Raw genomic sequence first — 57,671 nt, 5'->3', positions numbered from 1 at the left:
TTATCTTCGTAAAGAGCCGAAAGGTTAGTTAATAAACTTTTAATATCATTCTGTCCTCGTTGCAGTGCTTGGTAATAGAGAACTAAATCTCCCAAACGCAGCACACCGTTGATAGCTTGAAAGATGATGAAAGCATAAACAGCAAAGATTAAAACTCCAGCAATAGCTTCCGCCGCAAAGTTAGCCACAAAGCGTTGTGTCAAAATTTTTAGGCTTTCTTGATAAATTTTTCGGCGAATGCGGAGATACCAATTACTAAAGTAGTTTCCTAACTCAAATAAGCGAATTTCTTTAGCAAATTGGTCTGAAGTTAGCATCCAAGCTAAATAAAAACCTTGTCGTTGTAGCGGTGTCCATTTTCGCTGCCAATTATACATCACACGACTGTATTTAATTCGCACCAGCATTGCAGGCAGTGCGGCTACAAATAAAATCCCAATAATTCCCCAGTGCAGTGTTAGCAACAAACCAATCATTGCTACCAAGGAAATACTATTTTGACCAATTTGTGCTAAACGATTGAGAATTTGCGGCGGTCGGTAAGGTGCTTCTTGTTGGGCGCGTTGCAGAGTATCGTAGTATAAAGGGTTTTCGTAGTACTCTAAGTCAGCTTCAATAGATTTGGCGTTAATAATGCCTTGCATGTAGTCAGTTACCCGTTGAGAATGGGCAGTGGTGACTAGTTCTGTTAAGGAGTTGGCTAAAGTTGTTAATAAAGTAACTCCACCAGCTATGGCGATTAAAACAAGAACGTTGCGAAAAGCTACTGTTTTGTCTGCTATGCCCAGGTTGGCAGCTACTGCATCAATAATTAGTTTCGAGAGATAAATTGAAATTACTGGTAATATACCTTGAATGGTAAGTAAGACTATGCGAGCGATCGTCCAACCAGGGCTACTTTGCCATACTAGGCGCAATGCAGGTACAAGACGCAGTGTTTGGTTGATTTTTTGTTTGATAGTTTTGCCTGCTTGCATAAATCTCACTTTAGTATTGCAACAAGCCCAGGTAGAGTCCGCTGGTCAATTTCAATATTTTGACACAATTATCTCAGCAAACCTTGGCGATCTAACTGATTAATAAAAGTATGTACATCTGATCTGAGGTATTCTTCATCAACCTCATAGCTATTTAATAGTGCGGTAACTATCTGTTCGAGATTGCCATACTCCACCAATAATTTCCAAATATCGGCAGCCACACCATTTAAACTAAAGCTTGTTTGTGTTTTCAGATTACCAATTAAAATTTCTTCCTCATACTCACCATAAATCACGTGTAGTCCTGGTTTGATGTTGCCATTACCCTCATTTTGCATTTGGATAATGGGAGGGTGAACAGGAGATTTCAGGCGATTTTTCTGACATATTTCTGGGGGAAGAAATCGCCAACAACCTTGCATTTTTTGAGAAATTGGATTCCAGAAGAAACGGTCTGGTTCATTCCAACTAAAGCAGAGAGAATCTGTTTTTCCCACCCAATAACGTGAACCAGAAAGTTGGGAGAGAGATTGCTGTTTCCAAGTTTGATATTGTTCGCCTAAATCTTCTTCGCCGTAGTCTGGTAAATCTCTTGCACTCAGACAAGCCAGAACTTGAGGTTCTTTGGTGGCGATCGCTTGTCGCAGTTCTGGATGAGAATAAAGATGGGCAAAAATAATTTTTGAGTGGGTGTGGCTTTGTAAGAAATGTCCCAGTCTTGACCCTGTGAACACGCAATCATCCACTACTACCCAAGGAATATCACTCGACGTTGGCGGTTGCAATTGATGGGAACTCAAATTTAAAGCATAAGCCAGCATTCCTAAGATAATTAGCCCTCCGCGAGGAACAGCCGTAAAATGAAATTGCTGTAATTGTTCACGTCCAAAACGTTCTAGTAACTGTGTAGCTAATAGCTGACAATCTTCTTCAGCTTGTTTGTAACTCACATAGTGTAGACGCGATAAACTTTTGCTGAGAGTAGACAACAAATATTTTACCCAAAGTTCATCTGCTGCATCTAAGCAACCCATCACCGCAATTACAGGTTCAGGGCTAGGGCGAATAATCAACTTGACTTCTGGTACATTATCCCAAGCGGGACTATTGGCGATCGCACTTGCTAAAGTCAAAAGTGCCGTTTTTGGGTCAGCTATCCCAAGTTCCTGGCTATAATGAGCCAACGCTTCTGGGTCAATGGCAGTGCTATAAATTTTGGGTAAATTGGGATTTAGTAATACTTGACCTTCATTTTGAACTAAAGTTTGTTGTTCCATAATTACATTTAAAATGCCTGCTATCACCTTTGTTCAAACCGAGTATTACTAATTTCTGACTTCAGATTTATACTACTGCTAAGGAATAACTTCCATCTAATTTCTGATTGCTATTTTCAGCGATATCTGTTTCAACTAATTGCACAATTTCTGATAGTGCTGCCAAAGAACGCTTTCTTTGTAAACGGCGAATTGGTACAGATTTCATCAAACTTGTACACTGTTGAAAATGCGCCTTGACAAATTCCGGCGTTGTTAGCAAATTTGTAGCACGAGAATGGCGGAGTAATTCAACCATGATCTCTTGCACTGAAAGAATTTGAATTGCGTTTTCAGCAGCTGCAACATTTTCTAAAGCATATATCCGCTTGATTGGTAGAGGTAATTGGCTAAATCCTTCACTCAAAAGATTATTTCGTTTGGGACACGCACAATGAACTACAGATAAATTATCAAAGTCATATCCTAGAGATGATGCAGAATCAGACAACAGTCTGACATTGGGGTAAGAGGGAAAAGTGATGGGATAATCACCTTCCACTTGAATAGCCAGTACATCATCCGTTAGTAAACCGTAACCCTGTTGATAAAAAGCACTAGCCAAGGTTGATTTACCCCAGCCAGAATTGCCCAAAAAAGCTACAGCCTCACCGTTGATACTCACACAACTGGCGTGCAACACCAAAAGCCCTCGCTGTCTCAGTAATACTGGTATTGCAGATCCCAATATCATCGAACGAACTAAGCCTTCTTCGGCTTCTGGAACTGGTTCTATAATTATTTGGCTGCCATTTTGAACAAAGAATTTGCCTACATCTAAACCGTCAATAGAAGAACTTCCTAAAAAGTAATTTCCACCATCTACTAAATCGAAATCAGAGTCTGTTAATTTTCTAATATGAATAATAATATCTGGTATTTGTGTTTTATTATCTAGCTGGTCATTTGCAGCTATAAGTTCAGGTAAAGGCAATTGAGAGTGTATACAAAGATTGTAGGCGGAGTAAATAAACACCTTAATTATTCACCCTTAACTAAGTGAAAGATTTGATGAGAAAGTTTTTTGGTAAGTGAGATATGAAGAGAAAATGTAAATTTCAAATGTAACTGATAGTAAAAGTTGCTAATTACAAACAGACTTTTGTCCCTGGTTTAATTACACAAGCATTGTCAGCCGAACCAAGGCCACTAAGAATGGGTGTAGAACCATTAGGTGGGCCAAATAAAACATCTTGACGAGTACCACCCCCTGTGATGTTTGTAATTGCACTAATATCACCGTGGTTAGTAAGTTTTGGTGTAGAGTAAGCTTTTTTCATAATCTTGCTGTGATGCTTCTCGCCTTCTGGCAAAATTTGAGGTAGTAAAGATTGTTCAAAGGCAATTATCAAGGAAAAGGCTGCAAAAGCTGGTAATTTCCTCACCACTAATAAAGGTAATCAGCCGAAGCTACATTGAGAACACACTATAATGCTGCGTGCTGATTACTCAAATAAAAGTTAACTCAGCAAGCGCATCGCTGAAATTGTCAGAATGCTAACTATAGACAGGTGCTTGTTCCAGGACGGATAATGCAGGCATCTAGTGAGCCTTGGGCAGTAGTAGACGTACCATTAGGGCCAAACAGAGTATCTTTCCTACTAGTATCGTTACTTATTTGTGTAACTGTGTTGACGGAACCATGATTAATTAACTTTGGTGCTTGGTAAGCTCTTTTCATGTTAAGCCTCCTAAATGTTACTGTTGGGTTGAATACGGTACTTTCTGTCACCACACTAAGTGATTTCGAGGAAATAGCTACAGTTGATAACTTTTGTACATCAAGCTGTAGCTTATTCCCAAAAGCTATATCTTAGAGTTACATGGATGCTAAATGCTGGGTGCTTTGGAAATAGTTAACTCAGCGACAGCATCCTAATTAACTCTGGGATTACAGCTTAGAAACAATTGTTGGTATTAGGACGGATGATACAAGCATCTAATGAACCTTGATCAGAGCCGATGGGGGTAGTACCACCAGGAGGGCCAAACAATGTGTCTGTACGGGTATGATCTTGGGTTACAGCGGTCACTGTGTTGACGGAACCGTGGCTGGTTAGTTTTGGTGCAGAGTAGGTTTTCTTCATTGTGGTTTTCCTCAATGTTGTGTGTTGTGTTTTGTGAATCTGGGTAGTTGCACTGAAAACGTACTTATACCCATTTTTAATAAAAGTACATATAAAGATAATGAAGTTTAACGTTCTGGTTGAGCATGATTGAGCCATAAGGCTAACATGGCTGCTTTCCAGAGCAATAAGTCTATAGAGCTTTGCTGGTGATTAAATTTACTATTGGGCGAAGTTAGTTGTTCATAGATTTGATTTACTGTGTTGGTATTTGCATAGTCGTTAATATTACTGAGATGATTTTGGATAAATTCATCTAAAACTCCTCTGTTGTGGTTCAACAAGCCATAGACAAAACTAGGGGACATATCTGATTTATCGCGGCGTGATCGCACTTTCTCTGGTAAGATGCCACGCATAGCACGGCGCATCACCAAGCGAGACCATCCTTGATTCAGCTTCTGCTCTGGTGGTAAAGATAAGCAAAACTCGATTAACCGTTTATCCATATATGGATGACGGTAATCTAAACCAAAGGCAGCCCCATAATGGTCGATAATTTCTAGACCTTGAGTCAATATACCTGCGGTAATGTAACGGTGATGCAGTTCTCTTTCTGTAGGTGGGTGAATTTTGCTGGATTTTTTCAGGGTTTGAATGCGTTTTTTCAGTCCAATACGGTGGAAAAAGCGAGGATTAATCAAGGATTCATCTTCAGGTTCGCCTTTTGAGCGTAAGGAACTAATTGCTGAGGTGATAAATTCAGGCAATAAAGGTTTTAAACCTTGACGCAGAAATAGCGATCGCTTTGAAATTCTAAAATATTTTGTGAGACGATTCACCTCTTGTACAAACTTGAACAACTTCCCTTTACGCGCCAGTTCTGTCAAATAAGGTAAACCGTAGTTTTCTAAAGTTTGGCGTTGGGAACTACCTAACAAGTTATATAACTCTAGAGTTTCTCGCGCGAAAGTTGCCCAGTCGCCCTTTCTAGCTAATTCCACTAGATAGCCTTCGCCGTGAGATATGGTATTATCCCCGTCAAAACCATCTAAAACTACTCTAACTCCAGCATTTGCCGCTGCATCGTTTAGTCCCCAAATCAAAAAATGGGTAGGTGCAGGAACAACTTCATCTTGGTATTGAAAGATTTTATCCAAATCTGATAATGGGCCTTTTTGGTCAGCATGGACAAAGTGGGGAATCATCCCACCTTGCTCTGTGACAGACTCAATAAAAGGACGTTCGTCAGCTTCAGGATAGGCATCAAAAATATTTGAAAAGGTGTGCAATGGCCGATTATCGCCTGCTTGCGCCAACACATGTCTGGCCATAGAAGTGACAGCCGACGAATCTAAACCACCACTAAGATGAGAACCTATGGGAAAGGCACTCCGCAGCCGACACCGCACCGCTTCGGCAAAGATGTCTTGCAAAGCTGCTGCATACTCTTCATCAGAATTGAGCCGCAGTTCCCGATGGGGGTCAAGCGACCAATAGGAACTAATTTTGATGCCTTTGGGACTCACAGACATCCAGCAAGCCGGAGGCAAACGGAAGATGTCTTCATAGAAAGTAATTGACTGGTCTTGCAAAATTGATGCTAGAAAGTCACCTACTTTGACTTCATTCAGTTTGCGTGTGACTGCTTCTAGACTCAAAAGTGCTTTGATTTCTGAACCAAAGGTAAAAAGTTTTCCCGGTTTATGGTAGTAGTAAAAAGGCTTCACGCCCATGTGATCTCTGGCACAGAATAATATCTGCTTCTTACTATCCCAAATCGCAAAGGCAAAATCACCAAGCAGATGTTCGGGACATTGCTCACCCCATTTCTCGTAAGCAGCCAGTACTAAGTCTGTATCAGTGATTTTTTCTGGTGGTAAGTTGTCAAATTGCAACGCACAGATTAGTTCATCGCGGTTATCTATGCGTAAGTCGGCGGTGATGGCTATGTCTCCTGCTGCGTTGACTAAAGGCAATCTCTCTAGCAGTGATTCTGGCGTTGTCCATAACATCCGATGACCCAAGCCAATTGAGCCAGAACACCATATATCTGCGCCGTCTGGCCCCCGATGAGCGATCGCATCTACCATCAAAGCCAGTTTTTGCCGTTCAACTGGCTGACTATCTAGATTGTAAATGCCAACTATACCGCTCATGATTTATATCCCTGAAAAAGACGGCAATAAAGTAAAACGCGAAAGATCGGGAAGGTAGCCGATGACAACTTTTCCTTGAGTTTCTATCCAAGCATGAGCTTCTAAATTTCCTGCTTCACCTTTCACCACTCCGATACGTAATTCTGGTGAGTATCCATAACGAGTCATCAGCACTTGGCAAGTTAAGGCTCTAGCTAAACATTTAGCTCCACCAGGTGTATAGCGGGTGCTAACATTGATCGCCCAAACAATTTTGTTCAAAGAAATTGGCTTTAGTCTGGGGTTTGGCTGACTATTTTTATTTATAAGTTTTCTTAAAGTATTAAATGATAGTAACCGCATTCCTAGCCGAACTAATCCCAGCAAAACGAACGTATTCAACAAAAATTTGCGATCGCTGTTAGTGAGTTGCAGTAATTTAAGCAGACGCTTCATTCTTAATTTCTATCAATTCTTTAGCTGCTAAGTCTTCTAGTAAAGTTGAGATATCACGTTTACATACCTCTGCGTCTACTTCATATTCTGCGAGGATGTTGTCTTGAATTTCTTTGACAGTCTTTGGAGTTTGTATCAAATTCCATATGCTGGCTCCTACTTGATTCAGCCCATAGTAAGCACCAGATTTGATATCAAGTATGACCACCTCTCCTTGTAATTCCGAACAAATTTGTTCCTTTGAGGCTACTACACTAATGTTTTCCAATGAACTTAATTTTGGGGGCATTCTTCTAGTAGAATTACTGATTTTTTTCTTGGTTAAACTAATAATACTTTATATCACCATTGTGGAAATTACTATTGCGTATCAATGATATCTTCATCCATTATTTTAAATATGCCTAACTTTATAAAGTAATCATGAAGTAATATAAAGGAATAACACAGGACTAGTATCCTAATTTATCTCATAGTCTTGCAATACCTTAGTTTACAGCAATTCAGCCGCATATTTAAGTAATATATGCATCTATGATGAGTTAAGTATTACTCATGAATAACAAGTTTTACTCATCAATAAATTAATATTTTTGATGATGAAAAGACAAAATCAACTACAAGTATACATAGAGTAAAGAAGCGGGTATATTCTTAATTTTGTCTGTCAAATAGTAAAGTATTTCAAATTGAGTAGTCCCAAGTCAATATTTCTTTTGAAGGATATTTAAACTTGACTTGAGAAGTATTTACTCTTTAAACTTAATAGCTATAAAGCATAAAATGCATGATCGTAGACCTAGTAAATAACAAAAAAGTTCCCTGAAGTAGGAAGCAAATCCTTTAGTCTACGCCTAATTCTTATTAAAACTGTACAAAAGCTAAGTATCGGGATGACTGGATTCGAACCAGCGGCCCCTTCGTCCCGAACGAAGTGCGCTACCAAGCTGCGCTACATCCCGCTAAAAAACAGTATCGCCTTTTAAATATACCACAAATGTCTTGAAAAAGAAAGTAAAGATATGAGCGGCAGAAGGCAGTCCTGATAAAGCAAGTTTCACCAGCCTTGCATAAAAGACTAGTATTTTCCCGCCCTCGGATATTTAAAGTTAGGACAAATAACAAATGACCAATAACTATATATATGATGTCTTCACCAAGAGCTTTGCTTGCTAGGATTAGATTTGTATAACTTTCAGTGGTAAAAGCGGATTGTGACTGTAAAGCCAGACTGGTTGCGAGTTAAAGCGCCTCAATGGGAGCGCGTCGGTAACGTTAAAGAAATTTTGCGGGATTTAGCACTCAATACGGTTTGCGAGGAAGCGTCCTGTCCGAATATTGGTGAGTGCTTTAATGCCGGTACTGCCACGTTTTTGATTATGGGGCCAGCTTGTACCCGTGCTTGTCCTTACTGTGATATTGATTTTGAGAAAAAACCAAAACCTTTAGACCCTACAGAACCAGCAAGATTAGCAGAAGCAGTGCGCCGCATGAGACTTAATCATGTAGTCATTACTTCTGTAAACCGAGATGATTTACCCGATGGTGGTGCTTCTCAGTTTGTAGAGTGCATTACAGCGGTGCGTAGTGTCTCTCCTCATACCACAATTGAGGTATTAATTCCTGATTTGTGTGGTAATTGGGATGCTTTAGCAATAATTTTGCAAGCAAGTCCAGAGGTAGTTAACCATAATACAGAAACAGTTCCCCGCCTTTATCGTCGGGTGCGTCCCCAAGGAAAATATGATCGCACACTCGAATTATTGCAGCGATCGCGCCAAATTGCACCTTGGGTCTATACCAAATCGGGAATCATGGTCGGACTTGGCGAAACTGATAGCGAAATCCGCCAAGTTATGCAAGACTTACGCGCCGTCGATTGTGACATTTTAACAATTGGACAATATCTCCAACCCAGTCAAAAACATCTGCAAGTTGATAAATTTGTGACTCCAGAACAATTCGCTGCTTGGCAAGCTTTTGGTGAAGAACTAGGATTTTTACAAGTCGTTTCTTCTCCACTGACCAGAAGTTCATATCATGCAGAACAAGTCAGGGAGTTAATGGAACGCTATCCACGAAAAGTGCTGAGTGCTGATTAGTTTTGATTCGTTATTAAGTGGTATTGACAGCGGTGCAAGAAACTACCATTGCAATTTTGGGTGCAGGTGCTTGGGGTACAGCTTTAGCAAATCTAGCAGCGGCCAATGGTCACAGGGTACGACTATGGTCGCGTCATGGTGCAGAAACTCTAGAAGCTGTTCTCCAAGATGCTCAAATAGTGCTATCTGCTATTTCCATGAAAGGGGTAAGAGATGTTGCTTTGCAAGTACAATCTTGCCCTCTTTCCCCAGAAACAATTTTTGTCACCGCAACAAAAGGCTTAGATCCACAAACTACTGCTACGCCATCGCAAATTTGGCAAGCCGCATTTCCTGACCATGCAGTAGTTGTGTTGTCTGGACCGAATTTATCAGAAGAAATTCAACAATCATTACCAGCTGCAACTGTCGTAGCCAGCAACATCTCCACTGCGGCTGAAACAGTGCAGTTGGTATTTTCTTCACCGCGTTTCCGAGTTTATACAAATCCTGATCCTCTGGGTGTGGAATTAGGGGGAACACTCAAGAATGTGATGGCGATCGCAGCTGGTGTCTGTGATGGCTTACAATTGGGAACCAACGCCAAAGCTGCTTTAGTCACCCGTGGACTTACAGAAATGGTTCGCATCGGCAATTTTTTAGGTGCGAAAACGGAAACTTTTTATGGTTTGTCAGGTCTGGGAGATTTGTTAGCCACCTGCAATAGTCCTTTGAGTCGTAACTACCAAGTCGGCTATCAAATGGCTTGTGGTAAAACTCTGACAAATATTCTGGCTAATTTGCCAGGAACCGCTGAAGGAGTCAACACTTGCCAAGTTTTGATGCAATTAGCCAAGCAACAAAATATTTATATGCCAATTACTGAGCAAGTTTATCGCTTACTTCAAGGTGAAGTTACTCCTCAACAAGCACTGGATGAACTGATGTTGCGGAACATCAAGCCAGAGTACCACTGAGTAAGTCAAAAGTAAAAAGGCAGAAGGCAGGAGGCTGAAGAATGAAATTTCATACTTCATACTTCACTTGCTTTTCTTTTTACCTTCACAAATTCCCTAAAAATCCTTAGACAAAAAATACTAAATCGTCAGGAAATTACTTTCATAGCCATGTAGATATGACTAACCAGATGTTAAACATAACTTTACTGAAAGATGTTTAAAACAGTTAGAAAAGTAACATTTAATACTTATTAAGTTGAAATGCTGACTAGGTAGCTCAGAAATTAAAGCCTATCTGTAGATTTGAATAGCTATTGGTTCAATCAAAATGTTCAGCGGCCGAAGGATTTCGGCATTAATGTTGGAAACACTAGTGCGATTTTTGAAAAAAAATTGTATTGGAATCCTCTACCGTGTTATTTCATCTAGAATCACGGGAACAATAGCAACAGTTGATTTTGATTAGCTGACCTCAATCTATTGTTACCTGGAGCCATTGAGACTATGCCAGCAACATCTTTTTACCCGGATGCCGCCTACAATTCCCAAAAGTCCCGCCAGGTTTTAGACCCAGATCTCACGGTTGACGACGGTGATTTGTCAGTCGAGGATCTCCAAGATCTGGAGATAATTTCTGTTGACCCTGCTAGTTTTGGAGCCAATACTAACCGTCGTAGTACAGATTTAGTACGTCTATATCTTCAGGAAATTGGCCGAGTCCGGTTGTTGGGTCGTGATGAAGAAGTTTCAGAAGCTCAAAAAGTTCAGCGCTACTTACGGATGCGGACAGTACTTGCCAATGCTGCTAAGCAAGGAGATGCTGTAGTTGCGCCCTATCTACGATTAATAGAAGTTCAAGAACGTTTAGCATCTGAACTTGGCCATCGTCCCTCTTTGGAAAGATGGGCTTCTACTGCGGGTGTGCAGGTGTCGGATCTCAAGCCGATTTTGTCTGAAGGCAAACGCCGTTGGGCTGAAATTGCCAAGATTACAGTAGAAGAACTAGAGCAAATTCAGTCTCAAGGACTCCAATCCAAAGAACACATGATCAAGGCGAACCTACGTCTTGTGGTTTCTGTTGCTAAGAAATATCAAAATCGTGGTTTGGAATTATTGGATTTAGTCCAAGAAGGAACTCTTGGTTTAGAAAGAGCTGTAGAAAAGTTTGACCCGACTAAAGGTTATCGCTTTAGTACCTATGCTTACTGGTGGATTCGTCAAGGGATTACAAGAGCGATCGCTACTTCTAGTCGCACAATTCGCCTACCCGTCCATATTACAGAAAAATTAAACAAAATTAAAAAAGCGCAACGTAAAATTGCTCAAGAAAAAGGTCGGACTCCTACCTTAGAAGACTTGGCAATTGAATTAGAAATGACACCATCTCAAGTTAGAGAAGTGTTGTTGAGAGTTCCCCGTTCTGTTTCTTTAGAAACCAAAGTCGGTAAAGATAAAGATACAGAGTTAGGAGAATTGCTAGAAACCGATAGCGTTACTCCAGAAGAAATGTTAATGCGAGAATCTTTACAAAGAGACTTGCAAAATCTGTTAGCTGATTTAACTAGCCGCGAACGAGATGTAATTCTGATGCGGTTTGGTTTAGCTGATGGTCATCCTTACTCTTTAGCCGAAATCGGACGCGCTCTTGATTTATCACGGGAACGGGTACGCCAAATTGAATCTAAAGCTTTGCAAAAGCTGCGCCAACCCAAGCGCCGTAACCTCATCCGTGACTATTTAGAGTCTCTAAGTTAGTCAAGAGTCAATGGTCAAGAGTCAATGGTCAATAGCAAACAAACATCCAACTATGGATTGTTGACTTTAGACTTATTTATTTTGTAAAAAATTGTTTTGATCGCTTCGGCTAGAATCTTTTTCAAGCTTATAAGCAATCTTTTGCAGCTAGGAAAACTTAATCTTGGTTCCCTACTTATCAAGATAGCTTGAGGATGGCGATCGCTACTCTAGCATTGCCTTACGAGTTTCATTAACAAAGTTTGGGCATTTAACAAATATTGTCAATAAGCTACGATTGTTGCAAATTGCTCACAACATTTGTTATATTCTCAACTAATAGGCTTTGTTGAGAAAAATTAGTATGACAGTCTACACAACTACTTCACTCAAAGCAGAATTAAACGAAAGAGGTTGGCGTTTAACACCCCAGCGCGAAATAATTTTACACATTTTTCAAGAACTTCCGCAAGGTGAACACCTCAGTGCAGAGGATCTGTATCATCGATTAGAAACCGACGGTGAAGGCATCAGTCTCTCAACTATCTACCGGACATTGAAGCTGATGGCACGCATGGGAATTTTGCGGGAATTAGAATTGGGAGAGGGGCATAAACATTACGAACTCAACCAGCCCTACCCCCATCATCACCACCATTTGATCTGTGTTCGCTGCAACACAACTATTGAATTTAAAAACGATTCGATTTTAAAAATTGGTGCGAAAACTGCTCAAAAAGAAGGATTTCATTTGCTCGACTGTCAAATGACAATTCATGCAGTATGCCCCAAGTGCCAACGGGCATTAATGCCACTGTAGCATTGGGGCAGGGTAACTAAAGGAATGCACTCACATCAATTTTGGATTTTGGATGAACCAAAAAATCTAAAATTGGCAGAGTTATCGGAGGGAAGTAACCTATTGGGGATTCACATTGACGAACCTAAGCGGATGTTAAAAGCGTCCGCTTCTAATATCACTGAGACTGATACCGTAAAATTCTTGGGCTTGCTTAATAGCTTTTCTTGTATCATCTGCCAAGACACCGTTGAGCTTTCCTTTATAAAAGCCCTTGTCTCGCAACCGTCGTTGAATCTCTAACACACTAAAGTCACTCTTAGGTGCATTATTCACCTTGCTGTATAATTTAGCTCTAGTAGTAGGGCCAGCAATACCACTTACTGCTAAGTAGTTGTCCCCTTGGAAGCGACGTACAGCATCGGAAGTGTAAGAACCAAAGTAGCCATTTGGCTCTCCCTGTAAATATCCAGCTTTGATTAATTGTTCTTGCAGAACTCTAACTGCTTCACCGCGATCGCCCATGCGCAGATTGTCTCTATCAGCTGCTTTTTTTGGTGGAGTATCTTCGCCAAAACCTACTCCCCTGGCTGGCAGTTTGCTCAGAGTTGCTGGGCCAACAATTCCATCCACGTCTAGTTTATAAGCTTCTTGGAAACGCTTAACAGATTCTTCGGTAATGGGGCCAAAGATACCTGTGGAATTACCGTAGTAATAACCTGCTACCCGCAAGCGTTCTTGCAGAATTTTCACTTCTTCCCCTTCATCACCTTTCATCAGGTATTGGGAATTGCTGCGCTTGGCAGTTTGGGTAGTAGTTCTTGTGGTTGATGTACTAGCAGCTGCAACCCTAGATTTTTTGGCTGGTGTACTAGCAGGCGCAACCCTAGTTGTTTGAGATGTACGCACAACTGTTGGTTTTTTATCTGGGCTACTTGCAGATGATTTCCGCCAGTTATCTAATTTTTGCAGTGTAGTTGCCCCCACTACACCATCAATTGGTAAACCTGCTGCTTTTTGGAAGCGTCTGACAGCTTCTTCTGTGGGAAAATCATAAACTTGGGTGATGGGAGCTTGATAAAAACCTGCTTGTTGCAGTTTTTGTTGCAGATTTCTGACAGAAGGGCCTTGATCACCTCTTTCTAGAGCCAAGACACTATTGACACTACTGAGAATAGACAAGGTAAGCGCCAGAGGTAACATATACTTCCAAGCCTTACCAGAAAGCTTACTCCAGTCTGGTGCAGCTGCTTTGTCTAACAAAGCACTCAGCGATACCAAATCACTGGATTCACAATCTTCATAGGCGAAAGCTAGGTGCAAATATGCAAGGTTGTCCATAGTTGATTCCTACACCATTTTATTTGTCTGGAATATATTTTTCTTCGATGGCTGCTTCGGCTTGATGTACTAAATTTCTTAAATTATCTAGTGTCAGTGTATCCACATTTTCCCATAAACCACGCTGGTGTGCTTCAAGTAATCTTTCAGCAATATCACGCAACGCATGAGGATTATTGTACTGAATAAATCCTGAAACAGTTGTATCAAATAAATAAGAATCTGCTATCCCTTGATACATATGGTCTTCTACGCATTTGGTCGTGGCATCGTAGGCAAACAAAAAATCAACGGTTGCTGACATTTCAAATGCACCTTTATAACCGTGACGCATAACTCCAGCAATCCACTTAGGATTAATTACGCGCGAACGATATACTCGCGCAATTTCTTCTTTGAGTTTGCGAATCCGTGGATTAGCTGGAATAGAATTGTCACCAAAGTAAATTTGCGGATTTTTGCCTTGCAGAGAACGGGCGGCAACCGTTAAACCACCTTGAAATTGATAATAATCATCAGAATCAAGCAAGTCGTGTTCGCGGTTGTCTTGGTTGTGCAAAACAATTTGCATTTGTTGTAAACGCTGCTGAAATGCTTCTGGTGCAGCAATTCCTGTCAGTCCTTTTTGTTCTTGGGTAAAACTAGCACTAGTGTAGGCATAACAACTCCAGTTGATAAAAGCACGGGCTAAATCTTGCTCATCATTCCAGTTTTGCGATTCAATTAAACCTTGGAGTCCCGCACCGTAAGCACCTGGCTGTGAGCCAAAAATGCGATAATGCGATCGCGCTGTTGCCTCTTGTTGTGTTAAACCTTGTGCTATCCAATACTCTGTATCTTGCTGAACTTGCACTGCTAAGGGATTTTCGTCTGGAGGTTCATCCAAGGCCGCAACTGCTGTCACTGCTTGCTCGAATAAATCAATTAAGTTGGGGAAAGCATCTCGGAAAAATCCAGAAATTCTTAAGGTGACATCCACACGCGGACGACCCAAAATCGACAAGGGTAAAATTTCAAAATCTACAACTCGTCGCGCTGCACCATCCCACACAGGACGCACACCCAACAAAGCCAAGGCTTCAGCGATGTCATCACCACCAGTCCGCATAGTAGCCGTACCCCACAAAGACAAGCCCAGTGTTTTGGGATACTCACCATGCTCTTGTGTATAAGATTCAATTAAGTTCTCAGCAGCTTTTCTGCCAACATCCCAAGCTGTTTCGGTGGGTAAGGCTCGGATATCTACTGAGTAAAAGTTTTTGCCTGTGGGTAGGACTTCTGGTCTACCGCGTGTGGGTGCGCCGGAAGCACCACTGGGGACATATCCGCCATCAAGTCCGTGGAGTAAATTTGTAATTTCGGCGGGGGTTTGTTGGAGAGAGGGGAGGAGTTTGGTGTTTATCCAGTCTAGGGTAGTGCTGAGTGCTGAGGAGCCAGTCGCTTGGGCGGGTTTCCCACGCCACTTGCTACAACGGGGGGAACCCCCGCAACGCAGTGGCTCGACTTGAGCGAACTGGCGTTGCTGAGTGCTGAGGAGCCAGTCGCTTGGGCGGGTTTCCCGACTTGAGCGAACTGGCGTTGCTGAGTGCTGAGTTATTAGTTGTTCTACTAGTTCGGTGGCGTGTTGTTCTAAAAGTTCGACAACATCGCCGATGGTGCGGCAGGATTTTATTTTCACGCAGAGGCGCGGAGGCGCGGAGAGTGATTTGGAAGGATTGAAGAAGGAACTAAATTCATCTGTAAGTGGGTCTATGTCTATTCCCCAGGCTTGGGCTAGGGCGCGGGTAATACCGATGGAATGGCGGTTGGGGATGCGGGCGATCGCAACTACTAAGTCTCGCAGTTGTCTACCTTGGGGACATTGCCCAAAAATATGCAAGCCGTCGCGGATTTGAGCTTCTTTGAGTTCGCATAGATAGCCATCTAATGAGTTTAATATTGATAACTCGAAGTTGAAGATTGCTTCTTTGTTTTCTAGTCCTAAGTCTAAGTGGAGGTTTTCTTTGATGACTAGTTCACGGATGCGATCGCGAATGGCTGGTAATCTTGAAGGGTCTAAACTTTCGGCTTCGTAAAATTCATCAATTAAATTTTCTAACTGTTGCAATGCACCATACAATTCTGCACGGGTCATTGGTGGTGTCAGGTGGTCGATAATCACTGCTTGGGCGCGGCGTTTGGCTTGAGAACCTTCCCCAGGATCGTTGACAATAAACGGGTACAGATGGGGCATTGCACCGAAAGCAACTTCGGGATAACAATTACTCGATAAAGCCAAACTTTTCCCAGGTAGCCATTCCAGGTTGCCATGTTTGCCGACGTGTACCACAGCATCAGCACCAAAGCATTCTCTTACCCAGTAATAAAAAGCTAAATAAGCATGGGTTGGTTCTAAATCCGGGGCGTGATAATTCAAACTAGGGTCAATATCATAACCCCGAGCTGGTTGAATGCCTATGAAAATGTTTCCTAATTGAATTCCGGGAATTGGATACTCTTGTTCATGCCCTAATTGCCAACGTTCATTAATACCTTGTTTTACTGATTCCGGTAATGAAAGAAAATATTCTCGATACTCTTCACCAGTTACACTTTGATTTACTGGACGCAACTCTCTAGCTTCTGGGTCATTGGTTACGCCATCTGTCAGGCGTTGAATTAACTCGTTGCCATCAGCAAGTAAATTATCTATTTGATAGCCAGCAAGTTGCATAGCTTTAAGAATTTCTATACAACTAGCTGGTGTATCTAAACCTACTCCGTTGGCAAGGCGACCGTCGCGGTTAGGATAGTTAGCCAAAATCAGAGCGATGCGCCGTTCTTGGGGTGGCTTAGAACGTAGGCGTACCCAATTAGCAGCCAGTTGCGCGACAAATTCAATGCGATCGCTCACTGGTTTATAAACGACGACATCTGTTTCTATGTCTGGATTGCGTGTTTGCAAAGCTTTAAAAGATACAGCACGGCTAATAATTCTTCCGTCTACCTCTGGTAACGCCACATTCATAGCGATATCACGGGGCGATAACCCTTGGGGCTGCAACTCCCACTGCTCAACTGCACCGCCACTCAGGATTACTTGTAACACTGGCACATCTAATTTTTGCCACAGGTCGGTTTGGGGTGTTTCCGTATCTAAACGCGCTAGGGAAAAACTAGTGGTATTCAAAAGTATGGCGATTTGTTCTGCATCTTTGGGTTGAAAAAATTTGTTTAATTCATCTTGAACGCTGGGGTCACGTAGCGAAGAAACAAAAACTGGAATTGGTTGCAAGTTTCTCTGTACTAAGGCTGTACATAAAGCATCAATCACCTTAGTATTTCCCGATAGATAATGAGCGCGGTAGAAGAGAATGCCGACTTTGGGGAGTTGGGAATTGGATGGAGGGCAGGGAGCAGGGGGCAGATGAGAAGAACTTATAGTAAAATTTTCCCCTTGCTCCCCTGCCTCTTCTCTCCATTCATACAAACCCACACGGGGAACAATTTGCGGAGGTAGGGGATTAAAGGATGTGTTTGAGCAAGTATCAGCAATAAATTTCAAAGCATTAACGAAATTGTTAACACCACCTTCGTTGAAATATTGCCATACTTGGTTAACAATCTCTACAGAGACGGTAGATTGAGAAACTAATTCCGGGTCAAGCGCATCATCTCCTGGCATTACAATTAAGGTTGTACCCTTACGTTGTACAATTTCCTGCACCACTTCTAAACCGTAAGCCCAGTATGCACGTCCGCCTAAAAGACGTAAAATAATTACCTCGGCAAGTTCCAAAACTTGTTCGCTATATGTATCAATACTGATTTGTTGTTGTAACTGCAATAAGTTAGCGACTCTTAATGCAGGGAAATTTGTCGGTAATTTGGTAACTGCTGCTGCCAAAGTTTGAATGTCAGTATCGGCAGCCGTAATAAACACATACGGCGCTGGAGTTTGTTCTACAAAAATTAAACCTTCTGACTGATTCCATCCGACTGATTTAGCATTTATCCGATGCATTATCCCGCCTTACCGTCTTAAACTGTTGGTTAGAACACGATTAAAAACATTTCAGCCTAGCACAGCCAGTTACTAAAAGGGAGGTAATCTCTCCAAGACGCTGGCTCTTCACCCTCTCTCACCCGACCATTGAAAATGCTTAGTTCATCTGATTTGAGCTTTTCTCAAAATTTGCCTTTAGTTGTATTTAATCAGCTTGGGGAATTGTTACAGCAAATGGCTCAATCTGTGGAAAGTTCTGCGCTAGTGCTAACAGAAGCCGTGCTGGCGAGAATTCTTATACCTGAAGAATTGCAAGGTCAAAGATTCACATTGCTGGTTTCTGAGGATTTTAGTGCGCTTTTGCTAGGCACTTTGGCGCAGGGGAGTACAGGAGCCAAAGGAGACAAGGGAGCTTCAGAAGCAGGGGTAGAATATCTTACTCAGCACTCAGCATTCAGCACTCAGCACTCAGCACTCAGCACTCAACACTCAGCACTCAGCACTCAGCACTCAGCACTTCTCACTAGCTTGACATTTAATTCAGAAGCGATCGCCTCCTTTGTTGGCAAATTAAAAGATTTGTTTGCTAGTGGTTCTGATACTCATCAAAATTTGGAATATTACAGTCAAATTCTGCGTCCTAATGATGCTACGCTTCAAAGTCAATTCACGCTGTTGTTATTAGAATATCTCCTGCCACAAAAGAATGAGGAAGTGAGAGAAAACCTGAGCGCAAACCAAGCTGAAAATGTCTGTAAAGCAATCGAAAATGCTTTGCAAAAACAAATATCTCAAGAAAGATTGTTAAATCAAGTTACAACTCAGATCCGCAAAAGTTTAGATTTGCCAGTAATTATGGCAACAGCGATCGCTCAAGTGCGTGATTTTTTGAAATTAGATAGGCTAGTAATATATAAATTTGAGGGATCAAGGGTAAATACCCAAAACTCTCAAGTTAATCAGCAAAATAATTCTCAACCCCCAATACAAGATAGGCAAAAGTATGGGGGTTGTATCGTTTATGAAGCTAAGGCTACGGATGCGATTCCTTCGGTGTTACATTACCAAGAGACAAATTGCTTTACACGCCATTCTGCTTGTTGGGATAAGTATCGTCAAGGTTTTACTTTAGTTGTCGAGGATGTCGAAAAAACTTATGCCTTAGAAGAGTGTTTGTTAAATTTTCTCCGCACTAATCATGTCAGGGCAAAGTTAGCAGCACCGATTATTTTTGAAGAAAAAATCTGGGGTTTATTAATTGCTCATCAGTGTGATACACCCCGCCAGTGGAATGACAATGAGAAAAATTTACTGACTTCCATTGCTGAACAATTAGCGATCGCCATTCATCAATCTGAGTTAATGCGATCGCTAACTCAAGAAAAACAAACTCTCGAACAACGGGTACTTGAACGGACAATGGCTTTGCGTGATGCTTTATTAGCAGCTGAAGCCGCCAGTCGGTTACGCAATGAATTTCTCGCTACAATTAGTCATGAATTACTCACGCCGTTAACTTATGTTATCGGGATGTCTTCTACATTGTTGCGCTGGCCAATAGGTGAGTTGAGCCAAAGACAGCGAGATTATCTGCAAACAATCCACGACAGTGGAGAACATTTATTAGAAATGATCAATGACATCCTGGATTTATCACAAATCGAGGCTGGTAAAACAGTTTTAAATATTAATGAATTTTCTTTAGCAAAGATGGCAGAAAATGCTATTGATGCATTAATAGATAAAGCAACTAACCAACAAGTTCATCTTAAACTTGATTTACAAATTGATCCACGACGCGATCGCTTTAGTGCAGATGCTGAACGCATAGAACAGATACTCTGGAATTTATTAACCAATGCCATTAAATTTACACCAGAAGGTGGCAGTGTAACTTTGCGAATTTGGGTAGAAGATAATACTGCTATTTTTCAAGTTGAAGATACCGGAATTGGCATTTCTGAAGAGCAATTACCATTAATGTTCGAGAAATTTCAGCAGCTTGATACACCCTATCGTCGTCGTTATGAAGGTACAGGACTTGGTTTGGCTTTAACTAAACAACTTGTAGAACTGCATCGTGGTCGAATTGAAGTAGAATCCACAGTAGGTATCGGCTCTATTTTTACTGTCTGGATACCTGCTCAGTCAGTGAAAATGCTGAGTCCTGAATCATGAAAAGCAGGAGTTCAGGGATAATTACATTTGACTATGGACTATTGACCAATGACAAATGACCAATGACAAATGACCACTTAATTAAAACCCTAAAAAATGGACTGATTGTATCTTGTCAAGCCCCTGTTGATTCACCTTTGCATGAACCAACAATAATTGCGGCAATGACACAGGCTGCTGTTAATAATGGTGCTGTTGGCGTAAGGATAGATACACCAGTTCATATCAGTGCAGTCAGGGAGCGAGTGAAAGTTCCAATTATTGGGTTATGGAAGCAAGTAATTCCTAAATACGATGTATACATTACACCTCAGTTTCACCATGCTGCTGCTGTTGCTGTTGCTGGAGCCGATATAATTGCGATCGATGCAACAACAAGGCATCGTCCAGCTGGTGAGACAGTAGTAGATATAATTACTCGCATTCATCAGGAATTAGGCAAACCAGTCATTGCTGATGTGGATACAATCGAGGCAGCAAAAACCGCCGCCGCCGCAGGTGCAGATATTGTGGCGACAACCCTTTATGGCTATACTGCCAAAACTAATAATGATTCTCCACCTGGTTGGGAACTGCTAACGCAAATGGTAGAAGAGTTAAAAATTCCGGTGATTTGTGAAGGAGGTATTTCTTCACCGCAAATGGCGCGTCACGCTTTAGATTTAGGTGCTTATGCCGTGGTAGTCGGAACTGCCATCACAGGGATTGATTTGCAAGTGAAGAATTATCAACGAGCCATGCAAAACCGATGATAATGTTTAATACTATTTCACGGAATTCCTGATACAAATTCCTTTGCCTGCTCTTGCTACTCTAGGGCAGGCTTATTTACAAAAATTTGGTTTGTTGGATTTGTGCAATTGTCTGCTTAATACTAGTTTAAGCATAAATTTGTTGAAGTTACAAACAAATCTACTCTCTACTTCCTACTCCTCCAATTTAATACCCTGCTTGCTTGTCTACCACATTGCGTAAAGGCTGACCAGTTTGGTAGCGATTGAAGTTATCGAGAAATAATTGTATTGAACGCTGTTTGACTTTTGGGGAATGACCAGAACAGTGAGGAGTAATCAAGAGATTGGGAACCGACCACAAAGGACTGTCTGATGGTAATGGTTCTGTAACTACTGTATCTAAAGCAGCCCCAGCAATCCAACCTTCTGTGAGTGCTTTGATTAATGCTGGTTCATCAACTACAGCACCACGGGCAATATTAATTAAATAAGCATGAGCAGGGAGCGATCGCAATACAGTCTCATCAATCAAACCTTGAGTTTCTGAGGTGAGTGGTGTAGCAACTACTACATAGTCTGCTTCTGGCAGGAGCGATCGCCATTCATCTACACCGACAACTAAGTCAAAATTTGGTAGTCGTTGTGGGTGACGGCGAGTGCCAATAATTTTCATCCCAAAAGCTTGAGCGCGGGAAGCGATCGCTTGACCAATACCACCAGCGCCAATAATTAACAAAGTCGCATCCGTCAATTCTTGGATAGGAAAACCTCTTTTCCACTGACGTTCAGCTTGTAAAGCTTGTAAATCAGGTAGATGTTTGGCGTGGGAGAGTATATAAGTCAGCACAAATTCGGCAATCGGAATAGCATGAACTCCTGCACCATTGGTGAGGATGAGGTCACGTTCCAAATAAGTCGGAGTCAAAATATGATTTACCCCTGCATTCGGCGCATGATGCCAACGTAAAGTCGGCGCTGCTGCTAATACTCGATGTAAAATATGGCTTTTGAGAAAAAACCAACTTAAATAAACCTCTGCATCAGTGGCATCATAATCAAGATTGCCCTCACTATCAACTAGTACAACCTTGGTATCTGATGGTAGATGTGGCTCAATTTCGGCAGCGATTTCGATAGGTAAAATGACTTTCATACTTAAGTTACCTTGATATGGGTGTAAGGGTTTTGCTCAACTACACCCACACACCCCTACACCCCTTTTCCCCACCCCTGACTTAATAACTACCCAACTGCAATAACTGCTTATGTGCATAACTACCTTCCCGATTCATCACCTGGTCGAGAATCGTTTCTCTAATGCTTACAAATGCTTCATTACCCCTATCTCTAGGACGCGAAAGATTCACAGGCAAATCTAGAGCTATTCTGCCATCTTCAATCAAAATTACGCGGTCTGCCAATGCTACAGCTTCTTCCACATCATGAGTTACTAAAAATGCTGTAAATTGCTGTTCCTGCCACAATTTTTCAATCAATCGTTGCATATCAATCCGAGTCAGAGCATCTAAGGCTCCTAAAGGCTCGTCTAATAACAATAACTGTGGTTGACTGACTAATGCTCTGGCTAACGACACTCTTTGTCTTTGTCCACCAGAGAGTACAGATGGCCATTCTTCAGATCTATCTTGTAATCCAACTTGTTCTAGCGCCCACTGCGCCCTTTCACGCCAATTATCTTGCAAACCCAGCCCTACATTTTGGATGACGCGCTTCCATGCCAGCAATCGTGGGTCTTGGAACATGACCCTGACGGAACTACTCAACTTACGCAATGGTTCACCATCTAAAAGAATGCCGCCTGCACTTGGTTTCTCCAAGCCTGACACAAGGCGTAATAAAGTACTCTTACCACAACCACTACGCCCGACAATGGCAACAAATTCGCCTGGTGATACTTCTAAATTGACTGAATTTAAAACAGTTTTTCTGCCAAAAGCTTTCGTTAAATCCAAAATATTTAGTTGTGTTCCTTTTGGTTGAAAACTCATAAAGCCTCCTTAGTAGATTGTCATTTTTCGTTAGATTTATCTGGCAAATCAAGCATTTTGATAATTAGGATGCCAAGCCAACCATTTTCTTTCTAAAAATCTGGCAGTAGCATCTGCTAATTTACCCAGTAAGGCATAAATAAAAATGCTCAAAACTACAACATCAGTTTGCATAAATTCACGGGCATTCATAGCCATATATCCCAACCCGGAATCAGCGGCAATTGTTTCTGCGACAATTAGTGTCAACCACATGATTCCTAAAGAAAAGCGAACACCTACAAGAATTGAAGATAATGCCCCTGGTAAAATGATTTGCCACAAAAGTTGTGCAGGTTTTAATCCATAAACTCTGCCCATCTCAATCAAGCCTGGATCAACGCTACGAATGCCATGAAATGTATTGAGATAAAGAGGGAAAAATACACCCATAGATACAAGAAATAATCTGGCTTGGTCACCAATACCAAACCATAAAATTACTAGGGGAATTAATGCCAAATTAGGAATTGTTCGCAGCATTTGCAGTGAACTATCTAAGAGTTTTTCTGCAAGTGGAAAAATACCATTAAGTAATCCTAAACTAAACCCAATACTGCCACCTACTAAAAAACCAGAGATTGCACGTCCAGCACTGATGCCTATATGTTGAAATAATTCTCCGGTTGACGCTAATTTAAATGCTGTAATTACTACACCACTGGGTGCAGGTAAAATTCGGTTGGAGAGTAGACCAGTTCTGGATGATAGCTCCCAAAGTACTACTACAAAAATCGGTACAATCCAAGGTACTATTTTTTGAATTTGCTGATGTTGTAGTATTTCTTTCGGCGAGACGCTGTGATTTTTGGTGTTTTTTAAGGTAATAGTCATGAGGCACTTGTTAGTTGTTTAGTAAATTTTTCACTGGCGATAGAAGTCAAGATTGGTTGTGTAGGCGGTGTCGATTCACTTTGCAAAGGTAGGTGAGGGAATAATAATTCTGCGGTACGATAAGCTTCTTCTAGATGGGGATATCCAGAAAAAATGAAGGTTTCTATACCTAGTTGTTGATACTCCAACATCCTGGCGGCTACAGTATCGGGATCGCCAACTAAAGCAGTACCAGCACCACCACGCACTAAACCAATTCCTGCCCAGAGGTTGGGGCTAATTTCTAGGGTTTCTCGACTGCCGTTGTGTAGCCCAGTCATACGTCGCTGCCCTTCAGAATCGGAACTGGCAAAGGCTTTTTGGGCTTGGGCGATCGCATCCTCATCGATATATTTAATTAACTCGTTGGCTGCTTCCCAAGCCGCAGACTCTGTTTCACGCACAATCACATGCAGGCGAATGCCAAAACGTACTGTTCTACCTTGTTCGGCTGCTAGTTGTCTAACTTCGGCAATTTTTTGGGCTACTTGTTCAGGAGGTTCACCCCAAGTTAAATAAGCATCAATATGTTTGGCTGCAACTCGCTTCGCCGCAGCTGATGAACCGCCAAACCACAGTGGCGGATAGGGTTTTTGGATGGGTGGGAATAACAGTTTACCGCCTTGAATGTCTAGATATTTGCCTTTGAAATCAACTGTCTCCCCACTCATAATTCCCCGCCAAACTGTGAGGAATTCGTCAGTTAAGTCATAGCGATCGTCGTGACTTAGATGCAAACCATCTCCTGCTAATTGCTTTGGTTCTCCACCTGTGACGACATTAATTAGCAATCGCCCGTTTGACATCCGATCAAATGTTGCTGCCATGCGTGCGGCAACGCTAGGCGAACTAATTCCTGGACGAATTGCTACTAAGAATTTCATCCGCTTGGTGACAGGTATGAGAGAGGCAGCTGTTATCCATGCATCTTCACAAAAAGGCCCTGTGGGTAACAAAGCACCTGTATAGCCCAAGTTATCTACAGCTTGGGCAATTTGCTGTAAATACTCTGGAGTCGCATCCCGTCCTCCAAGTTGTGTTCCTAAATAGTGTCCGTCACGAGCTGTGGGAATAAACCAAAGAATTTGCATTATTGTTAAGCTGGCTTAATAAACTACGGTTATTCGGTAGAGTTACCGTATTTAATAGTCAAAATTGTACAGGAAATTATGGAAAAAGCAAGTCCCTTTTCCATATATTTGATGCAAAACAGAAAAGTGATTTGGATGATGAGTGTGAGAAGATGGGCAGTTTTGGGATTAATAGAACAGTCAACGTTTTTTGAGAGAACAGGCTTCAAAAGGATAAAACCATGCACCAGCAACTTTGCCGTCAAGTGGTGAAAAGTCTTTCTGGTCGAAAAGTTACTTTTTGTATCTGTGTATTAGCGATCGCTATTAGCGCCTGTACTCCCACTCGTGAAATTTCCTCTACTCTGCCAGGAAATATTACTCAATTGCCTGCGAGTAAAAATACTCAAAAAGGAGACGAATTAGCGACTGTCACAATGGCAATCATTCCGTGGCAGGTTTCAGCAGAACAAGAAAAGAAACTTCAACCTTTGGCTGATTATCTAACAAAGGCGCTAAAACGACCCTTTAAATTTCAAATTACTAAGGACTATACAACAGCCGTTGATGCTTTAGTTAAAGGAAAAGTAGATTTGGCATATCTTGGGCCTAGTAGCTACATTGAAGCGCGTCTTCAAGACCCCAAGATTGAGCCACTTGTTTCACCAATTAATCAAGAAACCAAACGACCTTGGTACACATCGGTAATCATTGCCAGTAAGGCTAGTGGTATTAAAACTCTGCAAGATTTAAAGGGTAAGCGATTTGCCTTTGTTACCAAGTTATCTACTTCTGGATATGTTGTACCAATGGCTCATTTTATGGAAATTGGCATCAATCCTGAAAAAGACTTTAGCTCAATAATTTTTGCTGATAGTCATGATAAATCTAAGCAAGCTTTAATCAAAGGCGAAGTAGATGCGATCGCTGATGATAAGCGTTCATATACTCAACAAATCAAAGACAAAAAAATTGATCCAAATAAATACATAATTATTTGGGAATCTGTACCACTACCGAGCGTCCCAATCACTGCTTCTAGTAAAGTCTCTACCGAATTAAAAGATGCTTTGAAAAAAGCACTGATTGATGCACCTCCAGGGCTGGTTGAACCTTCTGGTGCTGTTGGTGCTGGATACACTTTGGTACAAGACGGCGACTACGAGATCATTAGAAAATTTCAAACACGCGTTTCCCAAAAATAAGGCAACTTAAATATGCGGATTACGACCAAGTGCATTGGGTCATCTGCGATCGTTGTGGGATTAGTTGGTTCCATTTTAATTGGTGGCGACTTATTTATCAGACGAGCAGAAGAATCAGCACAAGCAACCCAGTCCAAAAATGCTAAAGCACTAACAACTATTCTGCAAATAAATGTAGCTGTGAACAACCAAGTAGCAGCGCTTAAAGATATGATTTTGCTCAAGCGCGATGCTTCTAATCAGGTGAAATATCAAGATGCTTTATCTCAATTCTACATAGATTTAGACCAGTTAGAAAATTTAAAGCCAGAGATAGCAGCAGAATTAGTGAAAATTCGCGATCGCCATAGCCTGCTGGCTGATCTAGTCGATGAACTTACAAGTCAATCTCATACAGAAAAACCCTTAGAGTTAGCAGGATCGCAGCAAGATTTTCGCGTCATCAACGCCTTTTCTAGAGATATTGAATTGTACTTGAAGTTATTAACCGAAAAACTGCAAAAACAAGATGTATTAGCCAAGCAGGAATTTGACAACTTCAAACAAACCACTCAACTTATCAGACAAATTCTCATTCTATCCATTCTTTTGGTATTTGTTGGTCAATTATTACTGATTCTCCTGCCAGTAATTCGCTCTATTCAAAAACTACAAGTAGGAGCAACTAAAATCGGCAATGGTGATTTAGAATATCGCCTAAATATCCAAACCAAAGATGAAATTGAACAACTAGCTAATGCTTTCAACCAAATGGCTGCAACCTTGGCTGAATCATATCGTTCTCTGGAGTTAAAAAAAGAAATCGCTGATGCAGCCAATCGTGCCAAAAGTGAATTCTTAGCAAACATGAGTCATGAATTGCGAACCCCACTAAACGGCATTCTCGGTTATGCACAAATTCTGCAATCTGATAAAAATGCTACTGCTAAACAACAAGATGGCTTAAGAATTATTTATCAGTGTGGCTCACATTTACTAACATTAATTAACGACATTCTCGATTTATCCAAAATTGAAGCTCAGAAAATGGAACTTTATAATAATGACTTCCATTTTTTGGCTTTTCTACAAAGTGTAGTAGAAATTTGTCGAATTCGTGCCGAGCAAAAAGGGATCTCATTCATTTATCAACCTGATACGGAATTACCTGTAGGCATTTGGGCAGATGAAAAACGATTACGTCAAGTGCTACTTAACCTATTAGGTAATGCGATTAAGTTCACCGAAAGAGGCGGTGTTAAATTTACTGTCTGCCTCTTGGAAAAACCAATTTTATCTGCAAGTCATAAATCAGCAATTCATCGAATTCGATTCCAAATTGCTGACACTGGAGTTGGTATGAGTCCAGAACAGTTAGCAAAAATATTCTTACCCTTTGAGCAAGTTGGAGATACTAAAAAGCAAGCAGAAGGTACTGGATTAGGTTTAGCAATTAGCCAAAATATTGTGCAATTGATGGATAGTAGTATCCAAGTTAAAAGTGAGTTAGGTCAAGGTAGTACATTTTGGATTGACTTAAACTTGCAAGATTCAGTGGATTGGATGCAATCTGCTAGAGTTGTCGCAGAAGGGAAAATTATTGGTATTACAGGTAATACTAAGCGAACAATTCTGATTGTAGATGATAGATGGGAAAACCGTTCAGTTGTTATTAATCTGCTAGAAGAAATCGGATTTGAAATAGCAGAAGCCTCTGATGGTCAAGAAGGTTTAGAAAAAGCTTGTCAACTTTTACCAGATTTAATTATCACAGATTTGACAATGCCTGTATTAGATGGCTTTGAGCTAACACGCCGTCTCCGTAAACTACCAGAGTTTCAGAATCTCAAAATTATTGTTTCATCTGCTAGTGTATTTGAATCTGATCAGCATAAAAGTATCGGAGTCGGTGCTGATGATTTTTTACCAAAACCTGTGCAAGCAGATGAGTTATTAGGAAAGTTACAAAAGCACTTGCAGTTAGAGTGGATTTACGATTCTCCTGATGAAAAACAGGAAAAACCTTATGAACTTCAAAAATCAGATGTGACTACTGTTAATTCTTCAGAATTAATTACACTTCCAACTGAAGAAATTGAGCAACTTTTTGAGTTGGCAATGAGAGGTAATATCAGAGGTATTCGAGAGCAAGCACAAAAGTTGAAATTTTTAGATGAAAAATTTACCCCATTTGCTGAAGAGTTACAGCAACTTGCTAAAAGCTTTCAAATCGAAAAAATTCGGGAGTTAATTAACTTACATCGAGGAGAGCAAAAATGAGTTTACCTGTTACAGAGATAGGGGTAATTTTGATTGTAGATGATAACCCCAATAATTTAGAAGTGCTATCAGAAGCATTGATGGATACTGGTTGGGAGATATTGATTGCTGTCGATGGAGAAAGCGCGATCGCTCAAGCTGAATATACCAAACCTGATCTCATTCTCTTGGATGTGATGATGCCAGGAATTGATGGATTTACTACTTGCGATCGCTTAAAGTTAAATCCTACGACCTGCGATATCCCCATAATTTTTATGACAGCCCTCTCAGATACTGTTGATAAAGTTAAAGGATTAAAATTGGGCGCAGTAGATTACATTACTAAACCTTTTGAGCAAGAAGAAGTATTAGCGCGGGTTAAAACTCATCTCAAAATTCGTCACCTCACAAAGCAATTGCAAACGCAAAATGAGCAACTCAAACAAGAAATAGCTGAACGTCTAGCAGTCGAAACTCAATTTCACAAGTTAAATCAAGAATTAGAACAAAGAGTAGAAGAACGTACTGTTCAACTTTCTCAAGCATTACATAATTTACATCAAGCTCAAGTTAGCTTAGTTCAACGAGAAAAAATGTCTGCCCTCGGTGAATTAATTGCTGGTATCGCTCATGAAATTAACAATCCAGTCAACTGCATTTTAGGAAACCTTGGTCATGCTTCTGAATATACCGAAAATTTTATTGAATTGTTACGTCTTTATCAGCAACATTATCCCGAGCCTGTGCCAGAAATTGCCGAAAAAATAGATGAAGTTGATATAGATTACTTAGTTGGTGACTTTCCTAAAATCATCTCATCAATGCATAAAGCTACAAAGCATATGGCACAGATGATTCATTCACTTAGGCACTTTTCTCGACGAGATGATTCTGTTGCTCAACCGATAGATATTCATGAGAGCATCAACAGCACCTTAATGATTTTGCAATATCGCCTGAAAGCCAGCCCAGAACGGACTGAAATTCAGGTCGTCAAAAAGTATGAGAATTTGCCCTTAGTAGAATGTTTTCCTGGGCCATTAAATCAAGTTTTTATGAATCTCTTAGCCAATGCAATTGATGCTATAGAGGAGTCATTTGTTACTGGTCATTTATCTTTAATAGAAGACAAAGGACAAATCAAAATCTGCACAAGTTTAGAAGCACAAAGTTCATCGGTGAAAATTCAAATTACTGATAACGGCATTGGTATGAATCCAGAAGTTCAACAGCGTTTATCGGAACCGATGTTTACTACCAAACCTGTAGGTAAAGGAACAGGATTAGGATTATCTATTAGTCGGCAAATTGTTGAGGAAAAGCACAGAGGAAAGCTTGGGTTTCAGTCTGAGGCGGGTAAAGGTACAGAATTTTGGTTGGAAATTCCTCTCATCTCAAATCTGACTAATTAGTTACTACACCCACAACAAATTTTGCTTGCTTATTTGGCTGATTCCTACTTTTTTCGCCTAGAAACTAAATGTAGTTCGTAGCGCACCTACCCAAATAGCATCGTTAGCATCATTATGTTCTGGATTTGTAATCACATAAAAAGTTGGTGTCACTCTAATATTGTCATTGACTCGGAATGTATAGAAAGCTTCTAAATGTAAAGCAGTATCAGGATCTTCTCGACGTGGTGCGCCTGGTCTAGGTCTGTAATCGTTACTAGTAACTTTCGGCGGTACACCCACAATCAATCCACCTACATTACCTTCTTTAAATAAGTCTAAAAAAGCCAAGGTGAGTGCGCCGTTAACTATTGTTGCATCATTATTAGGGCCACTTTCTTGATGAGCTAGTGTATAACTAAACCAACCACCTAAAACAAAGCGACGACTGGCTCTCCAGTTAAATTGCAGCCCAAAATTATCGGTGGAAGTAGAGTTTTGCTCAAAAGGATTTCTTGCGAACGCACTACCTGTACCGCCAGTCAAGTTAAAACCAGTTCTAGTCCCAAAATATTTATGGACGTAAGCAAGACCAATATCTAACTGACGGGTGGGCGATAAAGTTAGCTGACTAAAGATTATGTTATTAGCGTCAGCAAATCCATTACCTTCACCAACTACTCTACTAGCCTGAGTGTTATCGGCTGTATAAGCTAAGCTCAATTGCACTTGATTACTAAACTTGTATCCTAAAGCTGCACCTGCTCCGTCAAAACCAGGCCTGTAAACAGTCGGGTTGAATGTAGCAAATCGAGAAACAGCACCACTTAACCCACCAATAGACGAGTTTAAAGTAGGAGCATAAATAGCTGGTTGTAATGCTCTAGGCCCTACCCAAACAGTGGCATTTTTACCCAGGGGAAAACGGTATACTAACTGACTAAGATATGTTCCATCCTCACCACTACTATCAAATGTAAACCTGGTCATTGCTGTACCAGTACTGTTGGTCAAGTTAGGAATATTGTTGTTGGATAAAATGGTTGATAGTTGGTCTCTGCCGGTGAAGCTTGTTTGTAGGATCAATCGAGAGCGATAACCAAAAAAAGCTTGAGTATCATCTTTTGTATCATTAGCTAATCGATTATTGGCGCGATCGCCAAAGGTGTCAGCCACGACAAATACTGCATCGCCTAGTAGTTTGGTGGTGGTAGAAAATTGATTGGCTTCTACCTCAGCAGTCCGTGCTTCTAAACTATCTAGTCTTCCACGTAATTCTTGCAGTTCTGGGGCAAATTCTGCTTGTAGCTTTTGCAGAGTCGCTAAATCTTCTTTTTTGACTAAATCAGCAGTATTAGAAGCAATTAACTCGCTCAGACGGTCAAGTGCTGCATTTAAGCCTGCCGCAAATTCATAGCGAGTTAAAGCGCGATTCCCTTTGAATGTACCATCTGGATATCCGGCGATCGCTCCATACCGTTCAACTAGAGATTGCAAAGCCTGAAATGCCCAATCTGTAGGTCTAACATCAGATAGTTGCGATACTGATGTTACTTGTCCTGTGATTTCGGTTGACGAATTGGCGGTTTCTTGAGCTTGATTTATCTCTACGCTTTGCGAAATCATTGTCTTTGCTACAGTTTCCTGTTTTGCTTCTGTTGGTTTTGGGACAACATCTGCATTCGCTACTGAAGATACAAATAAAAATCCATAAAAAACGGTAGGGATAACTAGCAAATAGTTCCACAAAAATTTAGACATGGGTTGTTTCTCGCACAATCTGGATTTATGTTCTGGCAAAAGGTAAAAGAACCTTATGGAAGACCAAACATTGGAATATACCATTCCTGGAATTTATCTTTTCCAGGTTGTTTAGTTGAAATATTTACTTGTTGATCAGTTTCTACTTTGTCTTAAATTGACAACAGATTCTTGATATAGGACTCATATTTGATTTCTGCGAAGCTAGGTACACTTTTATTCCTTCTTACCTGTTCCCCGTTCCCTTCCTACGCAAATGTTTTCAGGAATCAAATCAGATTCCTATAGCTAAAATCTCTTCGTAGCAAGAGCCATACTTTAGCGATTCACTGTCTAACTTCGTTCATTTAATACAAATATTTGGGTTTTGTGAAAATTGTGACCATGATTTTCTCTTAATTCAATTTCAATGATTGAATTAAAACAATACTGTTGATGCTAATTTTTTAGATTTTATAGTGTATTTGTCAAGCCAAATATTGAAAAATTTATTCAGATTTTGTGACAAATAAACGATAGATTGAGATACTCACATAGTTTTTTAGTGAAAATTTTTAACTAGAATAATCAAGCTTGTAAATCTGGTGATATCATCTCAAAATATTCAGTTACTGTTGGTTTTCACTAACTTAGCTATTCGATGAGTAAGGTTAGCCCTGATGTAGAAATAGCTAAAATTGCGGTCTATGATGAATAGTAGGTTAAAAACAACGGTAAATCTATCGACTTTATGTTATTTAGAATTACTTTTGTGATATTTGCATAAACCAATATAAAAATCAAGCCCTTTTCCTAGGCATTAAACTTGCTTCATATAACGTTACTTTTAAATTGATTACGAGTCTTGCTTTTTTTAGGGAACCATGAGAGACTTCGTTATAGTTAAAATACGGTAAATCGGTAGAGTTACCGTATTAAAATAGCAAGCGAATTTGCTGGTAATCAGCCAAATTATCAGTTGAGGCTGTTAGTAAGCAGTTAGCAAAGAAGGGAAAAATTTTCTCCGGTGTGCAGCTATCAATGGGGAGAGAAAGTTAATGTTAAAGACGTTAGCAAATAATTTTGCACTCAACTTAGAAGCAGATGTACTTGTAATTGGAGGTGGCCCAGCAGGTACTTGGGCTGCGTGGAGTGCTGCATCTGGTGGTGCGAGGGTGGTGCTTGTAGATAAAGGCTACTGTGGCACATCTGGATGTGCTGCGGCATCTGGGAATGGAGTGTGGTATGTACCACCCGAACCAAAAGCGCGAGAAACTGCGATGGCGAGTCGAGAATCATTAGGGGGATTCTTAGCAAACCGCCGTTGGATGGCTCGTGTTTTGGATCAGACTTTTGCGAACGTCAATCTATTAGCTGAGTGGGGTTATCCCTTTCCTGTTGATGATCAAGGTAAACCCTATCGGCGATCGCTTCAAGGCCCAGAATATATGCGGCTAATGCGGCGGCAAATTAAACGCGCTGGAGTGCAAATACTAGATCATAGCCCCGCCTTAGAACTACTAGTAGACAAAGAAGGCAAAGTTGCAGGTGCAACCGGCATCAACCGTCAGACGAGTGAAAAGTGGAGAGTGCTATCAGGAGCTACCATCATTGCCACCGGTGGTTGTGCATTCTTGAGCAAAGCGTTAGGGTGCAACATCCTAACTGGGGATGGTTACTTGATGGCGGCAGAAGCAGGTGCCGAAATGTCGGGTATGGAGTTTTCCAATGCTTACGGCATCTCTCCTGCCTTTTCCTCAGTTACCAAAACCCTCTTTTACAACTGGGCAACCTTTACCTACGAAGATGGCACACCAATTCCCGGTGCAGGTTCTCAACGAGGACGCTCTGTAATTGCTGAAACCTTACTGCAACAGCCAGTTTACGCCATTCTAGATAAAGCTTCCGAAGAAATGCAGGCATCGATGCGTTTAGCACAGCCCAACTTCTTCTTACCCTTTGACCGTGCGCGTATTGACCCATTTACCCAACGTTTCCGCATAACCCTACGCCTAGAAGGTACAGTACGCGGTACAGGTGGAATTCGGATTATTGATGACACCTGTGCTGCTTCTGTGCCAGGACTTTATGCAGCTGGCGATGCTGCTACCCGCGAACTAATTTGCGGTGGTTTCACAGGTGGCGGTAGCCATAATGCCGCTTGGGCGATTTCCTCCGGTTATTGGGCAGGAAATTCTGCTGCCAAGTATGCCTTAAATCTAGGACAGCAAGTACATCAACGCCAAGTTCGAGGCGTGGGTGAAGCAGTGTTGCAGCCAAAAACTGAAAACTCTTCTAGCCTAAACATCAACGAATTCATCCAGGCAGTACAAACCGAAGTCTTCCCCTACAATCGCAATTATTTCCGCACAGAAAAAGGCTTATCTGAATCTCTCTCCCGCCTCAATAGCCTGTGGCAAATAATCCGCGATACCCATATAGAAGACAACCAACTCATCCGAGCGCGAGAAGCCGCCGCAATGGTAGCCACAGCGCGATGGATGTACAGCAGTGCCTTGGAACGCAAAGAAACGCGCGGAATGCACAAACACCAAGACTATCCCCAACAGGATGCTAATCAACAACATTACTTAATTAGTGGTGGTTTAGATCAAGTTTGGGTAAAAACAGAACCACTCAACAGCGCTGATAAATCTTTATCAAAAACAGGAGTAGCAGCGTGATTGAGTTAGTCAGCCAGTCACGATGCATTGGGTGTAATCTCTGCGTTAACGTTTGCCCTACTAACGTATTTGATCCTGTACCTGATGCACCGCCAACAATTGCACGTCAGAGTGATTGCCAAACCTGTTTTATGTGCGAATTGTATTGTCCTGTTGACGCTCTTTATGTAGCACCAGAAACTGAGCTACAAACCTCAGTCAACGAGGCAGAATTGGCGGCATCTGGATTACTTGGTAGCTACCGCAAAAATATCGGATGGGGAAAACAACAAACTTCTACCGCCAAAACGGATCAAACATTTCAAGTTTTAAAACAGATGAAATGAGGAGAATAAGCTTCGTGCATCTGCGTTGAATGTTGACGGTTAACCATCAGCAGCCAATAAACCTCAGTTCTGACTCCTGAATTTGATTTCACAACGGAGAAAACAAATATGCTGTCGTTTGCAGTAGGGACTGGTTTTGTCAGTCAAAATAAATTGACTTCAAGATTATCAACTTTAGTTGTGTGCTTCCTGCTACTAACAACAGCATGTAGTCAAGATGGCAGCAATTCTAGAGTCCAAGCGGAAAATGTTAGCACTACAACTACCTTACGCATAGGCTATGTAGGTAGTGCAGAACCAACAGGGCCACTGGGTTGGGCAAAGAAAAAAGGAATCTTAGAAAATGAACTACAAAAATCTGGATTTCAGAACATTACCTTTGCCAGATTTGGTAATGGGCCAGATTTAAATGAGTCTCTTGTCGCAGGACAGATAGATGTCGGTTTTTTAGGCGATACACCAGCTATAGTTCTGAGAGCCAGAGGTATTAATACTAAGTTGTTGCGGATTACTCAGTTTAATAATACCGCCTGGCTAGTAGCGAAAAAAAATGGCCCGCGTTCTTTAACTGAACTGAAAGGTGAGAAAGTCGCTACTCAAAAAGGTTCATATATGCATCGTTACCTATTGGGTCTATTAGATCAGACTAAACTTGCTAAAGATGTCAAAGTTGTTCATTTAATGAGTACTGAGGCAAAGTCTGCTTTAGAACGTGGAGACATTGCTGCTTATGCAACTTCCAGCGATATGGGGCCTTTTCTCAAATCTCAAGGATTTCCGGTGATTGATTCATCAGCAGATCACAATAATTTGTCAGGAACATCATTAGTTGTCGCAACCGAAAAGTTCCTGTCTCAACAGCCTGATTTCCCACGGAAACTGAATACACTCCTCACAGTAGCTGTCAAAGATTTAAAAGCTAACTCCGAAGAATATTACAAGTATCACGCCCAAACTAGTAAATACCCAATCGAGATTATCAAAACATCTTACCCATTAAATCAAGTTCCCGAAGAACCATTTCCATCTGACGGAGTGAAACTCTTAGAAAGTACGAAAAAGTTTCTTGTTTCACAAAAGTTAGCCCAATCTGACTTTTCATTAACAGATTGGATGGTTAAAGAACCACAGTAACAAAAGCTCTGAGTTGCAAAAACTTTCCCTAACTTAATTAGAAACTAAAAAGACTGAAGAATAAAATTTCGCACTTCACACTTCAGACTTCAATAAAGCTGTCTACTCGTTAACTCATAGGGTGGACATGATTAAATGTCCACCTTACTTTCCTAAATTAAAAGGAAACTGAATAATGGTACAGGCATTAAAAACCCTTCCTAACTATGACCCAACATTATTTGAAGGCGCTGCGGAAGACTACGCTCAGTACAGAACTAAATATCCACCTGCTCTCTTTGAGAAACTAACAGAAATATTTAATCTTAACGGACAAGGAAGGCTTCTAGACTTAGGTTGCGGCCCAGGATTAATTGCTATTCCTTTGCGAAATCAATTTGAGGAAGTAGTGGCTGTAGATCCCTCCTCAGAAATGTTGCAAGAAGCGCAACACCAAGCAGCCGCAGTAGGAGCAAATAACATCACTTGGCTAGAACAAGGTGCAGAACTCATCGACTCTAGTTTAGGGATATTCAAATTAGTTACCATCGGTAGAGCTTTCCACTGGATGGAGCGAGAGCTTGTACTAGAACGTATTTATGAGCTACTTTCTGAGGATGGTGGTTTAGCGCTGATTAATACCAATGAGAATCCTTGGTTAAGTTCTTTACCTTGGAAACAAGCTGCCATTGGAGTTGTGAAAAAATGGTTAGGAGAAGAACGACGGACTGGACAACGAGGACAAGGTATCCGTAAACCCGTAGATCCTCCTCATGAAGTGGTAATTGCCAATTCCGCTTTTGCTCGTCAAGAAGTATTTGAAGTACCTTTTCAAAAAACTTGGACAGTCTCTAGCTATCTTGGCTATTTATACACGACAGCTTTTGCATTGAAGATTTTCTTTGGTGATAATGCCGAAGCGTTTGAAGCAGATTTGCAAGCAGCATTACTAGAAGTTGAGCCTTCTGGAGAGTTCACCGAGGAAATCAAAGCTAATATTCATGTGGCTTGGAAGCATTAGCAAGAAAGGCAAAAATAAAAAGTTAAAATTTAAGCAAAAGAATGTTTATGCACTAGATTTTTACTAATTTTAGGTTGTATTTTTGTCTTTCTTGCCAAAGATTTATATCTCACTAGCACGACATTGGGGTGGGTTAATAGCACTCTCTTACCTCAAGTTTTCTCAGGGTTGCCTCCTAACAGTTGATTGAGTTTTCAGCCCCTCATCGAGTCAATATAGGGTGGGTAATACCCACTCTTTTTCCTAAATAAAATCTTCAACACTAAAATAAATAACAGAATACAAAATTTTTCATTTATGCTTTTTAATTACAATAGCTATGTCAAGTTTACTAGAAAAATTAATTTCCTGAAACGGCTAAAAGTAGTACGTCGCTCTCTAATATTTGTAGTTGGCTACTGTTTGGTAATATCAACTACTCTGTTAAGTTGTAACGCGCCATCTAACAATACTCAACAGCAAGCAAATGCACCAACTCATGCCGAAAAGCAAGTAGTACGAATTGTGCGTTCAAAGCAACTTTCCCCATTAGCTGTTTTAGAAAAGCAGGGTTCTTTAGAGAAAAGATTGGAACCCCTGGGTTTTAAAGTAGAATGGCCGGAGTTTGCTGCTGGGCCACAACAATTAGAAGCCTTAAATGCAGGCGGACTGGACATAGCATCTACAGCAGAATCACCTCCAATATTTTCGCAAGCCGCAGGAACGCCTCTTGTCTACCTAGCTACTACATTTTCTAGTGGTAAATCTATCTCGCTGTTAGTTCCGACAAACTCACCTGTGAAATCTATTGCTGACTTAAAAGGTAAAAAAGTTGCTTTTCAAAAAGCATCAATTGGTCACTATCTTTTAGTGAAAGCATTAGAATCAGTGGGGCTAAAATTAAGTGATGTACAGTCTGTATTTTTGCCACCACCAGATGCTAATGTAGCTTTTAGCCAAGGCAAAGTGGATGCTTGGTTTATCTGGGAGCCGTTTGTTACTAGAGCCGAACAAAATAAAGTTGGTCGGGTGTTGGTAGATGGTGGTAATTTGCGTGATACAGGTAATTTTTACTCAACCACAAGGCAGTTTTACGAAGCACATCCTGATGTGATCAAAGCATTTTTAGAGGAGCTAGAAAAATCGGATCTTTGGATTAAAGAGTATCGTGCAGAAGCTGCAAAATTATTAGCTCCAGTTACTCAGCTTGATGTACCTACCCTAGAGATTATGCATGGTAAATATGAATATGGTTTAAAACCAATCACTGAACAGGTGATTGTTAAACAACAAGAAGTTGCAGACAAATGGTACAGCTTAGGTCAAATACCTAAAAAAGTGAATGTCAGAGAAGGATTTTTGACTCCTGAAGAATATGCCAAAATTACTCCTTCGGATGTGTTAGCGAAACAATAGGGAGTAGGAAAGTAGTATTTTTACTCTCTATTTTGATTGAGAGTTTTGCAGATTTTTCTAATTACAAGTGTGGAGATATTATGCCAACATTAACTTTAACAGAAGTAAAAATTACACCTATTGATGCGCCTTTGGGAGCAGTGGTGACTGGTTTAGATGCGAGTCAACCTGTTGCACCGGAAGTTATTTTACAACTGAAACAAACTTTGCGCGATCGCCACATTTTAATCTTCAAAAATCAAAAGCTGACTGATGAGCAATTTTTGAATTTTGCATACTACTTTGGCGACCTATATGTACCACCAGATGATATTCCTGTATTGGCTTCTCAACCAGGTGTAACGCCAGTAGTGATTAACATTTCTAATGTCGATGGTGGCTATACAGGTACAGGAGAATTAGCCTTCCATTCTGACCACCATTGGACTCCTCGTCCGTCTGCTGGTTCGTTGCTTTATGCGTTGGAAGTACCTTCTCAAGGTGGTGATACTTATTGGTTGAACCTCAACTTGGCTTATGAAACTTTGGATGAAGCAACTAAACGCCGGATTGCAGATTTACAGTTGATTACTTACAATCCATTTTTACGCGATCGCTCTGCTCCTAAAACTACATACCGTTTAGATCGCAATATTCCGCTGATTAGCCCTGTATTTCCCCATCCTCTAGTGCGGACACATCCTGAAAGTGGCAAAAAAATCCTTTATTTAGACTACGCCACAGAAGTTGAAGTCGTCGGTTTAGAACCAGAAGCAGGTGCAGAACTCATTGAACAGTTAAGAGAGCATCTAAATCAGCCGCAGTTTTACTACAAACATCAATGGTCTGTAGGCGATATCGTCTACTGGGACAATCAAGCTACTTTACACTACCGTCAAGCTTTTGATCCGAATGAGCGCCGAGTTATGAAGCGCGTTAGCCTCGCAGGTAGCCGTCCCTTCTAGACTTTAATTTCCCAGGTACCGCGTGATTTTCTTTGGAGTAGGTTGTCTTACTCCAATTTTTTATTTTCTAAGTTATGGCAGTAGCCAAAATAGTGAGGACATCAGGAAATAAGAAAACTTAGACAGCAAAAGACTTTTAACTCTGTTACCTGTCACCTATTACCTGTCCCCCACTATAAGTGAGAGTTTTTCTCAAAAGCTTTATAGCTTAATTGATATTTATTTTTTAAAAGTTTATTGTTTTTAACAAAAGCAATGTCTTGCAAAAGCAGATCATTTACCAAAAGAACTATTTTTTCTAAACTATGAACTGTGTTGTAGCCGCAGCAGTGCTACAAAGTCCTAATTTTTGGCTTGATATTTGTCAAGGAGCATTATAAAATGACAGAGTTTAGTGATAATAGGTGGCAATAACTATGAGCTTTTCCAGCATTGCTGTTGAGCAACGTTCTAAAGAAGCTCAGGCTCTAAGGTTATTTCTGGGTTACAGTTTGGTGGGTTCTCTGGCACTGCATATTGTCGTACTGGCTTCTGGTATAGGCAACTTTTTGGCGAGAGTACCTACTGAAGAAAATGAACCAATAGAAATAGCGATCGCTGATGTTCCGGAACCAAAAATAGAAAAAGCTCCTATAGAAGAAAAAAAGGAGCAACCTGATCCAGTAGTGTCTCAACCGCGAACTCAGATTCCTGAACAGTCACCTGTTATTGCTCAAAAACAGCCAATAGCGATCGCTCCAGTTCAAAAATTTGTTGAAAAGCCTCAAATTCAGCCTATTAAACAGCAACCAAAACAGACTATCCAACCCGATAAACCTTCAACCTCTGTCAAAAACCCTGTTGTGTCTAATGCAGTGACTACTAGTCCCAAGACTACGCAGACATCTACAGCCACTAGTAGTAGTTCAGCTTCTAGCGTTAGACCCGAATTAACTAGTATTAGTAACAGTGGTGGTTCAGGTTCTAGTGGTGGCACAGGAATTTTAACTAGTACTGGTAGTGGTACTGGTGTAGGTATTGGTAGTGGTACTGGTAGCGGTACTGGTGTAGGTAGCGGTAATGGTACAGGCACTGGCACTGGTAGCGGTACTGGTATAGGTAGCGGTAATGGTACAGGCACTGGTACTGGTAACCGTAGCGGTAATGATAATCTAGTAGCAGTAGCACCGAAACCGCCCAAAATTGAAGCACCATCTAATCGTCGGAGTGGCAATGGCCGTGCAGCCTGCCGTCAGTGTGACAGTAAGTATCCAGAACAAGCAAGACGGCGAGGTATTGAAGGCAAAGTTGGTGTTGCTGTTGATACCGATGCTAACGGAAATGTTACTAACGTCAGATTGACTCGTTCTAGTGGAAATCGAGAGCTAGACGAGGCACACCTCAGACAAGCTCGTGAATGGAAACTGAAGCCGAATGATGGTGGTAGACAAGGAGTAACAATTGAGACTGAGTACGCTATCCGTGGCTCACGCCGATATCGGGAAGCTCAAGAACGCAAGCGGCAAAGACAAGCCAGAGAAGCCGAACAAAGAAATCAACCAACAGCAGATGCTAATCAAAGCGCAAGTAGTGAAACTCCTAGACGCAGGCGGCGTTTAACTTCAGGAACTATTGTTGATGTTCCGCCAGAAACAAGGCAGAGACGAGAGCCAGCATCAGCATCAGAAAGCACTCCGCTTCGTGGTCGCTTGCGTCAGCGTACTAACAACAACACGCCACAGCCACGTCCGAGCCAAGCAGCTACGTCAAGTGGTGAAAATAACTCACAAAGAGTGCTACGCCGTCGCCGTCGTCCAGATTCAGCTGCAACCTCCGATAGTAGCACTAAGCTGCGGAATGCTCTGCGTCGTTCTCGAAAACAATCAGAGTCTGCGCCTGCTGCTCCTGCCTCAGTCCCATCGAATAATGAGTAATATCTCACTGCCAGTTGCGTAAGTTCTGTACATATTTAATGGAATTGTTGACTGTTAAAGGTTGACAGTCAACAACTTCATGAAGTGATTATGCAACAAATAGATGTTTTAGCTTAACGTTGTGGGCAAGTAGTCAAAGAGCTTTGAAAAACCCTAGCTGTAGCCTTGGGTAGATGAGAAACCAGTGTGACTTTTCCTTTATTGTCTAACACCCAACCTGTAGCATGTGATATAGGCACAACCTCAACATTTGGAATAAAATTTTTTATTTCTGACAATTTTCTTGGGGTTTCAGTCTTTCTGGGAAATGCAGTTAGACGAGTATCAGACCACACCACATCATTAGTAAGAGTTTCATTCGGAGCAGGTGGCAAGCCGCCACGCCCAAGGATACTAAAGGTGCTATCCGAACTTTTTTGACAGGCATCTTGGGCAATGAGTTCGCTGGAATCAACTAAATTTTCTGGCAATTTCGTTAAGCTACTGTTAGGTTCATTGACACTGTTAATTTGCACTTCACCTTGAGCGCCAAACTCTGAACTAACAGTAAAATCGTTAACGGCAGTTTGCTGTGGCTGAAATCGAATACCAAATATGGCTTGAGCATTAACGTCAATCCTACCACCGTTGCCAAATTCTGCATTCGCAATAATATCACTACCTTTTAAACCCGTTGGCGGTAAAACAATTAAGAATTTGGTATTGATATCAATGTTGCCACCATTAGCTCTACTGTTAGCAGTGGCAGAAATGAGACTTTCGTTTCTTAGCAATAAGGTATTAAGTCTGTCTAGCCGAATATTGGCTCCGCCTTGCTCTCCAGAGCCAGTTTCTGCGGTAATGCTTCCTCGATTGAGAAATAAAGAATTAGCTGCTATTTCTAAGTTGCCTGCTTGTCCTTGAGGACTGCTAACACTAACTCGTGAATTATCAGAGATATTCAACTGATTTGTATTGACTGTTAATTTACCAGCAGTAGCACCTGCGGTAGCTTCTACTGATAAATTACTGTTACCACTTACTAATACTGACTCTGAGGTGTAACAGTTGAATTATGAGGTAGAGTCTGATCTGGAGTAGGTTGCGCTTGGACTGTATTGTCTCTGCCAATTAGTACACCCATGATTAAGGCAGATGATATAGCTGCTTTTGTCCAACGGGTAGACCAATCTCGTTGTCTTGACAAACTGTGAATAAACACTGAGTTAACCCCACCAGCGTAGTTGTTAGCTAGTTAAAATCAGTGTATATAATAGCTGATAACTTGACGCACATAATTTATTCGGGGCAGGATATTTACATTTTGGAAAATTTCAGATTGTTAAGAATGACGCAAAGACTGATGTAAAGGCGCAAGAATTTACGCCTTCATACCATTTCACGAAAATCCTGATAAAAATTCATTGGTTGTTTACTCTTTCCCCCTACCCCTTGCGGTCTATTTTTTTACCGAGGATGGCGCAGACAAGGAGACTTGTTATCTGTGGTAGCTTCATCACCATAAATCGCTAAAGTGTGATAGCCAGGGTCAGAGTCTGTATAAAGGACTTGAAAAGTATACAGCTTACTTTTGCCTTGCCCTTCAGTAATCACTGTTAAAAGTGTTTTATCTGTGTTTGGTAGTCCAGGAATTTTGAGTTTAGGAATGCGCCTGAGTTGAATGACGTTTGCAGCTGAGTTTTTACAATCTCCAGAATTGAAATTTTGATTTTGTCCGAACTGCATACATACTGGCCCATCAAAATCTATAGTTACTTGTGATGGGTCATTTAACCAGACTTTTTTAATTGTTTCGCCAGCTGGCAAAAAGCTTAAATTTGTCCCTTGCACATAAGAAACTGTAATAGTTGGCACTACACCACTTAAGCCTTGTGCTTGACAAGAAAGCATAGAACGCAGAACTGCATTTTGCGCTACGGCTCGACCAGCCAGCAAGAGAATTCCGGCGGAAACCATCAAGGAGGCCAGAGAGAAGAAAGGAGAAGAATTGACATGTTTCATAACTGCGATCGCTAAACTACATCAGTAGTAAAAATTAAAACTGTAACGGTTGATTAACGTATACTTCCACTTCTTTGCCAGCAGCTATAAACCAGACGTTAGTTTGTTGGGTTAATTGCGCAATTGCTTGTTGATTGCGTTGGGAAATTTGGGGAACTACAGAGTTAAAACCACCTTCCAAAACACCAGCTAAAATGTTGCGTCTGGGATTAGTATTACTAACAATCGTACCTGTCGCAGTTGTAGTCACAACTTGAGCCTCTGTACGGTTAAATAACTCTGCGGCTTTACCAATACCACCCAATACAAATAAACCTAAATCCATACCAGCAATAGCGCCACCTGAATTCGGGAATTTATTGGCTAATAAAGGTCTACCTTTGACACCACGAATAATAATGGCATTTTTCGGCAAGGTAGTTTCTGAAATGACACCATCTTTTTGGGAAACAATTTTGGTAACATTTAACTGCAACAGACCTTGCTCGGAAATAGATTTAATGTCAGCTAATAACTCCGTTTTTGCCGGAATGGCAACTTGACCATCGGTAGACTTTAAAGGTTGTTTTAATTGAATGACAAATACGTTTTTATCTTCGTCGTCGTCTTTGTTGTTATTTCTTGATCTGGTGGTTTCTCCAAAAATTGCTGTAGCTACCACAGCTTTAGTACTTGTGCCAACAGCTACAGTCTTCGGCCCTTGATTTTGGGCTACACTAAGTCCAGTATTTGGCTGAGGTTGTGGTTGTGGTTGATTCTGGGGTTGTGTTAGCTCTGGTGAGGTAACAGTATTGTTGTTGCTGGCTGGGGGAACTTGACTGATATTAACCGCAGATGTCCCAGTTGTAGAAACTTGACCGTAGCTACCCAATTTAGCTAACTTTGCCCATTCCTGAAGCGGATCTGGTGGAGCAGGTGGAGTTGTCACTACTGGTTGTGGTGGTGGTGAAAATTCTGGGACTGGCCGACTTTCGGGGATAGAGGTAACAGCAGCAGATCTGACTGGAGCCGGATTAGCCTGACGAGGAACATAGACTATTTGAGGTGGTGCTTGTACTGCTGGCCTGACATTTCTTGTAGCTTCGCGGTTAGGTCTGGTATTTACCTGCGAAACTACTCTGGCTGGATTTCTGAGATCTTGTTGAGATGCTGAGACTGCTTCTGCTTGTTCAGCCAAGGCTAATTTTGTTTTCAGATCTTCGACTTCTTGTTGTAAATCTTGCTGGCGAGGAGCAGTGGTTGTTGATGGAGTCGGAACGGTAACAACATTATTTGCCGACTTTTTACCGCTACCACTCATTAATTGTGATAAAAAACCACCAGCTAACAAAACTACCACTAAGGTGGCAGAACCAACTAAAGTTAATTTAGCAAAAGGATTTGCCGACAGAGGTTGAGTAGTTTTAACTTCTTGTGGTTCAGAAGTCAAAGCCTCTGGAATGTCTGGCTCTTCAGTAGCTTCGACATTCACAGTTTTTGATTCGTCTTCAAAACCTACTAATCTTGCGATTTTTGATTCCCAGTCTGAAGATTCTGTTTGTTTTTGTGAATCAGGATTAGGGCGATTCACAAGACTTTGAGAAGGAAGTTCTGAAGAAATGGAATAAGAAGTCATGGTATATAGCTTGGTGATAATGTTAAGAACAATTTTTGTCTTTTATGTCACATATATTGTAAATTTCTAATCTCGCTTCGCCAAGACGGTGGGCAGCTAAATGCCAGAGCGAAGGTTTTGCAGGTAATGAGGTTACTGCTTCATCGACGGCTCGGACTAAAATTTGTTTATTAAAAGGACTTGATACTCCTAATTTGTCATAATTACTAAAACTTAATTGATGAGCATACATTTCTAATTTCCAGGCTCCCTCTGTAATTTTTGTAGGCTGAGAAATGCTATCAATAATTAATACATATTCGCTGCCTTTATTAATAGTTTGAAATTGCGAGCCTGCTTTTAAATTTGTCAATTCTAAAAGTAATTTTTGTTTAATGTTATTAGATAACATCTGAGAACTAATATCCCAGGCTGTTTGGGGCGGTTGTTGATCTGACCAAGTTAGCATAAGGCTCATGGTTTCACCGACAAAGCGACGAATTGTTTCGGGATATCTTTCAAAGCTTGGTTTGGGATCTACTGTTATGGCTTGACCGTCTACAAGTTGTACTAAACTTTGCGGTGTTAATTGTTGTTTAAGAGCCTGTAACATCGATCCATGAAACATTAATAGTAGTAAGGCAAAGACGTTTAAGCCGAAAGTGGCGACGGCAAATAAAGGTAAAATATTACTTTTTTTGTTTTCTGTTTTAAGGATTTGCATGAATACTATTTATAGGGAATGAGGAATAAATTTTGATTATTTGTTATCAGTTGTTCTTTATCAGATAGTTATTGAAGAAAAGTATTATTTATTCTCTGATTGAGACATTGATTTGTTTTATCTTCTGGATTATTATATTCATCTATTAAACACAAATTCCGAATTTCATAAATTTCTAGTTTGTCTGTGCGAGTGTTATAAATTGCTTTTTGTAGATCTGTGCTATTTTCGCTGAGAGGATAAGGAAAATAATCAACTGCACGGACTAATAAATCTTTATTAAATGCTGTGACTCTGCGGCGATTTTCAGAACGTTTTATTTGAACTAAGTCAGCTACCATCCCAACACGCCATTTACCAGGGGCGATTTTTTGAGGAGGATATAGGCGCTTAATAACTAATTGTGCTGTGATGCTTTGGCTAGGGTTGCTAGTAAAAACTTCTGGTGGTGTTAGTTCTGCGATCGCACTTAATAAACCTTTACGAAAGTCTTCGGAAATTGCAAAACTAGCTATCCAAGTACTAGTAGTAACGTTTCTATTACCACCTTTTAAAGTGCGTACTTGTATTCCTGGATCTGGTTTAGGTTTAGCGACTTCTTCGACAGTTTGTGGTGGTAAGTTTCCCGACCAGTTGAACATAGAAATCATCGTTTTACTGACGAATTGACTAATTGTTTCAGAGTCTCTTTCTAATTCATCAGTTGCGGTGGGTGACTTACCATCAATCATCTGCACAAAGTTAGGTGGTTTTCGCAGACTCAGTTGACGAATATTTAAGCCTTGAATAATAAATAAAATTAACACTAAGATTTGCAAACTAAAAGTGGCGATCGCAAAAGTCGTCAACACACTTCCTGTTTGTTTAGGTTGTCTTTTTTTAAGTAAATTGACCATACGATCACCTTTTAAGACATATAGGGAGTAGGGGAAGAAAGTCTGTCTTTAAATTGCTGAAAGCCTTACTTACTATAAGAGTTTCTTCATTTCAGACTTCAGACTTCAGACTTTTTTTGCTATATCCGATTTTTCACCAAAGTTTCAGTATTACTAATAGCGCCAAAAACTGCAAACCCGCCAGCCGCTGCTAATAACAACGACAACAAAGGCGCTAAAATTCCTAAAAAGATGATAAACCACATTAAATCAGGGCTGGCGTTAATATCTTCTCCTGGGCCATTAACAATGACTGCGGCTGTCAATGCTGCAATAATATTAAAAGAAATCTTGGCAATTCCCGCTGCTAAAAACCCTGTAAGCCAAGCAAAAATTGGCTTACCAGCAACAGGTAATAATGAAGCACCTACAGCTATAGGGCCTAAAGCTGCTATCAGCAACATCGTAGCTTCTAGCAAGTTTTGAAAAGCATATTGTAACGAAATTAAAAAGTTTTTAATACTTGTCTGTCCTGTATTGCCTAACAGTGCATTAAATGCAGTATCAGTGACAATTCCGTTAGCAATTCCTGTACCAAACTTAATTTGATTAACTTGATTTTCTAACCTATCTATCCAAGTTTTATTTCCGTATCGATTTCTATATTCTTGCCAAAGGTCATCAATTTGGTCACTGGCTTTGTTCAAACATTGAGTTTGTTGTTCTCCTGTGAGTGCTTGGCAAGGACGCAGTAAAGAACCTGCCACTTCTTCCGCTACACTCATATTTATTGCTTGCTGATATGTTTGTTCTGCATCAGCTGTAGCTACTACTTGTTGATTCACAACATTGATAAAATTCCTGACACCTAAAGTGAGGTTTGAAAGCACACTACCATCACCAGGATTACTTAATAAAACTACGACCACAAAAGGCCAAATCAAACCAGTTATAGGACGAGAATATTCACTGTAAATAACATCTTTTAGCCACTGCACCATAAAAAATAAGAGCGTGCCAACAGCAAAAAATATTCCTAAATTTGTTAGCGCTCCATATAAATTATTACTTGTATTATTTTGTAATAACTCTAGCCATTGTTTGTCCCAACTTTCAGCAATACTTCTAGCTGTTGTTGAGCCATTTTCAAGAGTATCAGTAATGCCTGGAAAAGCTTGTAAAAGATAAAGCTGCATTTTAATTCACAGTTTTTATATATTAATTTCCATTTTCTCTACCAAATAAATCTATTTGAGAAGCAGTTCGTAAAAGTCTTGCTGCTTCTGTTGCAGAATCAACTCGACGAGCGCGGTTTGCTTCTTCAACTTGTTGAGAAATATTAGCTAAATTTAAATTAGTGTATTGAACTGTTTGATTGGTTTGAATTGTTTGAGCCAGATTTTCTGCATTAATTTTTGCTTGTTCTTGGAGGATTTTAACAGTTGCTTCTTGTTGGATAGTCGATTGACATAAAGTTTGATTAGCAACCATATTATTTGCTATTTTACATACCTGATCTTTAAGATTACCTAAAAAATCATCAGCATCTTCAATAGACTGGGCAATGGTTTCTATACTTCTTTCTGTATCTTCTAATTTAGTTTTTAGGCGTACTTGTCCTTCTCTACCCAAAACACCTGATACAGCACCACGAGTTACTATGCGATTTAATTCATTACTTACCCCTGCGCCATTAACTGCGGAATTATTTTCATATCTACCTGATATAGAGTTAATCACAATTTCGTCGCGTACTTGTTTACCAGCCGCCACTGGATCTGGTATATTCAATTCTCCACTGGAATTACTGAGCGCACCTTGAGTTCTAATATCTAGTGGTCTGAAAGTTCCATTTACATTACTTCTGAGATAGTTTTGTAAATCTACAGAGTAATACTGAAAATCAGTCCAAACTTTTCCTAGTTGTGCCATTGCTGGGAGAATTAATAAGCTAGAAAAAGCTAATGTTAATAAAGTTGTTTTCCGCATAAGTTTGACCTGAAATTGTGTGAGGAAATGAATTTATCCACCGCGCAGAGAAGCTAATAACTGACGAGCAAATATAGAAATCGCTTCGTATTTATCACTATGTTGTTGCATTGCTTTTCTCCGGGCAGTTTGCTCGTGGGGGTTATTAGCAACTACTGCTAATTGTTCGTAACCTGGATAGTAGCGGCAAAATGTATAAATGCCGTTATCATCTAATAACCATTGGCTATAAACGCCTTCTTTGCGGGGAAAAAAGCTTTCGGAGGCATTACGTGCAATAATATCGCGGGGATATTTCAAAATATTGACAAAGCTATCAACTGCAACTGGTTGGATACGACCGATTAATCTGGTTGACAAGTTTTGCAGAATTTTGGATGAGGCTTTGGATTTTGCAATGGTATCAGGGTCTTGGGCTGATAAGATAACGCGGATACCTGCTTTTGCACCGTTAGCGCAAATCCTGCCTACTAAGTCGGAAATTTGGTCAAATTCAAACAGAATTGGGGCTTCATCAATAAAGAAGATTGAAGCTGGACTGCTTAAGGCGCGGCGCAAGGCGGCAGAATATGCACTTAAGGAGAGGACGGCTGCATCTTCGTTATCGGCTAGGTTGCGGAGGGCGAAAACCAAAAGTTGCGCATCGGTGGGAAAGCTGGATGGTGAAGAAATTGCTTGTCCTACACGACTAGATAGCCAAAACCGCAAGCGAAGTTGAATTTGACTGAGTGCATCTTCGACTCTACCACTGACAGAATCAAGGCGCAGATGTTCTGGTGAACAGAAGTAAAGAAAGTCTTTTAAAGTTGGGGTTTTTTCCCACTCTGGGCTACCAAATCCGCCATTCAGCGCAAGACGATATCTTTCTTGGATACCTTCGTCGGCGAAGAAGGCTCCCAAGGCGAGGTTGAGGAGGGAACGCACAGTTTGAGCCAGCAGCTGATTTTCGCTAGATGAGCCTAAGACCATTGTCATTAAGGCTGATTCGAGAAAGGCGACATAATCAAGGAGGCGATCGCGTTGTTCTTCAGCCGAGAGCGATCGCAAATCTGGTTGTTCAAATAAGTTATTCGATTGTTTGGAAATATCAAAGTATGCCCCATTTCCTTCCATAAACTCGGTATAGTCGGTGAAGGTAGATGAACCATCTGGTTTAGGAAAATCTAAGGCAACAACCGGAATATTATGAGCTAAAGCTTGGGTTAAAATTCCCGATACCAACACTGATTTACCCGCACGGGTAGTGGCAAACAGTGCCAAGTTTTTGTGTTGGTTAAACATATCTAAATGTATTGGTGTGCCACCTTCTTCTGCTACTAACTCAAAGCCATATTTATCCCCGGCTTTGGTCATCACTAAAGGCATTAATCCCGGCACTTCACTAGTTAAATATAACTGTCTGCGGTTAAAGGGTTTGACTAACAAACCTTCCCAAACTATTGGTAGAGATTGCAGCCAAACCTTCCACGCATATTCTGTTTCTCGAATTACCTGTGCTGGACGTTGAAAACAGTTTTCAATATATCTGATAGCTTCATCTAATTTTGCTTGGCTGGGACGATGCACAAAAATTGCAATTCCCGCATGAATCGGTACGGCTCCTTCATACAATTGTTCTTGGGCTGCAACCGATTTTTTTAATTTTAATTGGGCGTTGACATCAATTGTTTTACTTTTTTCTTGCGCTAAAAGTGCTGAGACATTTGATTGTTTTAATACCCGTTGTAAAGTTGTTTTAACTATGGCAGGGTTTGCTGCTGTTAACTGACAAAAAATCTCTGTATCGACTACTGTTTCTCTGGCTAAAAGTTCCCATAAGTACCGCAGTTGCGAAAATTTATTCGGCCAACCACCTGGTTTTTCCAGAAATGACATTGCGCCGATGTAGTGATTGTTGATATTCACCCAGCGGCGATCGGCACAAGGTACACTAGATTCCATCAGCAAAGTTGTACTGTGGATATTTTCAACCAGCAATTTGCTACTAGCTAACTCAGAATTAACTTGTTCGTGTAATCCAGTTTCATCTAATGTCAGTAATTGCGGAATTTCTATGGGTGGTGTGTCGTTAAATCTTAACCAGATTTCTTCCCAAAGTTCCTCAGCATTTAAGGGTTTAATATCTAACCCCATTTTGTTAGATAATAGTTGTTCCCAACGACAAAAACCTTGTTTATAAGCTTCGGTAATAACAGTTTCAATACGTTGATTTTCTATTTCTTCGAGTTCGCCTTTAAATTTTAGCCACCAAGATTCTGCTCTAGCCAAGAGTTTTTCAATCCAATCATCGGCATTAGTAGAATTTGGTTCGACAGTATAAGTTACATAAATCCGCAAAAATTTTGGCTTGCGAATTCCAGCAGCAGTCAATTCTCTGATTCTGGCGCGTTCTGCCATGACTAAGTATTTAATATCTCTAGAAGGCGAACGTTTCATTAAGTCTGCTAGTTCTTGCTGTCGCTGTTTATCTGAACTAAAAGACCCCATGTGTAATGTCATTCTTTCGCCTTCGGGGATATCTTTTAAACCAGATTCAATATTATTAAATATAGTATTGATTTGTTCAGTTCTTAAAGTGGTATGGATGCCTTTACATTCAAAGCCAAAGACAAAGCAAAATTTATCTCTTTGAATTCCTTTGGCCAAAATGTACGCGCCAAGATCACGTCCATCCACGGCAATGCGTAGCATTGTCGCTAAGTGTAAAGCATCTTCAAATGGCGTTAATCTAGTTTCGTTTCCTGGGGTACCGATGCTTTTTTTTCCGATTTTTTGCTTCATGATTAATTTCCAGCAAGCTTTGATAACGAGCAAAGCCTCTAGTCCAAGTGGGAACTCCGATAAATTTACTTAAAAAACGCCAACTCCTACCACCAGATAATATCCACCAAGTTGCTATTCCCCAACCAGCAATTAAAAATGTCCACAACCATTTTTGAAACTCATCGGCGAATAAGCCACCAAAAACGCCATTGACAATAAAGTATGAAGTTAGGGCAATTACTAACCAAGGAAAGATTTGATCGGCAGGAATTGGCCCTAATGACGGTTGTGTGCCTAAAATTTGATTGACTGGACGAAAATCTTGCTCCCGTTCTTCAGACATACAATCGTTGAATCATCTACTACAGATTAATTACTAGAATTATTATTACCAATCACAAAGCCTGTCATAACATCAGCAATTGTGACAGCCAGGACAACTAATAAGGGTGTTCTGGCGATACTTTGCCAGTCTTCGTCTTTACGCACTGCATTAATTACCCCAATCAAGGAAACGGCAATATAAAGCAAGTAAATACCTCGCAAGACGTTAAATATTAAACTAACTGCTGTTTGTGTACCGCTAGTATTAGTATTTGAACCTTGTGTTAGATTATTTTTGAAAAAGTTTTCAGCTTTTCCAAAAAATTGGGCTTGGGCAGGGGCTGCAAGGTAATCTAACCAAAATAAACTCAAAATGACGACCGGTGCCAATATTTGTAATGCTATGCGCCAGCGTTTTGGTAAGTTGACTTGTTGCCCAATTTGTTGTATTGATATAACGATTAAACTGCCGACTAATAAACAAAAAAGCAGGATCGGACTTTTTAAACTGATAACGCTCAAAAATACGGTGCAAGCCAGTAAAAATGGTATTGATTCCATGAAACTAGTGCGCCAAAATTCCAAGGTAGCCTTAATTTTAGGCAATTTTTTCACAGTGCTATTGTTTTCAACTTTGCGAATGTTGCTTGCACGATTACCCTGTCTAGACATTGGTGAATTTCCTTAGTTATTTATTAAAAAATTTAGTTGCTACCCGCTGAAAGCCATGTTTATTTAACACAAATGATGTTTCATATAATAAAAATTATGTACTAGAAGCATAATATATATCCACACTCTTATTAATTATTAAGGATAAGTTAATCAATTCTTAACATTGAGTAAAATCGAGAATATTTTATATTTTTTCAATAATTTGTATTTCACTACATCTATGGCACAATTAATCGCCTCATTCACAACTTTTATCCCCCAAAACAATTACTAATTATAAAATTAGTAGCATTAAATGTAGTATTTTTGCCTGGATAAATGCTAGACAGTTAGAAAGTTGGTAATTGAGACTCTATTCGCTGCACTTATGTAACTCCAGACCTGTACTGAAATAGAAAGCTAGTGTAATTGTGCAACAGTTGTCAATGAGGATTTTGGATACTATTTGCTGCAAAAAAAGCTAATTTTTACACACGGATCGCCTCAGCTTGTATTCTGGACGAAAGATAACCAATATAGAGCTAATCGGTGATTCTGCTTACGTCTGCGAATCAACTTTAGAACTTTTTCATCAACGAGCGATCGCCTTTGATACTGGTTTGAATTATCAGTAAATAAGCTTTGCCCTACGTAATTACCCGCAATTTTATTGAGGTTGATGTGGAGCATTGGCACGTTTTTGTTAAAGAACTGCAATTAGTCAGTAATTTTGTCAAGTTTAGCACAATTAGGACTGTATATTTTACACAAAAAGAATAAACAATTTACCTTTTATTGAACTAACCAGCCAATTAGCCAAATTCGGCAACTCAAGCCTACACTGATGTCTAGCACAGTTGTAATCGGGGAATTTACGGTGAATATGGAACATAGGATTTTAATTTCACCCAGTAAACTACTGAATTAATTGCAACGTTTCCGCAAATAATACTAAGTTCAGTTCGTTAATTATTAAAATTATCAAAAAATCTAGACAAGAGTTTTCTTTGTACATCCATTTTTTCAGTTGTGTCAGAGATAACTCATAATGTCTTCACATTTTAGCGGATGAGTTTAAGAATGAATACTAATACTCGTTTACAGGTAATTTTAACTGATACACCTATTGGTACTGTATTACCTGCGATCGCCCAAATCAACTTACCCAACTGGTGGTTAGCTGGGGGTGCAGTCCGCAACAGCATTTGGCGGGCAATATTCGGTGAAAACTGCGCTTTAGTCATCAATGACTTTGATATTGCCTTTTTTAATGAAGCCGGAGACCGTTCTCAGGAATTAGCTGCAAAAACCAGTCTCACAGAAAAATTCCCTAACTATAAGTTTGATGTCAAAAATCAAGCGAGTTTTGCGCGGTGGCGACCAGGCCGTCGTCCTTACACTAGTACAGAAGACGGTATACAAGATTGGTTACACACAGCGACTGCTGTTGGTGTCAGGTTAAATATCCAAGGACAATGGGAATTTTTTACGCCTTACGGATTAGATGACCTGTTTGCTGGCATTATTCGACCAACACCAGCCCACATTCATAACCCAGATGCACACAACAAAGCATCAACATTTCTCTCCAAGTGTCCCCATTTGAAATTGGCATAATCATGGTTTATCAAGAGCAAATTACGATTCCGACAAAAGGTCATGGTGAAATGCACGACTTGACCGATAAAGTCAATCAAATTGTTAAAAAGTCTGGCATTCGTGACGGCATGGTGAATGTGTTTAACATCGGCAGTACCGCTGCTATTGGCGCAATAGAATTTGAACCAGGGCTACAACAAGATTTACCAGCCATCCTCAACCAACTCATTCCCCCCAGCCGTGATTATGGACATGAAAAAACCTGGCACGATGGCAATGGACATTCACACTTACAAGCTACTTGGCTAGGCCCTTCTTTCACAGTTCCCGTACAAAATGGCAGGTTAGTTTTGGGTACTTGGCAGCAAATTTTTCATTTGGAATGTGATATCAAACCCCGCCAACGTCAAATTATGGTGACAGTCTACGGCGAGTAATTTTCTACAGTTTTTTAAGCAAATTTAGCAGGAATCGCCTGGATAAATGCGTTCTGTTCGTCTTTCAATGAGGGCGATCGCTTCCGCAATTTTTGTGAAAGTATCTAAATCAGGGAATTTAGTTACTGCTGGGTCAGATAACACTCTCAAGACAGCAAAAGCATCCTCAGCAGTTTCTTGGCAAAGAAATAGAAGTGATGTTTCTAAGTTGGGAAATGAGCTAAATAAGCAATTCATTTTTATTAATTGTTACCTATGTATTTTTTTTGAAACATTTGTTAATTAAATCTATTAATAATACTTTGCTAGAAAATTGTGCGCATAATAGCTATTGCTTTGTTATCAGTATTAACTCTCAGGAGAAGTTGCTTAATAGTTTTGATAAAGAATTGTATTGTTGCTCCAACAGATACTGATTTGTGTTCCTATACTGGATCTTAATTTCCACAGTGTGCAATTTGCACTAGGAGGTTCCAATGGTTCATACTTTTGAGGTGTTGGTTGATATTAAGGAATATGCCGATCAAACCAACAATACCTATCAATGCGGAACATCAAGATACGAGATTAACGCTGAGTCAAGAGAAAAAGCCGATGGTATGGCACGTATTCAGGCCAGAAGTGAACATCCAAAAGGCACTGAATATGATGTGAGAGTAACTAGACTCCTCAGATAAATTACATCCTGAAATCAACAATAAATTTTGTTTTCATTATTAATTTTTCACTGTTTACTGGTGTTAGTAAATAACACTTTGTGCAGTTCTCAATTATTCGTAAACACCCAGAACCCCGACTTATTAAAGAAGTCGGGGTTATAACGTTTTTGAGTTTCACATAAACAGATGATAAAACGATATTTCATAATTTTTTATAACCCTGTAGAGACGCGAAATTTCGCGTCTCTACTCTGTCCCCTGTCTCCTGTCACCTACTATTCCTTTGCAACAAGTAATTAACTAACTGTTCGCCTGCGGTATCGATGTGGCGTTTTAGTAGGCGCACAGCAGTTTTTGTATCTCGCTTTTTGCAAGCATCTAAAAGTTGGTAGTGTTCTTTTTGAGAACGTTCTTGATAATCCATTTGTGCCATTTGCACACGCACATAGCGATCGCAATTTATATGTAAGTTTTTCACCATTGCCAATAATCGCGGACGTTCCGCACTGGCGTAAAGTGTGGCGTGAAATTCCCAGTTAAGTTGCGCCAACAAACCTGCATCGGTGGTTTGATCAGTTGTTTCCAAAATTACTGCTGCTTTTTCTAAATCTGCTGCACTTAATTTCGGAATTGCCAATTGCATTGCTTTCACTTCCAAAGCACTGCGAATCTCACAAATTTCTTGTGCTTCTGCGGCTGTGAGTACCGATACCATCGCACCACGATTGAGATGCAACGTCACCAAGCCTTCTGCTTCTAATTGACGCAAAGCTTCCCGCACAGGAATGCGACTCACGCCAAATTGTGTGGCGATTTCATCTTGTCTAAGAGATTGTCCTTCTTGAAAAATACCGCGCAAAATCGCTTCCCGCAAGGCATCGGCAATTAAATCGGGGGTGCTGCGTTGTTGTTGCAGCACATTGGCAGCTAAATCATTTAAGTTCATATTTTATATTGTATACAATTTTAAAAAGATTGTATACAATATCCAAAGTTACACATAATTCCCTTCACCAAACGGGAGACAGTTATGAGCATTGCATCTCAAGCAACAGACCGAGTTATCATCTTCGACACCACCTTGCGGGATGGCGAACAATCTCCAGGTGCAACCCTAAACGTAGAAGAGAAACTAGCGATCGCTCATCAACTGGCACTCCTTGGTGTGGATGTCATAGAAGCGGGTTTTGCCGTCGCTAGTCCCGGAGATTTTCAAGCCGTCCAAACCATAGCTGAACAAGTGGGAACACCAGACGACGGGCCAATCATTTGCAGTTTGGCTAGAGCCACCCGTAAAGATATTCAAGCTGCTGCTGAAGCTTTAAAACCTGCTGCACATCCGCGCATTCACACAATGATTTCGACTTCTGATATTCACCTGCAATATCAATTGAAAAAATCACGCAGTGAAGTATTAGCGATCGCGCAAGAAATGGTCGCCTATACGAAATCCTTTGTCGATGATGTAGAATTCTCACCGATGGATGCTAGTCGGACAGAACCAGAGTTTTTGTATCAGGTGTTGGAAACTGCGATCGCCGCAGGTGCAACTACAATCAATATTCCTGATACCGTCGGTTACTGCACACCCAAAGAAATGGGAATTCTTATTCAAGGAATTCGGGAAAATGTGCCAAGTATCGGCAAAGCAATACTTTCCATCCACACCCAAAATGATTTGGGTTTGGCAACAGCCAATGCTTTAGCTGCCATAGAAAATGGTGTACGTCAGGTAGAATGCACAATTAACGGCATTGGCGAACGTGCGGGGAATGCCGCATTAGAAGAAATTGTCATGGCCTTGCAAGTACGGAAACATTACTTCAATCCCTACTTTGGCCGTCCTGTAGATTCTGATGCACCACTCACAAACATCAAAACCCAAGAGATTTACAAAACTTCTTCCTTGGTTTCCCAATTAACAGGAATGCTAATTCAACCGAATAAAGCAATCGTGGGGGCAAATGCTTTCGCCCATGAATCTGGCATTCATCAAGATGGCATCATCAAGCATCGCCAAACCTACGAAATTATGGAAGCTGCATCCATTGGCTTGCCAGAAAATCGCATAGTTTTAGGCAAGCACTCTGGACGAAATGCTTTCCGTACAAGGTTGAAAGAATTGGGATTTGAACTGAATGAAGCAGACTTGAACAAAGCCTTCAATCGGTTTAAAGAAGTTGCTGACAAGAAAAAAGAAATATCTGATTGGGATTTAGAAGCAATTATCCGTGATGAAACCCAAAATCAAGCAGAAAGCGGTTTTCAACTTGAACATGTCCAAGTAATTTGCGGTGACTGCACTTGTCCAACAGCAACCATTACCGTTGTCACCCCCGAAGGCAAAATCCTCACAGATGCCAGCGTCGGCACAGGGCCAGTAGATGCAGTCTATCAAGCCATCAACCGTTTAGTCCAAATTCCCAATCAATTAATTGAGTTTTCTGTGCAATCTGTCACTGGTGGAATTGATGCCTTGGGAACCGTAACAATTCGCTTGGCATATCAAGATAGGATATTTTCTGGACAAGCATCCGACACTGATATTGTAGTAGCCGCAGCTTACGCCCATCTCAACGCTTTAAACCGCCTTTACCGTTACTTGCAAACTCAAAAAATTCCGGCTCAGGTGAGCGAATAATAATATCATCTATCCAACAAAAAAGGGATGAGAAATCATCCCTTTACCGACTTTATCAAGACTCATAACAATTAGAAAACTCGGAAAATAAACGGGTAACGGAACGGTACATCAGGATTACTGAAACAGTGCAAAAGCGCCCAAATTGTTAGTCCCCAATGTAATAAAAATCCCAAAGCTACAACGGGAAAGAACAAAAGTCCACCAATACCAAAAGTGAGCCAAGATAAAACGGCAATTGGTACTCCAATTACAGTCGCCCACAACCAAACATTGAAGTGGAAATTAATCGATTCTTTAGCATTATCTTTAACAACTGGGTCATCAGAGATAATGTTAATCACAATTGGTACACCAATCGAAAACAAGGCTGTACTAAAGAAAATTGCCCCATGACACAGAGACGATAACAGTTTGCGCTTATCAGAATCGTATGAAACTTGCATCCTGGCGGCTCCTCAATTTGTTTCTTATCTTTTATTGTAAAAGGTAGTTGTTAAGCATTGTATGGTAGTTTACCGTACTCAGTAAACTATCGACTATTTCTTAACCATTGATTAACTTTGACAGCTACTCATCAAATATCAATGATGGTGTTTACCGAACCTCAAATTTCTTTATTTTTAGCAAAAAGTTAATCTTAATGCAGATTTAGATGCTTATTGAAATACGCTATTCCT

At 40.6% G+C, this 57,671-nt stretch carries 50 protein-coding genes and 1 tRNA gene (1 of these 51 cut by a window edge); 20 read left to right on the top strand and 31 right to left on the bottom strand.

The window, feature by feature from the left end:
• The 10 genes from ACMX3D_RS07180 to ACMX3D_RS07135 form a co-directional block, all read right to left on the bottom strand.
• A protein-coding gene (locus tag ACMX3D_RS07180) for an ABC transporter ATP-binding protein (protein WP_482750748.1) crosses the window boundary here: on the bottom strand, nucleotides 1–977 show its 5' portion. The gene continues 841 nt to the left of window position 1, outside the view; the window shows 977 of its 1,818 coding nt (coding positions 1–977); it begins with the start codon at nucleotides 975–977; its stop codon lies off the left edge, out of view.
• 68 nt (nucleotides 978–1,045) lie between these two features.
• On the bottom strand, nucleotides 1,046–2,257 hold the full coding sequence (locus ACMX3D_RS07175) for a PqqD family peptide modification chaperone (protein WP_482750747.1): 1,212 nt from the start codon (nucleotides 2,255–2,257) through the stop codon (nucleotides 1,046–1,048).
• A 67-nt stretch (nucleotides 2,258–2,324) separates the two neighbouring features.
• Nucleotides 2,325–3,272 (bottom strand): serine kinase, encoded by a 948-nt coding sequence (locus tag ACMX3D_RS07170; protein ID WP_482750746.1) that lies wholly within the window; start codon nucleotides 3,270–3,272, stop codon nucleotides 2,325–2,327.
• Between the two features lie 112 nt (nucleotides 3,273–3,384).
• The gene (locus tag ACMX3D_RS07165) at nucleotides 3,385–3,681 is read right to left on the bottom strand and encodes a lasso peptide (RefSeq protein ID WP_482750745.1); all 297 of its coding nucleotides are present in this window, start codon (nucleotides 3,679–3,681) and stop codon (nucleotides 3,385–3,387) included.
• A 116-nt stretch (nucleotides 3,682–3,797) separates the two neighbouring features.
• The gene (locus tag ACMX3D_RS07160) at nucleotides 3,798–3,977 is read right to left on the bottom strand and encodes a lasso peptide (RefSeq protein WP_482750744.1); all 180 of its coding nucleotides are present in this window, start codon (nucleotides 3,975–3,977) and stop codon (nucleotides 3,798–3,800) included.
• A gap of 217 nt (nucleotides 3,978–4,194) precedes the next feature.
• A complete protein-coding gene (locus ACMX3D_RS07155; RefSeq protein ID WP_482750743.1) occupies nucleotides 4,195–4,383 on the bottom strand; it encodes a lasso peptide in 189 nt (62 codons plus the stop codon).
• Nucleotides 4,384–4,490: 107 nt separating this feature from the next.
• On the bottom strand, nucleotides 4,491–6,521 hold the full coding sequence (locus ACMX3D_RS07150) for a lasso peptide isopeptide bond-forming cyclase (RefSeq protein ID WP_482750742.1): 2,031 nt from the start codon (nucleotides 6,519–6,521) through the stop codon (nucleotides 4,491–4,493).
• Nucleotides 6,522–6,524: 3 nt separating this feature from the next.
• Nucleotides 6,525–6,956 (bottom strand): lasso peptide biosynthesis B2 protein, encoded by a 432-nt coding sequence (locus ACMX3D_RS07145; protein WP_482750741.1) that lies wholly within the window; start codon nucleotides 6,954–6,956, stop codon nucleotides 6,525–6,527.
• Nucleotides 6,940–7,245, bottom strand: coding sequence for a lasso peptide biosynthesis PqqD family chaperone (locus tag ACMX3D_RS07140; protein WP_482750740.1), 306 nt, complete (start codon nucleotides 7,243–7,245; stop codon nucleotides 6,940–6,942). Before ACMX3D_RS07140 ends, ACMX3D_RS07145 begins: the two co-directional genes overlap by 17 nt.
• Before the next feature lie 599 nt (nucleotides 7,246–7,844).
• A tRNA-Pro gene (locus ACMX3D_RS07135) sits at nucleotides 7,845–7,918 on the bottom strand.
• Between the two features lie 252 nt (nucleotides 7,919–8,170).
• Between ACMX3D_RS07135 and lipA the strand changes: the two genes are divergently transcribed.
• The 4 genes from lipA to ACMX3D_RS07115 all read left to right on the top strand — a co-directional run bounded on the left by lipA (nucleotide 8,171) and on the right by ACMX3D_RS07115 (nucleotide 12,550).
• The gene (gene lipA / locus ACMX3D_RS07130) at nucleotides 8,171–9,058 is read left to right on the top strand and encodes a lipoyl synthase (protein ID WP_482750739.1); all 888 of its coding nucleotides are present in this window, start codon (nucleotides 8,171–8,173) and stop codon (nucleotides 9,056–9,058) included.
• Nucleotides 9,059–9,090: 32 nt separating this feature from the next.
• Nucleotides 9,091–10,014 (top strand): NAD(P)H-dependent glycerol-3-phosphate dehydrogenase, encoded by a 924-nt coding sequence (locus tag ACMX3D_RS07125; protein WP_482750738.1) that lies wholly within the window; start codon nucleotides 9,091–9,093, stop codon nucleotides 10,012–10,014.
• Nucleotides 10,015–10,500: 486 nt separating this feature from the next.
• Nucleotides 10,501–11,751: an RNA polymerase sigma factor SigC gene (gene sigC, locus ACMX3D_RS07120; RefSeq protein ID WP_482750737.1), complete on the top strand. Its 1,251-nt coding sequence runs from the start codon at nucleotides 10,501–10,503 to the stop codon at nucleotides 11,749–11,751.
• 343 nt (nucleotides 11,752–12,094) lie between these two features.
• Nucleotides 12,095–12,550 (top strand): Fur family transcriptional regulator, encoded by a 456-nt coding sequence (locus tag ACMX3D_RS07115; RefSeq protein ID WP_482750736.1) that lies wholly within the window; start codon nucleotides 12,095–12,097, stop codon nucleotides 12,548–12,550.
• A 135-nt stretch (nucleotides 12,551–12,685) separates the two neighbouring features.
• On the opposite strand, the gene ACMX3D_RS07110 is transcribed toward ACMX3D_RS07115, so the two are convergent.
• A complete protein-coding gene (locus ACMX3D_RS07110) occupies nucleotides 12,686–13,870 on the bottom strand; it encodes a peptidoglycan-binding domain-containing protein (RefSeq protein ID WP_482750735.1) in 1,185 nt (394 codons plus the stop codon).
• A gap of 19 nt (nucleotides 13,871–13,889) precedes the next feature.
• Nucleotides 13,890–17,873, bottom strand: coding sequence for a cobaltochelatase subunit CobN (cobN, locus tag ACMX3D_RS07105; RefSeq protein WP_482750734.1), 3,984 nt, complete (start codon nucleotides 17,871–17,873; stop codon nucleotides 13,890–13,892).
• 135 nt (nucleotides 17,874–18,008) lie between these two features.
• Between cobN and ACMX3D_RS07100 the strand changes: the two genes are divergently transcribed.
• Together ACMX3D_RS07100 and ACMX3D_RS07095 are read left to right on the top strand one after the other, a co-directional pair.
• A complete protein-coding gene (locus tag ACMX3D_RS07100) occupies nucleotides 18,009–20,033 on the top strand; it encodes a GAF domain-containing sensor histidine kinase (protein ID WP_482750733.1) in 2,025 nt (674 codons plus the stop codon).
• Nucleotides 20,034–20,095: 62 nt separating this feature from the next.
• Nucleotides 20,096–20,785 (top strand): N-acetylmannosamine-6-phosphate 2-epimerase, encoded by a 690-nt coding sequence (locus ACMX3D_RS07095; RefSeq protein ID WP_482750732.1) that lies wholly within the window; start codon nucleotides 20,096–20,098, stop codon nucleotides 20,783–20,785.
• A gap of 187 nt (nucleotides 20,786–20,972) precedes the next feature.
• Here the strand turns inward: ACMX3D_RS07095 and ACMX3D_RS07090 are convergent, their stop codons facing one another.
• The 4 genes from ACMX3D_RS07090 to ssuD all read right to left on the bottom strand — a co-directional run bounded on the left by ACMX3D_RS07090 (nucleotide 20,973) and on the right by ssuD (nucleotide 24,779).
• Entirely contained in the window at nucleotides 20,973–21,920 is a 948-nt protein-coding gene (locus ACMX3D_RS07090; RefSeq protein ID WP_482750731.1) for a D-2-hydroxyacid dehydrogenase, read from the bottom strand.
• Nucleotides 21,921–22,002: 82 nt separating this feature from the next.
• Nucleotides 22,003–22,776, bottom strand: coding sequence for an ATP-binding cassette domain-containing protein (locus ACMX3D_RS07085; RefSeq protein ID WP_482750730.1), 774 nt, complete (start codon nucleotides 22,774–22,776; stop codon nucleotides 22,003–22,005).
• A 48-nt stretch (nucleotides 22,777–22,824) separates the two neighbouring features.
• Complete coding sequence (gene ssuC / locus ACMX3D_RS07080) at nucleotides 22,825–23,649, bottom strand: aliphatic sulfonate ABC transporter permease SsuC (protein WP_482750729.1); 825 nt, start codon at nucleotides 23,647–23,649, stop codon at nucleotides 22,825–22,827.
• Nucleotides 23,646–24,779 carry an FMNH2-dependent alkanesulfonate monooxygenase gene (gene ssuD, locus ACMX3D_RS07075; RefSeq protein ID WP_482750728.1) on the bottom strand — a complete coding sequence of 378 codons (1,134 nt, stop codon included), beginning with the start codon at nucleotides 24,777–24,779 and terminating at the stop codon, nucleotides 23,646–23,648. The genes ssuC and ssuD overlap by 4 nt, the downstream gene beginning before the upstream one ends.
• Nucleotides 24,780–25,000: 221 nt before the next feature.
• On the opposite strand from ssuD, the gene ACMX3D_RS07070 reads away from it, so the two are divergent.
• Genes ACMX3D_RS07070 through ACMX3D_RS07060 form a run of 3 tightly spaced genes read left to right on the top strand, consistent with a single transcriptional unit; the run spans nucleotide 25,001 to nucleotide 29,616 of the window.
• Nucleotides 25,001–25,963, top strand: coding sequence for a phosphate/phosphite/phosphonate ABC transporter substrate-binding protein (locus ACMX3D_RS07070; RefSeq protein WP_482750727.1), 963 nt, complete (start codon nucleotides 25,001–25,003; stop codon nucleotides 25,961–25,963).
• A 12-nt stretch (nucleotides 25,964–25,975) separates the two neighbouring features.
• On the top strand, nucleotides 25,976–28,222 hold the full coding sequence (locus tag ACMX3D_RS07065; protein ID WP_482750726.1) for an ATP-binding protein: 2,247 nt from the start codon (nucleotides 25,976–25,978) through the stop codon (nucleotides 28,220–28,222).
• The gene (locus ACMX3D_RS07060) at nucleotides 28,219–29,616 is read left to right on the top strand and encodes a hybrid sensor histidine kinase/response regulator (RefSeq protein ID WP_482750725.1); all 1,398 of its coding nucleotides are present in this window, start codon (nucleotides 28,219–28,221) and stop codon (nucleotides 29,614–29,616) included. Before ACMX3D_RS07065 ends, ACMX3D_RS07060 begins: the two co-directional genes overlap by 4 nt.
• Nucleotides 29,617–29,673: 57 nt before the next feature.
• On the opposite strand, the gene ACMX3D_RS07055 is transcribed toward ACMX3D_RS07060, so the two are convergent.
• Nucleotides 29,674–31,356 (bottom strand): iron uptake porin, encoded by a 1,683-nt coding sequence (locus ACMX3D_RS07055; RefSeq protein ID WP_482750724.1) that lies wholly within the window; start codon nucleotides 31,354–31,356, stop codon nucleotides 29,674–29,676.
• A gap of 1,037 nt (nucleotides 31,357–32,393) precedes the next feature.
• On the opposite strand from ACMX3D_RS07055, the gene ACMX3D_RS07050 reads away from it, so the two are divergent.
• The 7 genes from ACMX3D_RS07050 to ACMX3D_RS07020 all read left to right on the top strand — a co-directional run bounded on the left by ACMX3D_RS07050 (nucleotide 32,394) and on the right by ACMX3D_RS07020 (nucleotide 40,731).
• Nucleotides 32,394–34,019, top strand: a complete 1,626-nt coding sequence (locus tag ACMX3D_RS07050) for an FAD-dependent oxidoreductase (RefSeq protein ID WP_482750723.1) — start codon at nucleotides 32,394–32,396, stop codon at nucleotides 34,017–34,019.
• Entirely contained in the window at nucleotides 34,016–34,345 is a 330-nt protein-coding gene (locus tag ACMX3D_RS07045) for a 4Fe-4S binding protein (protein WP_482750722.1), read from the top strand. The genes ACMX3D_RS07050 and ACMX3D_RS07045 overlap by 4 nt, the downstream gene beginning before the upstream one ends.
• A 108-nt stretch (nucleotides 34,346–34,453) precedes the next feature.
• A complete protein-coding gene (locus ACMX3D_RS07040) occupies nucleotides 34,454–35,479 on the top strand; it encodes an ABC transporter substrate-binding protein (RefSeq protein ID WP_482750721.1) in 1,026 nt (341 codons plus the stop codon).
• A gap of 175 nt (nucleotides 35,480–35,654) precedes the next feature.
• Nucleotides 35,655–36,479, top strand: a complete 825-nt coding sequence (locus ACMX3D_RS07035; RefSeq protein WP_482750720.1) for a class I SAM-dependent methyltransferase — start codon at nucleotides 35,655–35,657, stop codon at nucleotides 36,477–36,479.
• Between the two features lie 297 nt (nucleotides 36,480–36,776).
• Complete coding sequence (locus tag ACMX3D_RS07030) at nucleotides 36,777–37,874, top strand: aliphatic sulfonate ABC transporter substrate-binding protein (protein WP_482750719.1); 1,098 nt, start codon at nucleotides 36,777–36,779, stop codon at nucleotides 37,872–37,874.
• Nucleotides 37,875–37,954: 80 nt separating this feature from the next.
• Complete coding sequence (locus ACMX3D_RS07025) at nucleotides 37,955–38,818, top strand: TauD/TfdA dioxygenase family protein (protein ID WP_482750718.1); 864 nt, start codon at nucleotides 37,955–37,957, stop codon at nucleotides 38,816–38,818.
• A 416-nt stretch (nucleotides 38,819–39,234) separates the two neighbouring features.
• Nucleotides 39,235–40,731, top strand: coding sequence for a TonB family protein (locus ACMX3D_RS07020; RefSeq protein WP_482750717.1), 1,497 nt, complete (start codon nucleotides 39,235–39,237; stop codon nucleotides 40,729–40,731).
• Nucleotides 40,732–40,844: 113 nt separating this feature from the next.
• Here the strand turns inward: ACMX3D_RS07020 and ACMX3D_RS07015 are convergent, their stop codons facing one another.
• The 11 genes from ACMX3D_RS07015 to ACMX3D_RS06965 form a co-directional block, all read right to left on the bottom strand.
• Entirely contained in the window at nucleotides 40,845–41,675 is an 831-nt protein-coding gene (locus tag ACMX3D_RS07015) for a hypothetical protein (RefSeq protein ID WP_482750716.1), read from the bottom strand.
• Between the two features lie 77 nt (nucleotides 41,676–41,752).
• Nucleotides 41,753–41,932: a hypothetical protein gene (locus ACMX3D_RS07010; protein WP_482750715.1), complete on the bottom strand. Its 180-nt coding sequence runs from the start codon at nucleotides 41,930–41,932 to the stop codon at nucleotides 41,753–41,755.
• Nucleotides 41,933–42,177: 245 nt separating this feature from the next.
• On the bottom strand, nucleotides 42,178–42,732 hold the full coding sequence (locus tag ACMX3D_RS07005; RefSeq protein WP_482750714.1) for a hypothetical protein: 555 nt from the start codon (nucleotides 42,730–42,732) through the stop codon (nucleotides 42,178–42,180).
• 34 nt (nucleotides 42,733–42,766) lie between these two features.
• Nucleotides 42,767–44,347, bottom strand: coding sequence for a TrbI/VirB10 family protein (locus ACMX3D_RS07000; RefSeq protein ID WP_482750713.1), 1,581 nt, complete (start codon nucleotides 44,345–44,347; stop codon nucleotides 42,767–42,769).
• A 22-nt stretch (nucleotides 44,348–44,369) separates the two neighbouring features.
• Nucleotides 44,370–45,050, bottom strand: coding sequence for a hypothetical protein (locus ACMX3D_RS06995; RefSeq protein ID WP_482750712.1), 681 nt, complete (start codon nucleotides 45,048–45,050; stop codon nucleotides 44,370–44,372).
• Between the two features lie 68 nt (nucleotides 45,051–45,118).
• Nucleotides 45,119–45,946: a hypothetical protein gene (locus tag ACMX3D_RS06990; protein WP_482750711.1), complete on the bottom strand. Its 828-nt coding sequence runs from the start codon at nucleotides 45,944–45,946 to the stop codon at nucleotides 45,119–45,121.
• 119 nt (nucleotides 45,947–46,065) lie between these two features.
• A complete protein-coding gene (locus ACMX3D_RS06985) occupies nucleotides 46,066–47,121 on the bottom strand; it encodes a hypothetical protein (protein ID WP_482750710.1) in 1,056 nt (351 codons plus the stop codon).
• A 22-nt stretch (nucleotides 47,122–47,143) separates the two neighbouring features.
• The gene (locus ACMX3D_RS06980; protein WP_482750709.1) at nucleotides 47,144–47,914 is read right to left on the bottom strand and encodes a hypothetical protein; all 771 of its coding nucleotides are present in this window, start codon (nucleotides 47,912–47,914) and stop codon (nucleotides 47,144–47,146) included.
• Between the two features lie 33 nt (nucleotides 47,915–47,947).
• A complete protein-coding gene (locus ACMX3D_RS06975) occupies nucleotides 47,948–50,695 on the bottom strand; it encodes a hypothetical protein (RefSeq protein ID WP_482750708.1) in 2,748 nt (915 codons plus the stop codon).
• Nucleotides 50,643–51,020: a hypothetical protein gene (locus tag ACMX3D_RS06970; RefSeq protein ID WP_482750707.1), complete on the bottom strand. Its 378-nt coding sequence runs from the start codon at nucleotides 51,018–51,020 to the stop codon at nucleotides 50,643–50,645. Before ACMX3D_RS06970 ends, ACMX3D_RS06975 begins: the two co-directional genes overlap by 53 nt.
• A gap of 26 nt (nucleotides 51,021–51,046) precedes the next feature.
• Nucleotides 51,047–51,673, bottom strand: a complete 627-nt coding sequence (locus tag ACMX3D_RS06965) for a hypothetical protein (RefSeq protein WP_482750706.1) — start codon at nucleotides 51,671–51,673, stop codon at nucleotides 51,047–51,049.
• Nucleotides 51,674–52,735: 1,062 nt separating this feature from the next.
• Between ACMX3D_RS06965 and ACMX3D_RS06960 the strand changes: the two genes are divergently transcribed.
• Together ACMX3D_RS06960 and ACMX3D_RS06955 are read left to right on the top strand one after the other, a co-directional pair.
• Nucleotides 52,736–53,272 (top strand): nucleotidyltransferase family protein, encoded by a 537-nt coding sequence (locus ACMX3D_RS06960; protein ID WP_482750705.1) that lies wholly within the window; start codon nucleotides 52,736–52,738, stop codon nucleotides 53,270–53,272.
• Nucleotides 53,273–53,274: 2 nt separating this feature from the next.
• Nucleotides 53,275–53,691, top strand: coding sequence for a secondary thiamine-phosphate synthase enzyme YjbQ (locus ACMX3D_RS06955; protein WP_482750704.1), 417 nt, complete (start codon nucleotides 53,275–53,277; stop codon nucleotides 53,689–53,691).
• A gap of 24 nt (nucleotides 53,692–53,715) precedes the next feature.
• Here ACMX3D_RS06955 and ACMX3D_RS06950 read toward each other — a convergent pair whose 3' ends face one another.
• Nucleotides 53,716–53,928 (bottom strand): hypothetical protein, encoded by a 213-nt coding sequence (locus tag ACMX3D_RS06950; protein WP_482750703.1) that lies wholly within the window; start codon nucleotides 53,926–53,928, stop codon nucleotides 53,716–53,718.
• A gap of 239 nt (nucleotides 53,929–54,167) precedes the next feature.
• Here ACMX3D_RS06950 and ACMX3D_RS06945 point away from each other — a divergent pair, with 239 nt between their 5' ends.
• Complete coding sequence (locus ACMX3D_RS06945; RefSeq protein WP_482750702.1) at nucleotides 54,168–54,368, top strand: hypothetical protein; 201 nt, start codon at nucleotides 54,168–54,170, stop codon at nucleotides 54,366–54,368.
• A 250-nt stretch (nucleotides 54,369–54,618) separates the two neighbouring features.
• Here ACMX3D_RS06945 and ACMX3D_RS06940 read toward each other — a convergent pair whose 3' ends face one another.
• Nucleotides 54,619–55,296: a GntR family transcriptional regulator gene (locus ACMX3D_RS06940; RefSeq protein WP_482750701.1), complete on the bottom strand. Its 678-nt coding sequence runs from the start codon at nucleotides 55,294–55,296 to the stop codon at nucleotides 54,619–54,621.
• Between the two features lie 84 nt (nucleotides 55,297–55,380).
• Between ACMX3D_RS06940 and ACMX3D_RS06935 the strand changes: the two genes are divergently transcribed.
• Nucleotides 55,381–56,991 (top strand): 2-isopropylmalate synthase, encoded by a 1,611-nt coding sequence (locus tag ACMX3D_RS06935; protein WP_482750700.1) that lies wholly within the window; start codon nucleotides 55,381–55,383, stop codon nucleotides 56,989–56,991.
• Between the two features lie 71 nt (nucleotides 56,992–57,062).
• Here the strand turns inward: ACMX3D_RS06935 and ACMX3D_RS06930 are convergent, their stop codons facing one another.
• A complete protein-coding gene (locus ACMX3D_RS06930) occupies nucleotides 57,063–57,437 on the bottom strand; it encodes a DUF4870 domain-containing protein (RefSeq protein ID WP_482750699.1) in 375 nt (124 codons plus the stop codon).
• Nucleotides 57,438–57,671: the final 234 nt, after the last annotated feature.

The organism is Anabaena sp. TISTR 8404 (assembly GCF_056847745.1).
The sequence above is the reverse complement of the archived record's forward strand: the minus strand, read 5'-3'. Positions and strand labels throughout refer to the sequence as shown.

Coding starts and splice junctions, on each gene's coding strand:
- ACMX3D_RS07070 (WP_482750727.1), top strand. CDS start 25,001: ATGCACCAGCAACTTTGCCGTCAAGTGGTGAAAAGTCTTTCTGGTCGA.
- ACMX3D_RS07055 (WP_482750724.1), bottom strand. CDS start 31,356: ATGTCTAAATTTTTGTGGAACTATTTGCTAGTTATCCCTACCGTTTTT.
- ssuD (WP_482750728.1), bottom strand. CDS start 24,779: ATGCAAATTCTTTGGTTTATTCCCACAGCTCGTGACGGACACTATTTA.
- ACMX3D_RS06945 (WP_482750702.1), top strand. CDS start 54,168: ATGGTTCATACTTTTGAGGTGTTGGTTGATATTAAGGAATATGCCGAT.
- ACMX3D_RS07065 (WP_482750726.1), top strand. CDS start 25,976: ATGCGGATTACGACCAAGTGCATTGGGTCATCTGCGATCGTTGTGGGA.
- ACMX3D_RS06990 (WP_482750711.1), bottom strand. CDS start 45,946: ATGGTCAATTTACTTAAAAAAAGACAACCTAAACAAACAGGAAGTGTG.
- ACMX3D_RS06985 (WP_482750710.1), bottom strand. CDS start 47,121: ATGCAGCTTTATCTTTTACAAGCTTTTCCAGGCATTACTGATACTCTT.
- ACMX3D_RS07090 (WP_482750731.1), bottom strand. CDS start 21,920: ATGAAAGTCATTTTACCTATCGAAATCGCTGCCGAAATTGAGCCACAT.
- ACMX3D_RS06980 (WP_482750709.1), bottom strand. CDS start 47,914: ATGCGGAAAACAACTTTATTAACATTAGCTTTTTCTAGCTTATTAATT.
- ACMX3D_RS06955 (WP_482750704.1), top strand. CDS start 53,275: ATGGTTTATCAAGAGCAAATTACGATTCCGACAAAAGGTCATGGTGAA.
- ACMX3D_RS06965 (WP_482750706.1), bottom strand. CDS start 51,673: ATGTCTAGACAGGGTAATCGTGCAAGCAACATTCGCAAAGTTGAAAAC.
- ssuC (WP_482750729.1), bottom strand. CDS start 23,649: ATGACTATTACCTTAAAAAACACCAAAAATCACAGCGTCTCGCCGAAA.
- ACMX3D_RS07095 (WP_482750732.1), top strand. CDS start 20,096: ATGACAAATGACCACTTAATTAAAACCCTAAAAAATGGACTGATTGTA.
- ACMX3D_RS07175 (WP_482750747.1), bottom strand. CDS start 2,257: ATGGAACAACAAACTTTAGTTCAAAATGAAGGTCAAGTATTACTAAAT.
- ACMX3D_RS07115 (WP_482750736.1), top strand. CDS start 12,095: ATGACAGTCTACACAACTACTTCACTCAAAGCAGAATTAAACGAAAGA.
- ACMX3D_RS07155 (WP_482750743.1), bottom strand. CDS start 4,383: ATGAAGAAAACCTACTCTGCACCAAAACTAACCAGCCACGGTTCCGTC.
- ACMX3D_RS07020 (WP_482750717.1), top strand. CDS start 39,235: ATGAGCTTTTCCAGCATTGCTGTTGAGCAACGTTCTAAAGAAGCTCAG.
- ACMX3D_RS06960 (WP_482750705.1), top strand. CDS start 52,736: ATGAATACTAATACTCGTTTACAGGTAATTTTAACTGATACACCTATT.
- ACMX3D_RS07160 (WP_482750744.1), bottom strand. CDS start 3,977: ATGAAAAGAGCTTACCAAGCACCAAAGTTAATTAATCATGGTTCCGTC.
- ACMX3D_RS07025 (WP_482750718.1), top strand. CDS start 37,955: ATGCCAACATTAACTTTAACAGAAGTAAAAATTACACCTATTGATGCG.
- sigC (WP_482750737.1), top strand. CDS start 10,501: ATGCCAGCAACATCTTTTTACCCGGATGCCGCCTACAATTCCCAAAAG.
- ACMX3D_RS07150 (WP_482750742.1), bottom strand. CDS start 6,521: ATGAGCGGTATAGTTGGCATTTACAATCTAGATAGTCAGCCAGTTGAA.
- ACMX3D_RS06930 (WP_482750699.1), bottom strand. CDS start 57,437: ATGCAAGTTTCATACGATTCTGATAAGCGCAAACTGTTATCGTCTCTG.
- ACMX3D_RS06950 (WP_482750703.1), bottom strand. CDS start 53,928: ATGAATTGCTTATTTAGCTCATTTCCCAACTTAGAAACATCACTTCTA.
- ACMX3D_RS07100 (WP_482750733.1), top strand. CDS start 18,009: ATGCTTAGTTCATCTGATTTGAGCTTTTCTCAAAATTTGCCTTTAGTT.
- ACMX3D_RS07145 (WP_482750741.1), bottom strand. CDS start 6,956: ATGAAGCGTCTGCTTAAATTACTGCAACTCACTAACAGCGATCGCAAA.
- ACMX3D_RS07005 (WP_482750714.1), bottom strand. CDS start 42,732: ATGAAACATGTCAATTCTTCTCCTTTCTTCTCTCTGGCCTCCTTGATG.
- ACMX3D_RS07040 (WP_482750721.1), top strand. CDS start 34,454: ATGCTGTCGTTTGCAGTAGGGACTGGTTTTGTCAGTCAAAATAAATTG.
- ACMX3D_RS07085 (WP_482750730.1), bottom strand. CDS start 22,776: ATGAGTTTTCAACCAAAAGGAACACAACTAAATATTTTGGATTTAACG.
- ACMX3D_RS06935 (WP_482750700.1), top strand. CDS start 55,381: ATGAGCATTGCATCTCAAGCAACAGACCGAGTTATCATCTTCGACACC.
- ACMX3D_RS07000 (WP_482750713.1), bottom strand. CDS start 44,347: ATGACTTCTTATTCCATTTCTTCAGAACTTCCTTCTCAAAGTCTTGTG.
- ACMX3D_RS07035 (WP_482750720.1), top strand. CDS start 35,655: ATGGTACAGGCATTAAAAACCCTTCCTAACTATGACCCAACATTATTT.
- ACMX3D_RS06995 (WP_482750712.1), bottom strand. CDS start 45,050: ATGCAAATCCTTAAAACAGAAAACAAAAAAAGTAATATTTTACCTTTA.
- ACMX3D_RS07140 (WP_482750740.1), bottom strand. CDS start 7,245: ATGCCCCCAAAATTAAGTTCATTGGAAAACATTAGTGTAGTAGCCTCA.
- ACMX3D_RS07050 (WP_482750723.1), top strand. CDS start 32,394: ATGTTAAAGACGTTAGCAAATAATTTTGCACTCAACTTAGAAGCAGAT.
- ACMX3D_RS07060 (WP_482750725.1), top strand. CDS start 28,219: ATGAGTTTACCTGTTACAGAGATAGGGGTAATTTTGATTGTAGATGAT.
- ACMX3D_RS06975 (WP_482750708.1), bottom strand. CDS start 50,695: ATGAAGCAAAAAATCGGAAAAAAAAGCATCGGTACCCCAGGAAACGAA.
- cobN (WP_482750734.1), bottom strand. CDS start 17,873: ATGCATCGGATAAATGCTAAATCAGTCGGATGGAATCAGTCAGAAGGT.
- ACMX3D_RS07110 (WP_482750735.1), bottom strand. CDS start 13,870: ATGGACAACCTTGCATATTTGCACCTAGCTTTCGCCTATGAAGATTGT.
- ACMX3D_RS07030 (WP_482750719.1), top strand. CDS start 36,777: ATGCTTTTTAATTACAATAGCTATGTCAAGTTTACTAGAAAAATTAAT.
- ACMX3D_RS06940 (WP_482750701.1), bottom strand. CDS start 55,296: ATGAACTTAAATGATTTAGCTGCCAATGTGCTGCAACAACAACGCAGC.
- ACMX3D_RS06970 (WP_482750707.1), bottom strand. CDS start 51,020: ATGTCTGAAGAACGGGAGCAAGATTTTCGTCCAGTCAATCAAATTTTA.